The sequence below is a fragment of the Nicoliella sp. ESL1113 genome, assembly GCF_058509245.1.
Genome location: NZ_CP196387.1, coordinates 692055 through 749725, shown reverse-complemented (window position 1 = coordinate 749725; position 57671 = coordinate 692055). Strand labels below are relative to the sequence as shown.

Annotated in this window: 53 protein-coding genes and 1 tRNA gene (1 of these 54 only partly in view); 4 read left to right on the top strand and 50 right to left on the bottom strand. The window is 37.4% G+C overall.

Annotation, left to right across the window (positions count from 1 at the left end; translation table 11 throughout):
- The 5 genes in view from ACSYTJ_RS03255 to prmA are tightly spaced (at most 23 nt apart) and all read right to left on the bottom strand, a layout consistent with a single transcriptional unit that may run on beyond the window.
- Positions 1-408 carry the 5' portion of an HAD-IA family hydrolase gene (locus ACSYTJ_RS03255; protein WP_491720108.1) on the bottom strand. The gene continues 231 nt to the left of window position 1, outside the view, so 408 of the gene's 639 nt are visible here — the first part of the coding sequence; the start codon lies at positions 406-408; the stop codon falls past the left edge of the window.
- Between the two features lie 12 nt (positions 409-420).
- A complete protein-coding gene (dtd, locus tag ACSYTJ_RS03250; protein ID WP_491716194.1) occupies positions 421-867 on the bottom strand; it encodes a D-aminoacyl-tRNA deacylase in 447 nt (148 codons plus the stop codon).
- A gap of 23 nt (positions 868-890) precedes the next feature.
- On the bottom strand, positions 891-3119 hold the full coding sequence (locus ACSYTJ_RS03245) for a RelA/SpoT family protein (protein ID WP_491716193.1): 2229 nt from the start codon (positions 3117-3119) through the stop codon (positions 891-893).
- Between the two features lie 14 nt (positions 3120-3133).
- Complete coding sequence (locus tag ACSYTJ_RS03240) at positions 3134-3874, bottom strand: RsmE family RNA methyltransferase (protein ID WP_491720107.1); 741 nt, start codon at positions 3872-3874, stop codon at positions 3134-3136.
- Between the two features lie 4 nt (positions 3875-3878).
- The gene (gene prmA / locus ACSYTJ_RS03235) at positions 3879-4760 is read right to left on the bottom strand and encodes a 50S ribosomal protein L11 methyltransferase (protein WP_491716191.1); all 882 of its coding nucleotides are present in this window, start codon (positions 4758-4760) and stop codon (positions 3879-3881) included.
- Positions 4761-4972: 212 nt separating this feature from the next.
- Between prmA and ACSYTJ_RS03230 the strand changes: the two genes are divergently transcribed.
- The gene (locus ACSYTJ_RS03230; protein ID WP_491720106.1) at positions 4973-5956 is read left to right on the top strand and encodes a LacI family DNA-binding transcriptional regulator; all 984 of its coding nucleotides are present in this window, start codon (positions 4973-4975) and stop codon (positions 5954-5956) included.
- Between the two features lie 40 nt (positions 5957-5996).
- On the opposite strand, the gene ACSYTJ_RS03225 is transcribed toward ACSYTJ_RS03230, so the two are convergent.
- The 30 genes from ACSYTJ_RS03225 to ACSYTJ_RS03080 all read right to left on the bottom strand — a co-directional run bounded on the left by ACSYTJ_RS03225 (position 5997) and on the right by ACSYTJ_RS03080 (position 40560).
- Positions 5997-6755, bottom strand: a complete 759-nt coding sequence (locus ACSYTJ_RS03225; RefSeq protein WP_491716189.1) for a DUF6198 family protein — start codon at positions 6753-6755, stop codon at positions 5997-5999.
- Between the two features lie 192 nt (positions 6756-6947).
- Positions 6948-9236, bottom strand: a complete 2289-nt coding sequence (locus tag ACSYTJ_RS03220) for a bifunctional glycosyltransferase/CDP-glycerol:glycerophosphate glycerophosphotransferase (protein ID WP_491720105.1) — start codon at positions 9234-9236, stop codon at positions 6948-6950.
- A 15-nt stretch (positions 9237-9251) separates the two neighbouring features.
- On the bottom strand, positions 9252-10220 hold the full coding sequence (locus ACSYTJ_RS03215; protein WP_491720104.1) for a hypothetical protein: 969 nt from the start codon (positions 10218-10220) through the stop codon (positions 9252-9254).
- A 122-nt stretch (positions 10221-10342) separates the two neighbouring features.
- Positions 10343-11605, bottom strand: a complete 1263-nt coding sequence (locus ACSYTJ_RS03210; RefSeq protein WP_491720103.1) for a uracil-xanthine permease family protein — start codon at positions 11603-11605, stop codon at positions 10343-10345.
- A 152-nt stretch (positions 11606-11757) separates the two neighbouring features.
- Positions 11758-13599, bottom strand: a complete 1842-nt coding sequence (gene lepA, locus ACSYTJ_RS03205) for a translation elongation factor 4 (protein WP_491720102.1) — start codon at positions 13597-13599, stop codon at positions 11758-11760.
- Positions 13600-13717: 118 nt separating this feature from the next.
- The gene (gene dnaJ / locus ACSYTJ_RS03200) at positions 13718-14905 is read right to left on the bottom strand and encodes a molecular chaperone DnaJ (protein WP_491720101.1); all 1188 of its coding nucleotides are present in this window, start codon (positions 14903-14905) and stop codon (positions 13718-13720) included.
- A 121-nt stretch (positions 14906-15026) separates the two neighbouring features.
- Positions 15027-16892 (bottom strand): molecular chaperone DnaK, encoded by a 1866-nt coding sequence (gene dnaK, locus ACSYTJ_RS03195; RefSeq protein ID WP_491720100.1) that lies wholly within the window; start codon positions 16890-16892, stop codon positions 15027-15029.
- 46 nt (positions 16893-16938) lie between these two features.
- Positions 16939-17502 carry a nucleotide exchange factor GrpE gene (grpE, locus tag ACSYTJ_RS03190; RefSeq protein ID WP_491716182.1) on the bottom strand — a complete coding sequence of 188 codons (564 nt, stop codon included), beginning with the start codon at positions 17500-17502 and terminating at the stop codon, positions 16939-16941.
- Between the two features lie 19 nt (positions 17503-17521).
- The gene (gene hrcA / locus ACSYTJ_RS03185; protein WP_491720099.1) at positions 17522-18559 is read right to left on the bottom strand and encodes a heat-inducible transcriptional repressor HrcA; all 1038 of its coding nucleotides are present in this window, start codon (positions 18557-18559) and stop codon (positions 17522-17524) included.
- 93 nt (positions 18560-18652) lie between these two features.
- The gene (gene ribF / locus ACSYTJ_RS03180; protein WP_491720098.1) at positions 18653-19588 is read right to left on the bottom strand and encodes a riboflavin biosynthesis protein RibF; all 936 of its coding nucleotides are present in this window, start codon (positions 19586-19588) and stop codon (positions 18653-18655) included.
- A gap of 9 nt (positions 19589-19597) precedes the next feature.
- The gene (gene truB / locus ACSYTJ_RS03175; RefSeq protein ID WP_491720097.1) at positions 19598-20509 is read right to left on the bottom strand and encodes a tRNA pseudouridine(55) synthase TruB; all 912 of its coding nucleotides are present in this window, start codon (positions 20507-20509) and stop codon (positions 19598-19600) included.
- A gap of 90 nt (positions 20510-20599) precedes the next feature.
- On the bottom strand, positions 20600-20956 hold the full coding sequence (gene rbfA, locus ACSYTJ_RS03170) for a 30S ribosome-binding factor RbfA (RefSeq protein WP_491716178.1): 357 nt from the start codon (positions 20954-20956) through the stop codon (positions 20600-20602).
- Positions 20957-20975: 19 nt separating this feature from the next.
- On the bottom strand, positions 20976-23282 hold the full coding sequence (gene infB / locus ACSYTJ_RS03165) for a translation initiation factor IF-2 (RefSeq protein WP_491720096.1): 2307 nt from the start codon (positions 23280-23282) through the stop codon (positions 20976-20978).
- A 14-nt stretch (positions 23283-23296) separates the two neighbouring features.
- The gene (locus ACSYTJ_RS03160; RefSeq protein ID WP_491716176.1) at positions 23297-23599 is read right to left on the bottom strand and encodes a L7Ae/L30e/S12e/Gadd45 family ribosomal protein; all 303 of its coding nucleotides are present in this window, start codon (positions 23597-23599) and stop codon (positions 23297-23299) included.
- On the bottom strand, positions 23592-23888 hold the full coding sequence (rnpM, locus tag ACSYTJ_RS03155; RefSeq protein ID WP_491716175.1) for an RNase P modulator RnpM: 297 nt from the start codon (positions 23886-23888) through the stop codon (positions 23592-23594). The genes ACSYTJ_RS03160 and rnpM overlap by 8 nt, the downstream gene beginning before the upstream one ends.
- Before the next feature lie 20 nt (positions 23889-23908).
- Positions 23909-25006, bottom strand: coding sequence for a transcription termination factor NusA (gene nusA, locus ACSYTJ_RS03150; RefSeq protein WP_491716174.1), 1098 nt, complete (start codon positions 25004-25006; stop codon positions 23909-23911).
- A 17-nt stretch (positions 25007-25023) separates the two neighbouring features.
- The gene (gene rimP / locus ACSYTJ_RS03145) at positions 25024-25500 is read right to left on the bottom strand and encodes a ribosome maturation factor RimP (RefSeq protein WP_491716173.1); all 477 of its coding nucleotides are present in this window, start codon (positions 25498-25500) and stop codon (positions 25024-25026) included.
- A 115-nt stretch (positions 25501-25615) separates the two neighbouring features.
- On the bottom strand, positions 25616-29941 hold the full coding sequence (locus tag ACSYTJ_RS03140; RefSeq protein ID WP_491720095.1) for a PolC-type DNA polymerase III: 4326 nt from the start codon (positions 29939-29941) through the stop codon (positions 25616-25618).
- A 62-nt stretch (positions 29942-30003) separates the two neighbouring features.
- Entirely contained in the window at positions 30004-31713 is a 1710-nt protein-coding gene (locus ACSYTJ_RS03135; protein ID WP_491716171.1) for a proline--tRNA ligase, read from the bottom strand.
- Between the two features lie 22 nt (positions 31714-31735).
- Entirely contained in the window at positions 31736-33010 is a 1275-nt protein-coding gene (rseP, locus tag ACSYTJ_RS03130) for an RIP metalloprotease RseP (RefSeq protein WP_491720094.1), read from the bottom strand.
- An 18-nt stretch (positions 33011-33028) separates the two neighbouring features.
- Complete coding sequence (locus ACSYTJ_RS03125) at positions 33029-33817, bottom strand: phosphatidate cytidylyltransferase (RefSeq protein ID WP_491720093.1); 789 nt, start codon at positions 33815-33817, stop codon at positions 33029-33031.
- 10 nt (positions 33818-33827) lie between these two features.
- Entirely contained in the window at positions 33828-34589 is a 762-nt protein-coding gene (uppS, locus tag ACSYTJ_RS03120) for an undecaprenyl pyrophosphate synthase (RefSeq protein WP_491716168.1), read from the bottom strand.
- A 108-nt stretch (positions 34590-34697) separates the two neighbouring features.
- Positions 34698-35117 carry a hypothetical protein gene (locus ACSYTJ_RS03115; RefSeq protein ID WP_491716167.1) on the bottom strand — a complete coding sequence of 140 codons (420 nt, stop codon included), beginning with the start codon at positions 35115-35117 and terminating at the stop codon, positions 34698-34700.
- A gap of 32 nt (positions 35118-35149) precedes the next feature.
- Entirely contained in the window at positions 35150-35713 is a 564-nt protein-coding gene (gene frr, locus ACSYTJ_RS03110) for a ribosome recycling factor (RefSeq protein WP_491716166.1), read from the bottom strand.
- Between the two features lie 3 nt (positions 35714-35716).
- Positions 35717-36439: a UMP kinase gene (gene pyrH / locus ACSYTJ_RS03105; protein ID WP_491716165.1), complete on the bottom strand. Its 723-nt coding sequence runs from the start codon at positions 36437-36439 to the stop codon at positions 35717-35719.
- A 158-nt stretch (positions 36440-36597) separates the two neighbouring features.
- Complete coding sequence (gene tsf / locus ACSYTJ_RS03100) at positions 36598-37476, bottom strand: translation elongation factor Ts (RefSeq protein ID WP_491716164.1); 879 nt, start codon at positions 37474-37476, stop codon at positions 36598-36600.
- Between the two features lie 88 nt (positions 37477-37564).
- Complete coding sequence (rpsB, locus tag ACSYTJ_RS03095) at positions 37565-38323, bottom strand: 30S ribosomal protein S2 (protein ID WP_491716163.1); 759 nt, start codon at positions 38321-38323, stop codon at positions 37565-37567.
- A 156-nt stretch (positions 38324-38479) separates the two neighbouring features.
- A complete protein-coding gene (locus ACSYTJ_RS03090) occupies positions 38480-39478 on the bottom strand; it encodes a D-2-hydroxyacid dehydrogenase (RefSeq protein WP_491720092.1) in 999 nt (332 codons plus the stop codon).
- Positions 39479-39542: 64 nt separating this feature from the next.
- The gene (locus ACSYTJ_RS03085) at positions 39543-39818 is read right to left on the bottom strand and encodes a GIY-YIG nuclease family protein (protein WP_491720091.1); all 276 of its coding nucleotides are present in this window, start codon (positions 39816-39818) and stop codon (positions 39543-39545) included.
- Complete coding sequence (locus ACSYTJ_RS03080; RefSeq protein ID WP_491720090.1) at positions 39808-40560, bottom strand: tRNA1(Val) (adenine(37)-N6)-methyltransferase; 753 nt, start codon at positions 40558-40560, stop codon at positions 39808-39810. The genes ACSYTJ_RS03085 and ACSYTJ_RS03080 overlap by 11 nt, the downstream gene beginning before the upstream one ends.
- Before the next feature lie 91 nt (positions 40561-40651).
- Here ACSYTJ_RS03080 and ACSYTJ_RS03075 point away from each other — a divergent pair, with 91 nt between their 5' ends.
- On the top strand, positions 40652-41272 hold the full coding sequence (locus tag ACSYTJ_RS03075) for a lysophospholipid acyltransferase family protein (RefSeq protein WP_491716159.1): 621 nt from the start codon (positions 40652-40654) through the stop codon (positions 41270-41272).
- Positions 41273-41314: 42 nt separating this feature from the next.
- Here ACSYTJ_RS03075 and ACSYTJ_RS03070 read toward each other — a convergent pair whose 3' ends face one another.
- Together ACSYTJ_RS03070 and ACSYTJ_RS03065 are read right to left on the bottom strand one after the other, a co-directional pair.
- Positions 41315-41530 (bottom strand): YneF family protein, encoded by a 216-nt coding sequence (locus ACSYTJ_RS03070; protein ID WP_491716158.1) that lies wholly within the window; start codon positions 41528-41530, stop codon positions 41315-41317.
- A gap of 75 nt (positions 41531-41605) precedes the next feature.
- On the bottom strand, positions 41606-41857 hold the full coding sequence (locus tag ACSYTJ_RS03065; protein ID WP_491716157.1) for a DUF896 domain-containing protein: 252 nt from the start codon (positions 41855-41857) through the stop codon (positions 41606-41608).
- Positions 41858-42003: 146 nt separating this feature from the next.
- Here ACSYTJ_RS03065 and lexA point away from each other — a divergent pair, with 146 nt between their 5' ends.
- Positions 42004-42630: a transcriptional repressor LexA gene (lexA, locus tag ACSYTJ_RS03060; RefSeq protein ID WP_491717291.1), complete on the top strand. Its 627-nt coding sequence runs from the start codon at positions 42004-42006 to the stop codon at positions 42628-42630.
- Here lexA and ACSYTJ_RS03055 read toward each other — a convergent pair.
- The 10 genes from ACSYTJ_RS03055 to uvrC form a co-directional block, all read right to left on the bottom strand.
- Positions 42627-43067, bottom strand: a complete 441-nt coding sequence (locus ACSYTJ_RS03055; protein WP_491716156.1) for a nucleoside 2-deoxyribosyltransferase — start codon at positions 43065-43067, stop codon at positions 42627-42629. The genes lexA and ACSYTJ_RS03055 overlap by 4 nt on opposite strands.
- Positions 43068-43077: 10 nt before the next feature.
- On the bottom strand, positions 43078-44247 hold the full coding sequence (locus ACSYTJ_RS03050; RefSeq protein ID WP_491720089.1) for a hydroxymethylglutaryl-CoA synthase: 1170 nt from the start codon (positions 44245-44247) through the stop codon (positions 43078-43080).
- A 79-nt stretch (positions 44248-44326) separates the two neighbouring features.
- Positions 44327-44414: transfer RNA gene (locus tag ACSYTJ_RS03045), tRNA-Ser, on the bottom strand.
- A gap of 64 nt (positions 44415-44478) precedes the next feature.
- Positions 44479-44997 carry an adenine phosphoribosyltransferase gene (locus ACSYTJ_RS03040; RefSeq protein ID WP_491716154.1) on the bottom strand — a complete coding sequence of 173 codons (519 nt, stop codon included), beginning with the start codon at positions 44995-44997 and terminating at the stop codon, positions 44479-44481.
- Positions 44998-45021: 24 nt separating this feature from the next.
- Positions 45022-47343, bottom strand: a complete 2322-nt coding sequence (gene recJ, locus ACSYTJ_RS03035) for a single-stranded-DNA-specific exonuclease RecJ (RefSeq protein WP_491720088.1) — start codon at positions 47341-47343, stop codon at positions 45022-45024.
- 18 nt (positions 47344-47361) lie between these two features.
- Positions 47362-47697: a LapA family protein gene (locus ACSYTJ_RS03030; protein ID WP_491716152.1), complete on the bottom strand. Its 336-nt coding sequence runs from the start codon at positions 47695-47697 to the stop codon at positions 47362-47364.
- A 14-nt stretch (positions 47698-47711) separates the two neighbouring features.
- Entirely contained in the window at positions 47712-48653 is a 942-nt protein-coding gene (gene rnz, locus ACSYTJ_RS03025; RefSeq protein ID WP_491716151.1) for a ribonuclease Z, read from the bottom strand.
- A 109-nt stretch (positions 48654-48762) separates the two neighbouring features.
- The gene (locus ACSYTJ_RS03020) at positions 48763-50658 is read right to left on the bottom strand and encodes an acyltransferase family protein (protein ID WP_491720087.1); all 1896 of its coding nucleotides are present in this window, start codon (positions 50656-50658) and stop codon (positions 48763-48765) included.
- Positions 50659-50670: 12 nt separating this feature from the next.
- Complete coding sequence (gene obgE, locus ACSYTJ_RS03015; protein WP_491720086.1) at positions 50671-51954, bottom strand: GTPase ObgE; 1284 nt, start codon at positions 51952-51954, stop codon at positions 50671-50673.
- A gap of 61 nt (positions 51955-52015) precedes the next feature.
- Positions 52016-53818: an excinuclease ABC subunit UvrC gene (gene uvrC / locus ACSYTJ_RS03010; protein ID WP_491720085.1), complete on the bottom strand. Its 1803-nt coding sequence runs from the start codon at positions 53816-53818 to the stop codon at positions 52016-52018.
- Positions 53819-53892: 74 nt separating this feature from the next.
- On the opposite strand from uvrC, the gene ACSYTJ_RS03005 reads away from it, so the two are divergent.
- Complete coding sequence (locus ACSYTJ_RS03005; protein WP_491716147.1) at positions 53893-54066, top strand: SPJ_0845 family protein; 174 nt, start codon at positions 53893-53895, stop codon at positions 54064-54066.
- Between the two features lie 35 nt (positions 54067-54101).
- Here ACSYTJ_RS03005 and yihA read toward each other — a convergent pair whose 3' ends face one another.
- From yihA to tig, 3 genes are all read right to left on the bottom strand, one after another.
- Positions 54102-54683, bottom strand: a complete 582-nt coding sequence (gene yihA / locus ACSYTJ_RS03000) for a ribosome biogenesis GTP-binding protein YihA/YsxC (protein WP_491720084.1) — start codon at positions 54681-54683, stop codon at positions 54102-54104.
- A gap of 44 nt (positions 54684-54727) precedes the next feature.
- The gene (gene clpX / locus ACSYTJ_RS02995; RefSeq protein WP_491716145.1) at positions 54728-55972 is read right to left on the bottom strand and encodes an ATP-dependent Clp protease ATP-binding subunit ClpX; all 1245 of its coding nucleotides are present in this window, start codon (positions 55970-55972) and stop codon (positions 54728-54730) included.
- 136 nt (positions 55973-56108) lie between these two features.
- The gene (gene tig, locus ACSYTJ_RS02990) at positions 56109-57425 is read right to left on the bottom strand and encodes a trigger factor (protein ID WP_491716144.1); all 1317 of its coding nucleotides are present in this window, start codon (positions 57423-57425) and stop codon (positions 56109-56111) included.
- Positions 57426-57671: the final 246 nt, after the last annotated feature.

The following is a 57671-nucleotide window of genomic DNA, read 5'->3' as shown; positions in this document are numbered from 1 at the left end:
AGATTGTTCACTGGTAACAAAATCGGTGAACAATTTTTTGATTTTAAAATGATCTAGAATCGAAAGCGCGATTCCATCACGATGGGTTAACAAAAAATTTTGGCCCCCCGTTTCAACGTTCCACTTCAAAATCGCAACCGCCCCATCAAAGGGTTTACTACCCATTACTAACTCATCTTGTAACTTTTTAAATGGAGGAATAATTGCTGTTTGTGAAAGATTGAACTCTGCTGCAAACCGACTAATCGCACTACCGGCAGAGCGACGACGCATTTCTTCATAATAAGCATAGTCATCCATTTCAACCTCATCAATACCAAGCGATTGTAACGCTTCATCAAATGCCTTAACCATCATTGGATAAGTGTTAAAAAGGGTGCCATCAAAATCCCAAAATAAACTTCGCAATTTGCACGCCTCCTATTTATGATCAGTATCAAATAAAATCGTTACTGGGCCATCATTTTCAATTTCAACCTGCATGTCGGCACCAAATACACCCGTTTGAACATTAAACCCTAAACTAGCCAATTTAGCATTGAATTGTTGATAAACTTGATTAGCATGTTCAGGTTTACCAGCATCAAAAAAAGATGGTCGATTGCCCTTAGCAGTATTGGCATAGAGGGTAAATTGTGAAATGGACAAAATCGATCCGTTAACCGCAGCTAAGTTTAAATTCATTTTGCCATCAGCATCTGTAAAGAGACGGATCTTAGCAATTTTATTTGCTAAGTATTCAACTTCAGCTTCTGAATCAGTATCAGAAACCCCTACTAAAAGAACGAAGCCTGTTTCAATGGCCCCCTTCACTTTACCATCAATGGATACACTTCCCTTAGTGACCCGTTGTAAAACCACTTTCATGTTCAGCCCCCCTTATTTCAATCCTACTTAAATGGTCTTTTTACTACATACACGTCACGAATGTTTTTAATGTGATCAATTATCAAATTAAGTTGATTAAGGTTTTTGACCCCAATACTAACTGAAACCGTGACGTTTTTTTCATTGTGAATTTTACCTTGAACAGAAGTTAACCGCTTTGAGATGCTGTTAATCATTCTGATGATATCATTCAATAATCCGTTTCGATTATAACCCTCAATACTGATATTAGCGGTGTATTCCTCACGTTGATTCAATTCATCAGCCCAGTGAACACTAATTAAACGTTCACCAGTTGATAGATAATCTTTAACATTTGGGCAATCAGAGCGATGAACAGAAATCCCATTTCCCTGAGTAATATAACCAACAATATCATCCCCAGGAACTGGCGAACAACAATGGCTGAGCCGCACCAGTAGGTTAGAAACCCCCTCTACGACAATTCCATCAATTGAAGTGGTCTTTTTCTTTGGTTTCTTATCCTCATTTTGAATCGTCTGATGATCTTCTAAGATGCCACGTTGTTCTGCTTCTTGGCGTTCTAATTCCTGGGCTTCTCTGATGTGACTGGTCAAACGATGTGAAATGGTATTGACCTGCAGATCACCAAACCCAACTGCAGCGTACAAATCATCAGCGTTTTTGTAATCAAGTCGTTTAGCCGCCTTGATAACATTACTAGCTTCCAAGACCTGATTTACATTAAATCCAGCTTCTTTAATATTATTAGCTAGCATTTCGCGACCGGCTTCCACCATCTTATCATGGTCACGCTTTCTAAAGTACTGTTTGATTTTATGCCGCGCCTTACTAGTCGATACTAATTTAATCCAGTCCCGACTAGGTCCCGCAGAAGTTGGCGAGGTCATAATTTCAACCAGGTCACTATTTTTGATTCGATAATCAAGGGGCACGATTTTACCATTTACCCGCGCACCAGTCGTGTGGTTACCAATATCGGTATGGATCGTATACGCCATATCAAGTGGCCCAGCACCCTTAGGCAGCTCTAAAACATCACCATTCGGGGTAAATGCATAGACATGATCACCAAACAATTCTCCCTTGACGCTTTGCATAAAGTCAGATGCGTCGTCAGTATCTTCTTGAAGCTCAATGATCTTTTTGAACCAATTTAACTTAGTATTATCGGCACTACTTTTAACTTCGCTTTTAATTCCTTCCTTGTAAGCCCAGTGAGCAGCAACCCCATATTCAGCAACCCGATGCATTTCAGCAGTACGGATTTGAATTTCAAGCAACTTCCCCTCAGGACCAATCAAAGTCGTATGCAAAGATTGATACATATTGGCCTTTGGCATTGCAATGTAGTCTTTAAAACGCCCTGGCATTGGTTTCCACTTCGTATGGACCGCTCCTAAAACCGCATAACAATCCTTAACTGATTCAACAATTACCCGAATCGCAAAAAGATCATAAATCTCTTCAAACTTTTTATGCTTATTATGCATCTTTTTATAAATTGAGTAGAGATGCTTAGGGCGACCATAAATTGCATCAACCTTAATATCCATCCCCTTCAATGAGTCTTTAACCTCTTGTAACGCCTTATTGATATAGTCAACTCGTTCTTTGCGTTTAGAATTCATCGAGTTCACAATCTGATAGTATTGACCAGGATTAATGTAGCGCAACGAAAGATCTTCTAGTTCCCACTTAATCGTCCCAATCCCCAACCGATCAGCCAGTGGCGCATAGATTTCAATCGTTTCGTCTGCAATCCGACGCTGTTTTTCTGGTTTTAAGTGGTTCAAGGTCCGCATATTATGCAACCGATCAGCCAGCTTCACGATCATTACCCGAATATCCTTACACATCGCAAGTAATAGTTTCCGATGGTTTTCGGCTAGTTGTTCCCGATGTGACTTGTACTTGATTTTACTGAGCTTGGTTACGCCATCAACAATTAAAGCCACATCTTTACCAAATAGTTCTTGAATATCACTTAGTTCGACACCTGTATCCTCTACGACATCATGCAAGAATCCAGCGCTGACCGTTTCAGCATCCATGTTCAAATCAGCCAGGATGCCAGCTACTTGAACGGGGTGCACAATATATGCTTCTCCTGATTGCCGCTTTTGACCCGCATGAGCAATCGTAGCAAATTTAAGTGCCTTTTTTACCATTTCAACGTCTTTTGGTTGCATATAAGTATTAACTTTATTGATTACATCATTTGCTTCTAGAACTTTAAATTGCGACATCTAAGTTCCCCCCTTTAACTTAATTCAGAAAATGCTGAAATTGCTGATAGCAAATATAACGGTGCAGTTTCAGTTCTTAATATTCTAGGGCCTAACCCAACTTGTTTTACATTAGCAGTTTTTAATAATTCGATTTCTTGTGGTGAAATCCCACCTTCAGGGCCAAATACAGCAATAATGGAATCCCCACTTTCCATTTGATCGATCGTACGACGAAGCATTGAGCCCTCACCAGATTTGGCAGATTCTTCATAAGCAACGATTTTTTGATCATATTGACCAGCAACGATATCGCTTAAGCTATCCTGATATTCAACGATTGGGACTTTATTACGATGTGATTGTTCAGCAGCACTAAGCGCAATCGTGTTCAAGCGTGCTAATTTTTTATCGATTCGATTTCCCTGCCACTTAGCGATCGACCAATCGCCAGCAAAAAATATTACCCGATCAACCCCCAGTTCAGTGGCTTTGCGCACCATCCAATCGGCTTTGTCATTTTTGGCAACTCCACAAGCGATCGTAACGGAAAACGGTAGTTCCGCATTAAAATTCTTTTGACTAATCACCTTAATCATTGGTTGATCTGCAGATTGAAATAATTCCCCAATAAATACTTTTTGAGAATTATCCACAAATTCTGCTTGCGTTCCATCCACCGCCCGCATTACCTTTAACCAGTGCTTTTTGATCGTTGCTGGCAGTTCGATCGTTTGACCAACTGTGATTGGTTGCTCTAAAAAATAATGTTGCATTAAATTACTCCTCTTCTAATGGTTTCATAGCAATGATTCCACGCCAATCATCAATTGACATCGTCTCACTAATCACAAATCCATTATTAGTCAGAGTAGTTAAGATTAATGATAGCTTATCGTTAATGATTCCAGATATCACCATTTTACCACCTGGTTTTAAGCAATTGATTGCCTGGGGAATCAAGGGAACAATAACATCGCTAAGCATGTTTGCAGCGATAATGTCGACAACATCATTAACACCGTTCAACATATCGTTAGCACTAACGGATACATCCCTTGCAATCGGATTCAAGCGAATGTTTTCTAATGCAGACTGAACTGCAATATCATCAAGATCGAACGCCTTAACGCTACCGACCCCCATTAACTTAGCGGCAATGCTTAAGACCCCAGAACCAGTTCCAACGTCCAGCATGGATTCTCCACCACGAATGACAGTCTCTAATCCCTGTAAAGTTAAAATCGTGGTAGGATGCGTACCGGTTCCAAATGCGCGCCCTGGGTTTAGCCTAATGATCAATTCATTGGCGCTTTGCGGTTGATAGTCCTCCCAATCTGGAACGACGGTTAAAAAACGAGTTAGCCTAGTGGGATGGTAATATTTTTCCCAAGTCAATGCCCATGAATCATCATTAACTGGCTTTAGACCAATTTCTGCTGGTTTTGGATCTAATCCAAAATCAGTTAGCTGATTGATACGTAACTGTAGTTCTGGAATCAACTCATTAATTTTAATGCGTTCATTAAAATAAGCATTAATGATAACGACTTTATTATTATCATCAACTTGAATTCCGCTTGCCCCAGATTCCATTAACATATTGTTAATCGCTTCAACAGCTTCATTATTAGTCTTTACCGTTAATTCTTGCCATTCCATTGAAACTCCTCATTTCCATTACGGTCAATTCCTTAAATCACAACCTTATAAAGCAATCCCTTGTTTAATCAATAACAATTTAAAGTCTAAGTATAATCATTTTAATAACCGTTTATATTTGTTATTAATAATAATCAAATTTTAAATAAAAGGCAAACGGATAATCGAATATGATAAGATTATAATATTAATTAAAGGGGGAATTTCCGAGCATGCCAAAGCGTACTACACTTCAAAACATTGCTGATTTAACAGGATTTTCCAAGTCGACTGTCTCAAGAGCACTCAACCATGATCCCAAAATTTCACAACAAACTAGCAGGCTCATCCAAAAAATTGCCAAGCGCAACAATTACCATCCCAACCTAGTAGCCAAAAGTATTAAAACTCACCATACCAAAATAATTGGGATTATTGTTCCAACCTTTGACAATCAATTCTTTTCTAGGATCTTAAATACCATTCAATTATCTGCTGAAGCGGATCAATATCATTTAATGATCAATACCACAAACGAACAACCAGAAAATGAAATCAATGCCGTTAAGGGAATGCTTGATCAGATGGTTGATGGAATTATAGTCGCTAGTACCGGAATGGTTAATAACTATCGAAAGTTAATCGGCGATACCCCAATTGTATTTGTCGATCGCATTGCAAATCAATCCGAAAATCAGTATTTTGATAATGTATTAGTGGACAATATTAACGGTAGTTATAACATTGTTCAACAAATGCTGCAAAATGGTGCAGAACGAATTGGTATCATTGGGAATGCCCTATTCAAAAACAAATCAAATCGCATTATTGGCTATCAAAAAGCGCTTTTAGATCATCAAATCAAATTGGATGCCGATATTATTAAATATGGCCAACAAGATGGAAATGACATTGCCCAACTAGCAAGTCAATTATTGGTCAACCAAGCATGTGATGGCATTTTTGCAACGGATAACACCATCTTAAGGGCGGTTTTAAAACAAATTGCAGTCCATAACGTTACAAATATTCAAGTCGGTACATTTGATGACAATCCGTACTTGTCATTGCTTAATATTCCAATTGTGGCAAACCACCAACCAGCTTCTAAAATGGGATTCACTGCATATCAAATGCTAATGGACCAAATCAACCATCAAGATCAACATCAAGTTCACCATATTAAACTCAAAACTAGCATTAAAAATTACATTTAAAAAAGAACATCCAAATTGGATGTTCTTTTTATTTAATCAATTATTTTTCTGATTCACCAACAGTACCAACATCAATGGCTTGGTGCTTAAGAGATGGAAAGACCTTCTTATCTGAAATTCCAGTAATACTACCTTGGAACAAGAATGCAAAGACAGTTCCCAATCCAAAGTTAGCAAACTTAACCAAAAGTGGCCCTGGGGTAATCAATGCAGCGATAATTGCCATGATAGTAGGTGGGATGTAAGATACCCACATCGCCTTAGTAGCGCTACCATTACAATATTTAAAACGTAAGATTTGCATTAAATCATCAGCCGGATGTAAAGCAATATTAACTCGTTGATAGATTGAAATTGCTAATCCAATAAATGCAACCCCTAGGAAGTTAAGGAAAATGTAGAAAATCGTCATTCCGATTCCATGCGCAACGGGGAAAATCTTAGTAAAGATGTTTGAGAATAATTGAATCAAAAGCGAGAATGGTCCTAAGAAACAAATATTTCCAATTAGACGGTTCCAACTCCACTTTCCAACTAATATCATGTTCAAGAAAGTAATAATCAAACCTAATCCAAAGAATGCCCAAAATAAAGCAGTTGGGTTATCAGGTCCCAAAAGAGCCTTTCCTAAGTTACTTTCAGCAGCGGTCCAATAAGCTGAACCTAAGAATGATGGACTAACCTTTGCACTTGAAACCAGGGTTAGAACATTTCCAGCTGAGTTAATGATCAATGAGATAACGAAATAAATAATTGCGCTAGTCATTGAAATCGTTCTAGTCGAACGTCCAGAAGCCATAATTTAATCACCCATCCTAATTTGTGAATATTTAATCTAACTATTAAATACATATTTACTTAATTAATTAAATGTAAATATGGAATTACAACAATCATTGTGAAATTCATAACAAAATAAATTATATAACATTTGCTCAAAAAAGCAAGCCTTTTTCATGACTTTTTTGAATTAAGTAACCGTTTTCATTATTTATTGTTTAGAATTATTCAATAGGACTTCTACGACTTTTTCAGCAGCATGCCCAGTTTCCCAAGCATCAAAGCGTTGCACAAATGATTGATACCTTTGTGCATATCGTTGCTGAATTTGATCGATATTTTGAATTGCATCAATTACTTCATCATTGGTCTTAAGCAATGGACCAGGTAAATCTTTTTGCATATTAAGGTAAAAACCATGAAGAACTTTCGCATAGTTATCATAATCATACACAAAATATAAAATTGGTCGCTTCAAAATCGAATAATCAAAGAATACACTTGAATAATCAGTGATTAAAATATCAGATACTAAATATAATTCTGAGACATCTTGATAATTAGACTCATTGTAGACAAAATCACCAAACGTAGTCGTATCGATGCGATCTGTGATGAAGTAATGGGTCCTTAGAATCATTACATAGTCATCACCAAAGTTCTCGCGTAATTTAGCAACGTTCAACTTAAGCTGGAACTTATATTCATTTCCACTGGCTCGTTCGTCATCCCGCCATGTTGGTGCGTATAAAATAACCTTTTTATCAAGTGGAATCCCAAGGCGTTGCTTAATTGCTAGTGCTTTTTGATCACGATCTGGAGCATTTAAAATATCATTGCGGGGATATCCTGATTTAATCATCTGACTTTGTGGGTACATGAAGGCATGACTAAATACATCGGCAGAAAATTGGTTCGGTGCAATTAAATAATCCCACTGACGCGATTGTTCATAGAAATTTCGTTTATACATTGGTGTGGCGTTCACCACGTTATCAATATCGAAAACCAACCTTTTTAGTGGTGTACCATGCCAAGTCGATAATAATTTCGTGCCACTTCTTTTTACGAACCAACGAGGTTGTCTTAAATTGAAGACCTGAAATTTAGAAGTTGCTAAATAATACATATACTTAAATCCGAATCGCTTTACGACCAACGTATCTGGCTGATCTGCAATTGCAGCTTTAACCTGTGGTGTTGATGCACTCCAAACATGTTGATACTTACCAGGATAATGTTTTTGAATATATTCATAGATATACTTCGGATTATCTGAGTAGTTTCGTCCTAAAAACGATTCATAAAAAATGACATTCGTTTTAATTGGCATCCGTGTAAAAACATTTTGATATAACAACTTAGTAATCCCACGTCCCCGTTTTTTCAAAAGACGGTGTGCGTTTCTACCAAAGACAATCGAAATCATTAGGCTTCGTGCCAATTTATAATTTTCATTAATAATTGCCAAAATAATCCTTCTGCTAAGGACGTTAACAGTATTTATGGCACGCCGAGCAATTAATTTTAAGTAATCGCTAGCTGAATTTAATGTCCCTAAAACATCCCCGATTGAATCATTTTCAGTTAACAAAGCCTTATAAAAGCGACTATTTATCCTGCCAATCGTATAAACAGAAAAAGCTAATTGAAAACGTTTACTAGTGAGTTGTTGATAACCATCTCGCCATGTTTTAAATAACGACTGCCAACGATTATTACTAACTAATTGGGCGTTTGATGGGTCATTAATCGGATCGTTATGATAGACCATCACGTATTGTGGTTCCGAAATTTCAACCGTACGCTTAGTATAATTCAAAACGTTCATCATAAATTGAACATCAGAATATAATTCATTATTATCATTAAATTTTAAATGATGATCAATTATAAATTGACGACTGATCACCTTTCCAACTAATACGAGCTGAGACCCTAATTTATCATAACGATTGTCATGTGCAAAAATTTTATACTTATTAGTTAACCAATGATCAGCCTTTTTAGATAATCCTAAGTGCTTTAGATTAGCTGAGTTTAAATTAAGGCTGCGCGTTCTGGGCTTACGATTGTTTTTGCCACCCCAATCAGGAAGGAAATCATTTGGACGATGGTTGATTTTTAAGTCCTTAAAAAACGCTGCCTGCGTTTCATAAGTTTTATAATGATTCAAATCAATCAAAGTATCGCTATTTCGTGGTGTCATATGATTCAAGTTCTTAAATGCATTGGGCATTAAAAAGTCATCGGCATCAACAAAAACAACGTAATCACCAATCGCAACATCTAGAGCAGCATTGCGGGCTGCCCCAATTGTTTCGGGTTTGAAAGACACCACCTGAATCGGGAAATGGCTCTCTTGAAAACGATTATCAAAATCATTACATGCAATAATCCATTCAAATTGACTGAAAGTCTGGGATTCCAAGTTTAACCTTAATTCATCTAATTTATCTAAATCTTCGGGTTTACACGGTGTGATGATGCTAAATTTCATAGTGTCATTTCCCTTCTAAAATAATTTTTGAATCGAACCTAAGAGCCCGTTATGCGATACTTTTAATTTAATCTGTTTTTTTAAATCATAAGGCAGCTCGTTAACTGCTGACTTTAGCTTTGCCATTAGCGTTTTACTATCACCTAAATTAGCATGATTTAAAACAATTGAACTATAAAGCGCACTTAATCGATTAACCAATGCTTTGGAATAGTAATTTTTAATTTTTTCATCAAAAATAAGCGCTAGATTATCGATCATTTGTAAAACGGCATTCAATTCCGTATTAACTGAATTAGCACTAAGAACTAAAGTTGGCATGTTTAACTTAAGGTATTCATCATCTTCGATCAAATCGTATAATAATTTAGCCAAAAGTGGTTTTTTGCTTGCTAACTTATCACTATCGATCCGATATAGAACGTTTCGACCACTAAGGTCAACATTATTAAAAAATGTCCGATATCGATAATTGCGGTCATTAATGTAATAACTTTGTAGTCCCAATAAAAGGTTCAATTTCTTTCGCAGCGGAAGGCTCACTAATTCAGTATTTACGTCCACATCAAAGATATGCCTAATCGTATTAATCTTAACATCACTAGTCGATTCCAAAAACGGGTCCAATTGTTCACCAATCGAGCTTTCGTTATCAACAGTGCTTAAAAATAATAGGTTAATTGGGTGTTGGTCTAACGTGTTCTCCCATTGCATTATTGCATCTGGTAATAATGCATCATCAACATGCAAATTAAGCCAATAGGTTTCCCCCTGAGTCGCTAATTCGATATCAGCTGGATCATCATAAACGATGACTGGCAGATTATTAATAAATTCAAATAAGCCAGTATTTAACTGGCCATCATTTTTAATTACAATTGCTAATTCACTTCTATGGTATTGATTAGTTATATTATTCACAAAACTAACTAAATTCTGTTCGTCTAATTGGTCATTAGGCAACAGGTTAATGATAAATTTCATAAAAACCCTCCTAAGTACTATGAAATTTAGTTGATTAACATTAATTATAAAGGAATATAAATCCAACCGCAATTCAAGAAAATAAAAAGGGCTTACCTTAGCAGCCCTAGCTATATTAACTATTATTCTTTAGGAAGGATTAAATTTAAGATAATTCCGATTACAGTTGCTAACCCTAATCCAGTAAATTGAAATTGATTACCGATTTGTAAATAAGCATTCCCCACCCCAATTACCAAAATGATCGATGCGATCATAAGGTTACGCTTGAGATTTAAATCGACTTGTTTTTCAACCATGAGCTTAATCCCACTAGCTGCAATGGTCCCGAATAATAAGAAACTAATTCCCCCAATAACTGGTTTTGGCATCTGCATAATTAACACGTTCAGCTTGTTAACGAACGCAAATAAAATAGCAAAGACGGCGGCCCCCATCAAAACATACACACTATGAACCTTAGTGATGGCCATTACCCCAATGTTTTCACCATAGCTAGTTACAGCAGGTCCTCCTAAAAGCCCAGCTGCAATCGATGCCGCTCCATCACCGGCTAAGGTGCGGTTCAATCCAGGTGATCTGAAATAATCGCGGTGGGTCAATTCATCTAATAACATCAGATGTCCAATATGTTCTGTCATTGTCACGAATGCAATCGGTGCAATTGCAATAATGGCTCCAACGTTTAGATGAAAAGAATAGTTAATAAATGGCAATTCAAACGGTGGCATTTTGAACCACGGGGCATTGGCAATTACACTAATATTAACTAGTCCCAAAAAAATCGAAACTATATAACCACAAACAATGGCTAGTAATACGGGAATCAGGCCTAAGAATCCCTTTAAATACATGTTAAAGAACACTGCTAGTGCAAGGGTAAGAAGAGCAATCCCGAAGAATTTAATATCATAATGATTATTATTCATCATCGCATCATTAGCTGCACTACCCGCCAAAGAAAGCCCAATCACCATAATGATCGGACCGACTACGATCGGCGGCAATAAATGATCGACCCAATCTTTACCAATCATTGCAATCATAGCTGCAACAATCAGATACACGATTCCAACCGTTACCACCCCTTGCGCAATTCCAGGATAGCCTGTCGTTTTCATCAATGAAGCCATAGGAACGATAAATGCAAAACTCGATCCCATATACGCGGGAATCTGGCGTTTGGTGATTAAGATGTGAAGCAGGGTCCCCACCCCGGATGAAAATAGTGCAATGCTCGGACTTAACCCCACTAGTAACGGTACGATTACCGTACTTCCAAACATTGAAAACATGTGTTGTAAGGATAGCCCAACCCATGGGATTAACTTTGGCTTATCATTTACATCTAATACTGCATCATCATCATGAAAATTATTCTTCATTTAAAATTCCTTTCAAAAAAGCCCCCACTAACAGACTAGTTAATGGGGGCTTTAAATAAGTGCTTGATATTCGTACCATCTTCTAGTCTCTCTGGACTAATTAAAGATATTATATTAATAATAGATTACTGTAGTTAACCATAAATGTCAATCTAGTTCGAACCATCGGATTCATCTTCATCGGTCTTTAACACCGCCATGAAGGCTTCTTGTGGGATATCGACCTTTCCAACCGCTTTCATCCGCTTCTTACCGGCCTTTTGCTTTTCCAGTAATTTCATCCGTCTAGTCCGATCACCACCATATAGTTTAGCGGTCACGTCTTTACGGTATGCCTTAACGTTCGTTCTAGCAATCACCTTCGCACCAATCGCGGCTTGAATTGGAATTTCAAAGTTTTGGCGTGGAATGATTGTCTTAAGTTTCCCAACGATTTCACGCGCCCGACTAGAAGCAAACGATCGATGTGAAATAAAACTTAAGGCGTCGACTTGATCACCATTCAGCAAAATATCAATTTTAACTAAATCACTTGGTTGGTAATCATCAACTTCGTAATCCAATGATGCATATCCATGGGTTCCTGATTTTAATTTATCAAAGAAATCAAAAATAATTTCCGAAAGGGGCATATGGTAAATCACATTGACCCGCGTGTCATCAAGGTAATCCATCGTTTCAAATTGCCCCCGTCGTTTTTGACAAAGCTCCATTACCGCCCCCACGTAGTCGTTGGGAACCATAATCGTTGCTTTCACAAACGGTTCTTCAATCTTCTTAATGGCAGAAGCATCTGGCATTTCGAAGGGATTGTGAACATCTACTTCATTGCCATCATTTGTAAATGCGTGGTAGGTAACGGAAGGCGCAGTCGTGATCAAATCAAGGTTAAATTCACGTTCTAGCCGTTCTTGAACTACATCCATATGCAATAACCCTAAAAATCCACAACGGAATCCAAATCCTAACGCTTGCGAATTTTCTGGTTCAAATTCTAGTGAAGCATCGTTTAACTTTAGCTTTTCAAGGGCTTCACGCAGATCGCCAAACTTTGCGTTATCAGTAGGATATAGCCCTGCATACACCATCGGATTCATTTCTCGATAACCAGGAAGGGCCTTATCAGCTGGATTATTGACCAATGTAACGGTATCACCAACTCGGGTTTGATTAATATCCTTAATACTAGCGGTAATGTAGCCCACGTCTCCTGCCATTAAATAATCGCGCTTAACTGGATGCGGAGAGTTGACCCCTACTTCAGTGACTTCATATTGAGTCCCACTATTCATTAATAGGATTTTATCGCCGGTCTTTACAACCCCATCTTCCAAACGAACACTCAATACGACTCCACGATAATCATCATAAACGGAATCGAATACTAACGCTTTTAGTGGGGCATCGATATCACCGCTTGGTGCAGGAATATCATTCACAATTTTTTCAAGTAAATCTGGAACGCCCAACCCTGTTTTGGCACTGGTCAACGCTGCATCAGAAGTATCTAGGCCAATCATGTTTTCGATTTCAGCCTTCACTTCGTCTACTTGTGCAGATGGCAAATCGACCTTATTGATGACTGGGATAATTTCTAAGTCATCATCAAGGGCTAAATAAACATTCGCTAGGGTTTGAGCTTCTACCCCTTGGGTAGCATCAACAACTAACAATGCCCCCTCACAAGCTGCTAGACTTCTTGAAACCTCGTAAGAAAAATCGACGTGCCCAGGTGTATCAATTAAATGAAACTCATAGTCATGACCGTCCTTAGCATGATAGGTCAATTTAACAGCATTCAATTTAATCGTGATTCCACGTTCCCGTTCCAATTCCATATTGTCCAATAGTTGATTCCGCATATCCCGCTTAGCGACCGTATCGGTCAATTCTAGAATTCGATCAGCCAGCGTTGATTTTCCGTGATCAATATGTGCGACAATGGAAAAGTTCCGAATGTATTTTTGGTGTTCCTTCATTTCATTAAGATCCATTTTTTGTCCTGCCTTTTTCTTTTTCGTTACGGTAATTATTTCTCTTAATTATAACAACCACTGACACTGATAACAAATTAGATACAATAAAAGCCAGCGATTGGCTGGCCATTATTAACTATTTCTTATCAAACTTGTCGCGCATTTTATCGAAAAATGATTGATTTTGCGTTACATTGATGTCTTCACCACTAGCATCGGCGAATTCTTTCAACGTTTCTCGTTGCCGTTTATTCAAGTTCCGTGGCGTAACGATATTAACGTTAACCACTTCATCACCACGACCGGCCCCGTTGACGTTTGGAATTCCCTTGCCCCTCAGACGGAAGTTCGTGCCTGTTTGGGTCCCTGCCGGAATCTTTAGGCTGACTTCGCCATCTTCGGTCTTTTGATCATCATTTAAAGCCCGCACTTTAATTTCACACCCCAGTGCGGCTTGGGCAAATGAAATCGTTTGCTTATAGGTAATCCGAGTTCCTTCACGTTGAAAGTGCTTGCTTGGTTTTACTGAGAATAGGATGTATAAGTCCCCGTAAGGACCTCCATTACTTCCTGCATCCCCTTGTTGTTGTAAACGCATCTGTTGGCCGTCATCTACACCAGCTGGCACCGTAACAGCAATTTCATGGGCTTGTTCAGTCTTACCAGCACCATGACAAGTAGGACACTTTTCCTTGATTTCCTTCCCAGTCCCGTGACAAACTGGACATTCCTGTTGACTTCTAATCCGACCGAGCGGCGTATTTTGTTCAACGGTCACATAGCCATTTCCATGACAGTGTTGACAGGTTTGTGGCTTGGTCCCTGGTTTCGCACCATTTCCACCACAGGTCTGACAGGTCGCTTCACGATTATACTTAATCGTTGTCTTCTTACCGAACACGGCTTCATCAAAATTAAGCCCCATTTGGTATTGAAGATCACGTCCCTGCGTTGGTGCATTCGGGTTATGCGCTTGTTGGCCACCCCCACCAAAGAATTGGCTAAAGATGTCTTCGAAGCCACCGCCACCGAAGCCACCAGCGCCACCACCGAAGCCGCCGAAACCACCAGCACCGCCGACTCCACCACCGCCGAAGCCTTGAGGCCCATCTGCTGATCCGTATTGATCGTAGTTCGCCTTTTTATTCTTATCACTCAATACTTCATATGCTTCAGTGATTTGCTTGAATTTAGCTTCCGCATCAGGTGCCTTGTTAACATCTGGATGATACTTTGCTGCTAGCTTCCGATATGCCCGTTTAATATCGCTTTCACTGGCATCATGATCCAGGCCTAACACCTTGTAATAATCTTCTCCAGCCATTATTTTCCTCCTAAGTTCATATCTATTTTTATTTTAAAGGATTCAAACCCCTAAGACAATAAAAAGCCAAAGTCTAATTCAGCGACTTTGACTTTTTATGACAACGAATTAATAACAATTATTATTTGTTATTGTCCTTCTTATCATCATCGTTAACTTCATGGAAGTCACCGTTAACTGTGTTGTCATCACCCTTAGCAGAATCTGAACCAGCATTTGCACCAGCATCAGCGCCACCTTGAGCTTGTTGATTTTGTTGATATAACTTAGTAGCTAATTCTTGAACTTGCTTTTGTAGTTCATCCTTCTTAGCCTTCATGTCATCAAGGTTGTTTTCTTCCTTGGCCTTCTTCAAAGCAGCTTCAGCATCCTTAGTAGCCTTAATTTCGTCTTCGGATACCTTACCTTCAACATCCTTCAAAGTCTTATCAGTTTGGAAGATCAATTGGTCAACTTCATTCTTTAAGTCGACTTCTTCCTTGCGCTTTTCATCAGCATCGGCATTAGCCTTTGCTTCATCCATCATCTTGTTGATTTCGTCATCGGAAAGACCATTGGAATCCTTGATGGTAATCTTTTGGGACTTACCTGTTCCCTTATCCTTAGCGGAAACGTTAACGATTCCGTTCTTATCGATATCGAAAGTAACTTCGATTTGAGGAATTCCACGAGGAGCAGCAGGAATATCAGTTAATTGGAATTGACCAAGCGTCTTGTCGTCAGCAGCCATTGGCCGTTCACCTTGTAAGACGTGGATATCAACAGCTGGTTGGTTATCAGCGGCAGTTGAGAAGACTTGACTCTTTGAAGTTGGAATGGTCGTGTTTCTGTCGATCAACTTAGTGAAGACCCCACCCATGGTTTCAATACCAAGGGAAAGTGGTGTAACATCAAGTAGCACAACATCCTTAACATCACCAGTTAGCACCCCACCTTGAACAGCAGCACCATCGGCAACGGCTTCATCAGGGTTAATAGAGTGGTTTGGTTCCTTGCCAGTCCATTGCTTAACAGCTTCTTGAACGGCTGGAATTCTAGTAGAACCACCATTTAAGATAACGTTATCAATGTCAGAAGTGGATAATCCAGCATCCTTCAATGCATTATCGAATGGGGCCTTAGTCTTTTCAACTAAGTCAGCAGTTAATTCATTGAACTTAGAACGACTTAACTTAGCAGTCAAGTGAAGTGGACCTTCATCACCAGAAGCGATAAATGGAAGGCTGATTTCAGTTTCAGAAACTCCTGAAAGGTCCTTTTTAGCCTTTTCAGCAGCATCCTTTAACCGTTGTAATGCCATCTTATCCTTGGATAAGTCGACTCCATGTTCGCTCTTGAAGCCATCAATTAACCAGTCCATGATCTTCTTATCGAAGTCATCCCCACCTAAGTGAGTATCACCATTAGTAGAAAGGACTTGGAACACACCGTCACCTAATTCAAGAACGGAAACATCAAAGGTCCCACCACCAAGGTCATATACCAATACCTTTTGGTCGTTATCCTTCTTGTTCAAACCATAAGCTAACGCAGCAGCAGTAGGTTCGTTGATAATCCGCTTAACATCTAATCCAGCAATCTTACCAGCATCCTTAGTTGCTTGTCTTTGGGCATCATCAAAGTATGCAGGAACAGTGATAACTGCCTTGTCCACAGTGTCACCAATGTAGTCTTCAGCAAACTTCTTGATGTATTGTAAGATCATTGCAGAAATTTGTTGTGGAGTGTAGCTCTTACCATCAACATCGACTTTGTAATTGCTGTCACCCATGTGGCTCTTGATCGATGAAATCGTGTTCGGGTTAGTGATCATTTGACGCTTTGCAACTTCCCCAACTTGAATTTCACCATCTTTAAATGCAACGACTGAAGGAGTCGTTCTTGAACCTTCTGGATTAGGAATAATCTTTGGTTCGTTACCTTCAAGAACGGCAACTGCTGAATTAGTAGTTCCTAAATCAATTCCAATAATTTTGTTACTAGCCATAATTTAATTTACCTCACTTTTTATTTTTTATTTATTAATTGTTTGTTTATTTTGCAACAACGACCATCGCTGGACGAATCACACGATCAGCTAATTGATAGCCATCTTGTAATACTTTCACAACGTGATCAGTTGGATGAGCATCATCTGCTGGGACCGTTTGAACGGCTTGACAGAAATTCGGATCAAACTTCTTGCCTTCCGCATCAATTTTTTTAATGTTGCTATCACTCAAAGCCTTAGTTAGGTGGTTCGAAACCATTTCAACCCCTTGTTTAAGTTGTTGACCGGCTTTATCATCCACCTTAACTTCAAGGGCTCGGTTTAAATTATCAACGATCGGTAAAATATTAGTTGCAAGCTTTTGGCCATCATACTTCAAGATGGTTGCTTGGTCTTTTTTAGCCCGATTTTGAACGTTTTGCAACTCAGCTGCAGTCCGTAGATACTTATTTTCCATATCATCCAACTGCCGTTTTAAATCAATAATTGCTTTATCAGCTTGTTTGTCTTCAGCATTAGCTTGCTCATCTGCAGCCTTTAACTTCTCTGTTTCAGTAGCTTCCGCAGAATTTTGCTTTTCTTCATCTTGCTTTTTCTTAGATGCCAAACAAAACCCTCCTCTAGATTTATTTGTTTTCTCCATAGTAACCTAACAAACGCTTGGTAAGCTCTTCTCTAAATGCACTGACCAAGGTAATTACCTTCGAATAAGGCATTCGAGTAGGCCCCAACACAGCAATCATTCCCTTACCGTATTGACCAACATCATAGGTCCCTGTAATGACACTATAATTTTTCAATAATTCATTACTCATTTCAGAACCGATCTGAACCGAAACACCATCTTCTGAATTTCCTAAAAATTTAGAAATTTCACCAGATTGATTTAACATCGAATACAGCGGTTTGAGATAACTAACATCGCTTTGATTGGTAAAACTCAATAGGTTCATTTCACCACCAACGTAAAGGCGATCTCTAGTTGCTCTCATAAGGACCTCATCCAAGATGTCAATAAAGCCATTCGGAGAATGCAAGTACTTATTAACTTCCATTGGAATTACAGATTTTAGTTGCTCTAATACCACCGATAATGGCTGGCCAACAAGTCGATCATTAATCAAATTAACGACTGACTCTAGTTGTTCACCGGTAACACCATCGGAAATGCGGAACAATTCAGTTTCCGCATCCCCATTATCAGTTACCAGAATCGCCATAACACGTTGATCACCTAATGCAACCAATCTAAATCCTTTTAGATGCCTACTTTGAGCCTGCTCTGGCTGCAAAGTCAAAGCAGTATAGTTAGTTAAATCAGATAGGATATTAGCAGATTTTTGAACTAGCTCATCGATCTTATGGTAATTTGAATCTAACGCCTTATGAATGATTTCCAAATCACTCATCGTATTGACCTTTGACAATGTCAAATGATCGACGTAATAACGATAACCATTAATCGATGGAATCCGTCCGGAAGATAAGTGGGTTTTTTCAATTAACCCCATATTTTCCAAAACCACCATTTCATTTCTGATCGTAGCAGAACTAACGTGAAACGGAAGTTGATTAACTAATGCTTTAGAACCAACAGGCGTTCCCGATTGAGTATAATCCTGAACGATTCCAGAAAGAATCAATTCTTGACGTTCTGTTAGCATTAATAATCACTCCTTTTTTAGCACTCATATCCTTCAAGTGCTAAGCTACATATATAATTTACCAAAGGAGCGATTATAAGTCAAGAAAGACACTCACAAATCACTTAAAAACTTTTGAGCCGTTTTTTGATCTTGATGCAGCTGATCGATCAAGGCTTCTACCCCGTTGAACTTAACCTCACCGCGCGTCCAATGGAGCCATTCGATATTTACTACTTCACCATAAATATTTTGATCAAAGTTAAATAAATTAATTTCAACGGTAATGGGATGTGAATCACCAAACGTTACGTTACGGCCAATCGAAGCCATCCCATCGTACCATTGATCACCAATTTGCATCCTTACAATGTAGATTCCAATTGCTGGCAACCATTGATATTCGCTATGCTCAACGTTAGCTGTTGGAAATCCCAACTCACGCCCGCGAGCAAATCCATGCACAACAGTTCCCGTAGTAACAAAGGGCCTGCCTAACAACCGATTAACGGTATCAATATGACCATCATCTAGGTTTTGGCGAATCCGAGTAGAACTCACTTTTTTATTGTCAATATCAAAGGATGCAACATCAACCACTTCAAAACGATTCTTTACATATTGAGGTAATAAATTCATATCAGCATTCTTTTTTCCATAAGTATGATCAAAACCAGCAAATACCGCCACTGCATTAAAGCGACAAAGATAATTATCGACGAATTCCTGTGGACTTTGCGCTTGGAATGCATTTGTATAACTAATCTGGAATACGATGTCAACGCCTAAGCGCTCAAAGAGTTCCATTTTATAATCCATCAGCGTTAAGTAACGCTTATCATGCGCGTTTAATTGTTGATATACGATTGATGGATGATGATCATAAGTTAAAACTGCTAATTTAACTCCGCGTTTTTCAGCAATTGATTTTGCTCGATTGATTATTTGCTGATGACCCAAATGGAGCCCATCAAAAAAACCCATTGCAAGCACAACTGGTTCATTCAAATTTAAATCTTTCATTGGATGGTGAATCTTTAAAATTTTCATTGTAAACTCCTAATTGACACTAAACATTTTTAATGGTTTATAAAATCCCTGTTCATGATTGTAATAGTACAACGCCTTAATTTGCTGATTAAACCTTACAGCAATTTCATCATTATCCATATTAATATCTTGGGGACTTAAAAATCCACCATTTTGCACCGTTTTCCACTGGTTCGGGCTCAATTCAATACTTGGATATCCACCCAGTGCATGATCAATTGGATACAAAACATTACTAATGTTGCCATCTTCCATCGCTGCTTTCACTTGACTTAGCGTAACCGATTCATCAATCGTAAAGCCGCCACTCTTAATCCTAGTAAGATCAGACATTACAGCTGGTACCCCTAAGATTTGGCCAACCATAAACGATAAAGTGCGGACATAGGTTCCCTTTCCACAACCTACTTCGAACTTGATTCGCTGAACTTGTTCTTCTTTATCATATTCAATGGGAGCAATAATTTTAAAGTAGTCAATGCGAACGTGCCGCTGGGGCCGTGTTACAGTTTCACCCGCCCGTGCATATTCGTATAAACGGCGACCATTGACTTTTACAGCTGAATACATTGGTGGAATTTGTAACAGTTCAGGTTGAACCAACCGTTGCATCGCCTGATTAATTGATGCTTCTGAAAACGGATCCGTAATTGCCTTCCGTTCAACAACATCACCATCTAAATCCTCGGTAGTCGTTGACATCCCAAGGGTGATTTCTCCTCGATAAACTTTTCCAGAATTCATCAAAAAATCAACCACCTTAGTTGCACTACCGATACAAATTGGTAAAACACCGTCAACGTTTGGATCGAGCGTTCCACTATGTCCAATTTTTTTAGTTTGCAAAATTCCACGTAGTTTTCTGACGCAATCGAAACTAGTCATTCCACGTTGTTTGTTCAATGGGATGATTCCATCCATAATTAACGACTCCCTATCTTTTCTCTAATTAATATTAATTGAAACATAAAAAGAGTAGATAACAAATGATTATTACCTACTCTTTTAAAATTATTTATCTTCGCGTTGTAGTTTATTGATCAATTGATCAATCTTACTCCCGTATTGAATTGAATCATCTAATTCAAAATGAATTTCTGGTGTCTTATAGACGTTTCTTAACCGAGCGCCTAACGCACTTCTAATCATTCCGGTTGCCTTATCCAATCCCTTTTGGGTATTTTCTTCATCACTCTTTTTATCAGAGAGAATGCTGTAAAAAATCGTTGCTTGTTGAAGATCACCAGTGACTTCCACTCCGGTAATTGTAACGCCCTTAACTCTGGGGTCACGTACTTCCTTCAATAACAAATCATTAACTTCTCTTTGAATTTCTTGTTGTAGTCGCCCTACACGATATTGTGCCATAGTATCCTCCTTAATCGAATTATTCGATTGGAACTTCTTTCATAATGTAGGCTTCAATAACATCATTGACCTTAATATCATTATAATTTTCAATTGTAAGCCCACATTCAAAACCTTGTTTAACGCTCTTAGCGTCATCTTTAAAGCGTTTTAAACTGCCAAGTTCGCCATCAAAAATCACAACATTGTCCCTAATTAGCCGTACCTTACTATCACGGTTAATATAACCTGAGATTACCATCCCACCAGCAATTGTTCCGATCTTAGAAGCTTTATAAATTTCTCTCACTTCAACTTGACCAGTAACTTCTTCCTTATATGTGGGTTCTAGCATTCCCTTCATAGCGGATTCCACTTCATCGATTGCATCATAAATCACTTGATGTAAACGAATATCAACGTTATCGCTTTCAGCTTGAGCCTTAGCTTGTGGGGTGGGACGAACACTAAATCCAATAATGATTGCGTTACTTGCCTCTGCTAAGGCCACATCACTTTCATTAATGGCTCCAACTCCGGTATGAATGATATTAACACGCACTCCTTCTACTTCAATCTTTTGAAGGCTAGAAGAAAGTGCTTCAACTGAACCTTGAACATCAGCTTTAATAATAATATCAACTTGCTTCATTTCACCTTCTTTAAGTGAATCGAACAAGTTATCCAATGTAACATGGTTCGTTTGACGACGATCATTTTCTTGAGCTGCTTGAGCCCGTTTTTCTCCAGCAGCACGGGCGGTCTTTTCATCATCAAAGACAATAAACCGATCCCCTGCTTCTGGAACGTCGTTCAATCCAGTAATTCCAACAGGAGTTGATGGGGTGGCTTCCTTCATTTCTTTGTTGTGTTCATTAACCATAGTCCGCACTCGACCAAAGGTATCACCAACTACAATCGGATCCCCAACGTGCATGGTCCCTTGTTGAACTAACAGCGTTGCAACGGTTCCCTTTCCACGATCAAGACGAGCTTCGATTACTGAACCAGCAGCATTTTGCCGTGGATTAGCCTTTAATTCCATCACTTCAGCTTGCAATAGGATCATGTCCAATAATTCATCAACGTTGGTCCCGAATTTAGCTGAAATTTTTACAAAGATGGTATCGCCACCCCAGTCTTCAGGAATTAATCCGTAGTTACTAAGTTGTTCAGTAACGTGATCTGGGTTGGCCCCTGGCTTATCAATCTTATTGATTGCAACGATAATTGGGGTCTTTGCAGCCTTAGCATGGTTGATGGCTTCGATGGTTTGTGGCATTACTCCATCATCAGCAGCAACCACTAAAATCGTAATATCAGTAATATCAGCTCCACGTGCCCGCATGGCAGTAAAAGCAGCATGACCAGGAGTATCCAAGAAAGTAATTGTCTTTTTATCATGCTTAACTTGATAAGCACCAATTCCTTGGGTAATCCCACCAGCTTCACCAGAAGTAATGTGAGAATGTCTCAAGTAATCCAATAGGGTGGTTTTACCATGATCAACGTGTCCCATGATCGTAACCACTGGTGGTCTGTTTTCTTGATAAGCCGTGTTGTGTTCTTCTTCATCAAATAACTTATCAAGATCAGAAACGTTAACTTCTTCTTTTTCCTTGGCTTCAATTCCGTAGTCAGTGGCTAGCAATTCAATGGTTTCATTATCCAATGATTTGTTTTGGTTAACCATAACCCCAAGCATGAATAACTTTTTAACAATTTCAGCAGGTTCTCTGTGAAGGACCTTCCCAATTTCTTGTGCATTCATCCCATCAGTATATTCTAATACCTTTGGAAGTGGATGATCTTTCCGTTTAGGAGCATCGTTATGCTTATGAATTTGGCGAATTCGTTGATTCTTAGTGTATTTACTATTGAAATTGTTATTCCGCTTGTTAAATTTCTTCTTGTTCTTCCGATTATTTTTGTTAAAACCGTTCGAATTATTACTAGCATTATTAGTATTTCGACCAGAACCAGATTGAACGTTATTTCTTTGCCCATTCGAATTATTAGACCGATGGTTATTATTTGACTGACTAGCATTACTATGACTAGGTTTATTATTAATTTGGTGGCCCCCCTGTCTTTTGTCAGCATGGCTATTTTGGTTTCGGTTTTGATTGCCACCATGTTGTTGATTATTTTGTGGTTTAGAATTAGTTCGTGTCGTTGGTTTAGCTGAATTACTCTTTAATGCAGCTCTAATTTGCTTTTCTTGGTTATCATCAATCGTAGACATATGGTTATGAACCGAGATACCCTTACTATTAGCACTGTTAATTAGTTGCTTGCTGGTAACATTGAGCTCTTTAGCTAATTCATAAATACGCTTTTTACCCATATAATCACTATCCTTTAACTATTTTTTATTTCAGAAAGCTTTCTGGCAAAGCCACGATCAGTAATTCCAATCATTGTTCGGGGAGCACCGATTGCATCGCTTAATTCCTGTTTAGAAATAAAGTGATGGTATTCAACCTGATACGAACCCGCTTTGTCAATAAACTTCTTGGTAGATGATTGTCCGGTATCGCTTGCAATAATCAAAAGAGCAACTTGATGCTTTTTAATTGCATTTAAAATAATTGCCTCGCCAGTAACTACCTTACCAGCTCTTTTGGCGATTCCGATTAAATTTAAATATTTTTGATTATTCATTTTCAAATAATTTTTTTCTTGCTTGTTCATGATCAGTATAAGCAATTAAATCATCGTAAAATTGATCATCAACATTAGTGTCAAAAACCTTGTTAAATGTTTTTTTAGCCTTAGCTTGCTTTGCAATTTCTACATCCATTGAGATATAAGCACCGCGCCCGGCTTTTTTACCAGTTTTATCAATGCTTACGTTGCCTTCTTTATCACGGACGATTCTAATCAACTCTTTTTTAGGAGCCATTTCACCCGTGACAATATCTTTACGCATTGGAACCTTTCGACGTCGCATTTGAACCTCCCTACTGATAACTAATCAGCGTTTTCATCATTATCAGGATCTTCAGCAGCAGTGTGATTTTCATAAATATTTTCATCTGCTTCTGATTCTGACTTAATATCAATTTTAAATCCAGTTAACTTAGCAGCTAATCGAGCGTTTTGTCCACGCTTCCCAATTGCTAATGATAATTGATAATCAGGTACAATCACCGTACAAGCTTGATCGTTTTCAGGGTCGAAAATAACATCGACTACTTCAGACGGATTCAAAGCGTTGGCAATGAACTTCGCCTTATCGTCAGTCCATTCAACAATATCCATATTTTCGCCACCAAGTTCATTTACGATTGTTTGAACCCGTTGTCCCTTAGGACCAACAGTGGTTCCAACAGGATCTATATCAGGGTTATTAGAGCGAACAGCTACTTTTGAGCGGTCCCCAGCTTCCCTAGCAATTGAGACAATTTCAACAGTTCCATCGTAGATTTCAGGAACTTCTTGTTCAAATAAACGCTTTAATAGTCCAGGTGCCGTTCTGCTAACAAATACTTGAGGGCCCTTAGAAGCGTTTTCAACCTTAGTAACATATACCTTGATTTTATCTTGTGGTCGATATTCTTCATTTGGCATCTGGTTACTAACAGGCATTACAGCTTCGACCTTGCCAAGATTAATGTACACAAAACGACTATCTGAACGTTCTACTTCTCCAGTAATTAACTCATCTTGGTATTGACTAAATTGATTATAAACCATTTCCCGTTCAGCTTCTCGAACCCGTTGCATAATTACCTGCTTTGCAGTTTGGGCAGCGATGCGACCAAAATTCTTAGGAGTAACTTCGATCTTGATGTCATCACCAACTTCATAACCATGGCTAATTAAAAGGGCATCTTTAATACTATATTCAGTCTGGGCATCTTCAACCACGTCAACAATCTTTTTAACAGCATAGACGTGAATATCACCCTTCTTATTATCAAATTCTACATCTACATTTTGTGATTGACCATAATTACGCTTATAAGCAGAAGTCAAAGCTGCCTCTAAAGCGTCGATAATGGTTTCCTTCTTAATGCCCTTTTCTTTTTCTAAAGCATCAAAAGCACCCAATAATTCTTTACTCATTCCGATTCTCCTTTAAATTAAAACTTAATTGCGAGTCTAACTTTAGCAATTGCTTTTGCAGGAATTGTTAACTCCCTAAAGACACTCATGTCGTTATATTCAATTACTAAATCGTTTTCTTCTGTAACTCCCTTTAAAGTCCCTTCGTATACCTTATTTTGCTTAATTGGATAATACAATGAAACGTTAATATAGCTACCAATTGCTTCTTCAATCTCTTTTGCATTTCTCAAGGGGCGTTCTGCGCCGGGAGATGATACTTCTAAATAATAAGCTTGTGGGATTGGATCAGGATCCATTGCATCTAATTCTTCACCTAATTGATCGCTAATGATTGCACAATCTTCAATCGTAATACCGTTAGGTTTATCAATATAAACCCGTAAATACCACTTTTGGCTTTCTTTAACGTATTCAATATCGAACAATTCAAAATGATGTTCATTTAAAATCGGTGTTAAGATATCTTTCACAATCTCAGGAACGTTACTCAATTTGTATGCATACCTCCTATTAAATCCAATAAAAAGAGTGAGCATCCCTGCTCACTCCTTTAAACGAGTATTAATTACTAGTAGTAATATACCATAAGTTAGGATTAAACTCAAATCATAGCATGTCGAATAGGCTCAACTGATTTTCATCTGGCAAGCCTTTCAACACTCCATTTTCATCCATAAATTCAATGATCTTTTTAGAAACCTTGCCACGTTTAGCCAGGTCTTCCTTGGATAAGAACGATTTGTCTTCTCTAGCAGCCACGATTTGTTTTGCAACGTTCAACCCAAGCCCTGGAATCGCCCGAAATGGTGCTAATAGCTTATTTCCTTCAATAATCCATTTTTCAGCATCAGAACGCTTTAAATCGATCATTTCAAACTCAAACCCACGTTCTAACATTTCGTTGGCTAATTCTAAGACCGTTAACAAGTTCTTATCCTTAGCAGATGCTTCGTTGCCTTGATCTTGGATCGTTTTCATCGCTTCTTTGACAGACTCTTTTCCGCTTGCCATGGCAACTACATCAAAATCATCAGCTCGAATCGAGAAATAAGCAGCATAGTAAACGATTGGGAAGTACACCTTAAAGTATGCTACCCGCAGGGCCATTAGAACGTAAGCTGCGGCATGGGCACGAGGGAACATATACTTAATTTTTAAACAAGATTGAATGTACCATTCTGGAATTTTGGCTGCGTTCATCTCTTTACGCCATTCATCCTTAATTCCACGACCCTTCCGAACTGATTCCATGATTTGGAAAGCCGTTTCAGAATCAAGACCCCAGTTAATTAAATCAGTCATGATATTATCACGACAACCAATTACGTTAGCGATCGTTGCAGTCCCGTCCTTAATAATCTCATCAGCATTTCCTAGCCAAACATCGGTCCCATGGGATAAACCAGAAATTTGCAGAAGTTGCGAATAGTTTTGCGGGTGGGTCTGTTCTAACATCCCCCGTACGAACTTCGTCCCAAATTCAGGCACCCCTAATGTCCCCGTTTTGGATTGAATTTGTTCCGAGGTCACACCTAATACGTCCGTTCCTGAAAAAATTGACATAACTCCTTGATCATCCATTGGAATCGTTTGTGGATCAATTCCAGAAAGGTCTTGAAGTGCTCTGATCATGGTCGGATCATCATGTCCCAAAATATCCATTTTGAGGATGTTATCATGAATGGAATGGAAATCAAAGTGCGTCGTTTCCCATTCGGCTTTTTGATCATTGGCGGGATATTGGATGGGAGTAAAGTCATAAATATCCATATCGCTCGGCACAATAATGATTCCAGCTGGATGTTGACCAGTAGTCCTTTTCACCCCGACATCGCCTTGGGCCAGTCGATCGATTTCAGCAGAACGAATATTTTGTTCAGTATCGCGTTCATAAGCCTTTACGTAACCATAGGCTGTCTTATCAGCAACCGTTCCAATCGTTCCAGCACGGTAAACATTGTCTTCACCGAACAACACCTTCATGTAGTTATGAGCGATTGGTTGATAATCACCTGAGAAGTTCAAATCAATATCTGGAACCTTGTTTCCCTTAAACCCTAGGAACGTTTCAAATGGAATGTTTTGCCCATCACCGATCATTTCAGTTCCACACTTCGGACAATTTTTACGTGGTAAATCGTATCCAGAAGCATATTCACCCTTCGTATAGAAATGAGAATATCTACATTTAGGGCAACGGTAATGTGGTGGCAATGGGTTCACTTCAGTAATCCCAGCCATTGTAGCAACCAAACTAGACCCAACGGACCCACGAGAACCAACTAAATAACCATCCTTATTACTTTTGAACACCAGTTTTTGGGCAATTAAATAAATGACTGAGAATCCATGGCTAATGATACTATCTAATTCTCGATCAACTCGCTTTTTAACTAAATCAGGCAGCGGGTCGCCATAATAATCAAAGGCTCTGTTGTAGGTAAGTTTTTTTATCTCATCTTCCGCCCCATCAATATGTGGGGTATATAACTTATCCTTAACAGGCTTGATATCATCATCGATCATATCAGCAATTAAATTAGAATTTTTAACCACAATTTGATTGGCTACTTCATCGCCAAGATAGCTAAAGTCATTCAACATTTCATCAGTTGATAAGAAATGGACTTCAGGAAGCTTTTGCCTACTAAGTGGGTTGGCTCCACCTTGAGAATGAATCAAAATTTTACGATAGATGTATTCGTGAGGGTCTACGTAATGGGCATCACCAGTTGCAACCACTGGTTTATCCAATTCTTGTCCTAAGGCAACCATATTGTTGATGATTTCATGTAAATGCGCTTGATCATGAATAAATTGAGAATCAATCAATGGTTGATAATTAGCTTGTGGTTGAACCTCCAAGTAATCATAAAATTGAGCCTTTTGACGTGCTTCTTCCATTCCCTTTTGGACCATGGCGGTAAAAACTTCACCAGAAGCACATGCTGAACCAACTAAAATTCCCTCCCGATATTTAACTAATACGCTACGCGGAATCCGTGGAACCCGATAAAAATATTCTACGTTAGATAACGAAACTAGTTTGAAGAGGTTTTTCAATCCGAATTGAGTTTTAGCCAGCAGGGTGACATGAAACGGTCGAGCGTGTTTATAAGCACTATGCTCTGTCATATGATCATTTAATTGATCTTGATATTTAATTCCATATCGATCTTCAGCCGTCTTTAAGAAAATATAATTTAAATGGCCTGTACTTTCCGCATCGTATACCGCACGATGATGATGTTCCAAGCTAACATCAAATTTTTTCGCAAGGGTATTTAAACGGTAACTCTTTAAGTTAGGATACAAAAAACGTGCTAACGGCAACGTATCAATAATTGGATTAGTAATTTTACTCATTCCATAGCGTTCGTATCCAGCATTCATAAAGCCCACATCGAAGGTTACGTTATGCCCAACTACAATTGCATCTCCGCAGAATTCCCGAAACATCTTTAAAACCGTTTCTTCACTTTTGGAACCCTTTACCATGTCATCAGTAATGGATGTTAAATTAGTTGTAAATTCACTTAAATGGAACCCTGGATCAATAAACTCTTCAAATTGAGCAGTAACGTTATTATGAACCATTTTAACAGCAGAAACTTCAATAATCTTATCATAAATTGCTGATAATCCTGTCGTTTCAATATCAAACACAACATAAGTTGCGGTCTTTAAATCGCGATGGTCGTTATTAAACCCGATTTCCATTCCATCATCAACAACGTTAGCTTCTACACCGTAAATCATTTTCAAATCGTTATTTTCACCAGCACTATATGCTGATGGAAAGCCTTGTAATGCAGAATGGTCCGTAATTGCCAATGCCTTGTGACCCCATTGTTTAGCCCGTTTGGCAAATGCATCGATCCCATCGATGGCATCCATTTGACTCATATTGGTGTGTAGATGCAATTCAACCCGCTTATCCTTAGCAGTATCTTGTCTTTCTTGATGGGTCGTCGTATTAATATCGTACGGATTCATGGTTAATTCATGCGTATAATTATCCTCTTGAACGCTACCACGGAGTTTTAGCCAGCCACCCTTTTGAATTGCTTCAAATTGAGCTTCATCCTGTTCGTTACGGGAGAATTTCTTAACTACGATTGATGAACTGAAGTCGGTCACCTTAAAAATCAATAACTGCCGACCAGAACGTAGTGAACGAACTTCTTTATCAAAAACAAAACCATTCAAGACAACTGATCGTTCCTCTTGAACAATATCAATTAACTTAGTGACATCAGCATCATCACTAATTAATTTACCAAAAATAACGGGGCCGTTTGTAATGGGAGCATTTTTAGCTTTGCTTTCACGATTTGCATTCGCTTTTTTTATGGCAGCAATAGCCTTTTTAGTAATCTCGGCATCCCGTTTTTCCCTTATATTTTTGATTTCTCTAATTTTAGATTGCGTCTCACTTTGATTAACAAAAGTATTGATCATAAACTTAGGAAATCCACACATCGCATAACATTCTTCAATTTTACCCAATGCATGGTCAATCAAAAAGGTTTTGAGTTCTTCATTTTCTACAACCAAATTGACACGATCATCATTAACGCTTGGCACACTAGTATCACAAATTTGTTTTGCCATCATGGAATTCAAGTTGCTATTATTAACGACCCAATTCCAGTATTCCTTAACTAAATGGTTATCTAATTTTGGTCGATCAACTTGAATCTCAAAACTAACGTTCACTAATGATTCAAAGGTCGTAAAAAGGCGATGGATAAAGTCATTAAAAACTTGAAATGGTAATTGTTCTAAGAAATGAAATTTAAAATGCCATTCCCTACTCTTTTTATGAACCACTAATTGGGTAATTTCAGCATTTTTAAAACATTCATCATCTCTATGGGCATTCATTTCTAGCTGACTTAGTAATTGATTAAATAATTCATGATTATTCAATTGATTGAACTCCCTTCTATTAAGATTAAAAAAGGACTGAAAAACAGCCCTCTCTTAATAATTTAATTCAATTCTTTTTGTAAAATTCCAATTGTACTAATAAGTTCGGCTTTTTTAACCTCTAGGGTTTCACCAGTTTTTCTAATCTTAATTTCAACGATTCCATCACTAGCTTTCTTACCGACGGTTACTCTAATTGGGATCCCAATCAAATCTGAATCAGCAAACTTAACACCAGCGCGTTCCTTACGATCGTCGTTTAATACATCATAACCAGCAGTGGTTAAATCAGTTTCAATTTCATTAGCAAGGTCCATTTGATCAGCTTTTTTGGCGTTAACTGGAATAACATGAATATCAAATGGTGCAATTGAAGTTGGCCACACTAGTCCATCTTCATCGGCTTGTTGTTCAGAAACAGCTGATAATAAACGGCTGACCCCAATTCCGTAAGAACCCATAATAATTGGTTTTTTACGGCCATTTGCATCTAAAACATCTGCTCCTAAAATTTTAGAATATCGCGTCCCTAACTTGAAAACATGTCCAATTTCAATTCCCTTTGTAAATTGTAATTTTTCTGAACCATCAGGGGATAAATCACCCTTTTGAACGACCCTAAAGTCATCATAAGCACTGACCTTAAAATCACGATCAGGATTAACGTTAACGTAATCATAGCCATCTTCATTCGCACCGACAACGGTATTAACCATGTCCTTAACATATTGATCAGCTAACACTTTCACATCGTCAGAAACCCCAATTGGCCCTACATAACCAGCAGGCGCTCCCATAAATTTCAGAACTTGTTCCTCATTAGCAACGTCTAAGAAATCAGCACCTAGATAGTTCTTGAGCTTAACATCATTTACTTCATGATCGCCTCTAACCATTACTAATACGGGACTTTCATCAGCGATGAATAATACGCTCTTAATGATTTGACTTGGCTTTACGGATAAGAAAGTGGCTAACTTTTCAATCGTCTTAGTGTCTGGAGTCGCCTTTTTTTCTAATTCAAGTGGTTGTTCATCAGACTTACTAGGGATATATGCACACTTTGCCATTTCAATATTAGCAGCATAGTCACCATTATCTGAATATACGATCGTATCTTCACCAACGGCAGCTGGGGCAGAAAATTCAATTGAATCTGAGCCACCCATTGCACCACCATCACCAATGATCATTCGATAATCAAGACCAATTTCGTCGAAAATTTGGCAGTAAGCTTTTTCCATATCATGATAAACCTTATCTAATCCTTCATCGTCAACAGTAAAGGAATAAGCATCCTTCATAATGAATTCACGACCACGAAGCAATCCATATCTAGGACGATCTTCATCCCGATATTTAGACTGAATTTGATAAAGGACCAGTGGTAATTTTTTATAAGAATCGACCGAGTTCTTTAATAGCTCGGTGAACGTTTCCTCGTGAGTAGGGCCCAAGATAAAGTCAGTATCATGACGATTCTTAAACTTAAATAATTCTGGCCCGTAGGTATCATAACGACCGGAATCCTTCCATAGTTTAGCTGGTAAAACATCCGGCATTAACATTTCATTAGCATTAGTAGCATCCATATGCTTACGAATGATCGCTTCAATTTTAGTGATTACTCGATAAGCAAGTGGTAAATACGCATACATTCCAGCAGATACCTGTCTAATGTACCCTGCTCTAAGCATCATTTGATGACTAAGTGCTTCCGCACCATTGGGAACTTCCTTCAGGGTTGGAATCAGCATCGCAGATTGTTTCATTTAAAACACCTCTAAATAAGATTTAATGGATAAAGAATCTTTCAATATCATTCCATGTAACTAGAATCATTAAAATAATCATAAACGCAAAACCAATAAGTGTAATCGTTGTTTCAACTTTTTCTGAAAGTGGTTTTCGACGAATTACCTCAACAATATTCATAACAATTTTACCACCATCTAAGGCAGGAATTGGCAATAAATTCATAATTGCTAAATTAATTGATAGAAAAGCAATAAAATAAATGATTCCCCCAATTCCTAGTTGAGCAGCCTGAGAGGTATTAGCAAAAATTGCGACCGGACCACCCAAGTCATTTAACGAAAAGTGGCCTGTGATCATTGTCCAAATTGAAGATAATAACGATTTAGCAGTATCGTAAGTTTGGGTAAATCCTGATAACAGCATTGCAGAAAAATTAGAATTTGAACTTCTTTGAATCCCAATTTCAGCAGTTTTCTTGCCATTTTGTGAAACCACCTTAGGCTTTAAAGTGATATTCTTGGTTTGATTGCCCCGTTCAATGGTTAAGTTTAAATCATCTCCATTTGCCTTACTAGCAATTGTCGATGCTAACGATTGCCAGTTATTAGTGCTGACACCGTTAACCTTTGTGATTTCATCGCCATTCTTAATTCCAGCATCACGAGCAACATTAACGTTATCAGCTAATTTAATTTGATTGGAATTATTTAAAACGCCACCTTGTACAAAAGAAAAAATCGTATAAGCAACGATTGCTAATAAGATATTACAAATAACCCCTGCGAAGTTAGTTGCCATGCGACGCCAAACGGTTGCGGATTGGACTTGAACGTCAAGTGGTGCAATCTGTAACTCCGTCCCGTCTTCTTCGATAACAACAGCATCGTGATCAACAGAATAACGTTTTACCTCTGATTCATTTCCATTTTCATAACCTTGAATCCACAATTCCTTTTCTAAATCGGCTTCGGTAACTACCAATGGAATTCCATTGAACAATGAATTTTTATTACTAGTATTAATTTTTTCTACAATTCCCTGATCATTTAGTTGCAAAGTAACCGTCATCCCAGGGCGTAGGCTTTCTTCATCATCGTATCCCCCAGCCATTCGAACGTAACCACCTAACGGCAAAATTCTAAGCGTGTAGGTAGTCCCGTTGTAACGGTGAGCAAATATTTTAGGACCCATTCCAATTGAAAATTCACGAACCATAATTCCACACTTTTTTGCAACAATAAAGTGGCCAAATTCATGAACAGAAACTAAGATCCCAAAAACAATAATGAATGCAATTATAGTTGTAAACATCGTTGTTCTCCTTTTCTTCTAAAAAATATTAAACAAATGCAGGATTGGTAGAACAAACAACAAGCTATCAAAACGGTCTAAGATTCCACCATGTCCCGGAAGAATTTTACCTGAATCCTTAACCCCATAATGACGTTTAAGTGCAGATTCCACTAAATCACCAAATTGACCGCCAATAGAAGCAATGATCGTAATTGCAATCATTGGCAATAGCGAGTAAAAATTTTGGGGGAAGAAAAATACGATCAACGTACATACGATCGTTGCAAGCAACGAACCCCCAATTGAACCTTCCCAGGTTTTATTCGGACTAATGTGCGGAGCAAGCTTATGCTTACCAAATTGTTTTCCAAAAATATAAGCCCCACTATCAGTAGTCCATACAATTAGTAATGCGTACAAGACTACGTTTAATCCCGTAGCCCTTGCAACGATTAAGTAATGGAAACCAATTCCAACATATATAAATGACAAAGCAGCAATTCCTACATCATCAAAATTGAACCGATTTTTAGTAAATACCATTCTTAATAATAACAACATTACAAATATGTAAATAATAAATGTAGGTGTTAAGTAGCTTGGCATTATATCCATCATTTTACTAGGGGCTAATATGAATAGTCCCCCTAAAAAGGAAATCGTTGATTCAGGTGAAACCAAAATCATCTTTTTCATTAATAATATCTCACTAATTGCAACTAATCCCATCGCAAAAACTAAGATATCAAATGGAATTCCACCAATTAATAGTAGTGGAATAAAAATGCATAACGCAACCACTGCAGTAATAACTCTTTGTTTCATCACTAACTCCTTATTTATTTTTAATTCCGCCAAATCGTCGATCACGACCCTGGAAATTTAAAATAGCATTTTTTAATGAATCAGCATTATAATCTGGCCATAAATCATTCGTAAAAATTAGTTCGCTATAAGCAATTTGCCAAAGCAAGAAATTTGAAATTCTTTGTTCACCACTGGTACGAATCAATAAATCAGGATCAGCATATTCACCTAACGAGCTAGTCATTAATTTCTGAGAAAAGAATTCAGAATCAATTTCATCAATTTCTACTTTACCACTTTGCACTGCTTTTGCAATTTTACGAGTAGCTAAAAGGATTTCGTCCCTTGATCCATAATTAAGTGCAAAGTTCAAAATCATTCCATTACAATCAGCGGTATCAGCAATCGCCTTTTGGACAACTTCTTGGGTCGATTGTGGCAATTGATCTAATTCCCCCATCACTTGAACTCGAACATTATTATCGATTAATTCAGGAACAAAACTACTAAAAAATTTACCAGGAAGACTCATTAAATAACTGACCTCTTCATCGGGCCGTTTCCAATTTTCAGTAGAAAAGGCGTATAGACTCAGCACTTTTACCCCTAATCGACTAGCAGTCTTAGTAATTGTTTTAACAGTTTCCATTCCCCTTTTATGACCTGCAATTCTAGGCAGGTGCCGCTTTTGAGCCCAACGGCCGTTCCCATCCATTATAATCGCAATATGATTAGGAATACGATTCATATCAAGTTCATCATTAGTAATACTTTCTTTTTTTCTGAACATAATTATTACTCCATCTAAAATCAAAATAAAGGATGAGTAGATACCCATCCTTTATATAATACATTATTTAATTAAAATTAACCACCGAATTAAATTCAGCTAATTTAATTAGTTTTCGTCTGGCCGTTGAATTAATCTCCATTCACCACGGTTACTTTCAATTAAAGTATTGAAGTATTGAAGTAACTTATTAGCTTCTTCTGCTTTGCGTTCACCAAGCATATTAAGTCCTTCACCAGTAGGAATTGGTTCTGATAAATCAGTGATTTCATTTCCATTTTCAATGGTTGCCTTTGAAAATGCAATGATCCAATCGTCTGCAATTAATTTTGAAACAACGATGAATAAGTTAAAACCATCTTCAACGTATGCAGGCATTACATAAATATCATCTTGTAATGGTTCCAATGGATTTCCAGCATAGTTCAAAAATTCAGTGTTTCCATTTACGATTGGTTGGTTCAATCTAAAAACCATGTTATTAAATTCTTTTGTTCCTGGTGTAATTTCTACGCTATCTTCAGCCATAAAGCATTTCTCCCTTATTAATTAATTTAGTATTAATTATTAGTGATTTCTTTTTCCTTATCACTAACAATCTTTTCAACACCACTGATTGAGTCATCGGTAATTTTTTGAACTTTATCTTCCAAGCTGTGAGCTTCATCATCAGTGAAGTCATCATTCTTGTTCCCCTTCTTCACCGCATCCATCGCTTCACGACGAACGTTTCGAACGGCAACCTTACTTTCTTCACCAACAGCCTTAACTTGTTTAGCCAGTTCCTGTCTTCTTTCCTCTGTTAATTGAGGAATTACTAATCTAATCACACTTCCATCATTAGCTGGGTTTAGTCCTAAATCAGCTTCAAAAATTCCCTTTTCAATGTCATCAAGGGCGCTTTTATCATATGGAGTGACCATAATTACCCGAGGTTCTGGAATTGAGATTGAGGCCACTTGGTTCACTGGCACTTCACTTCCATAATAACTAACTTTTACTCGGTTTAAAATACTAGCATTAGCGCGACCAGCTCTAATACTTGATAATTCTCGTTCAAGTACTTCTTGAGCCTTCTTCATCTTGGCCTTTGCACTATTTAAAATGTCATTCGAATTAGCCATTAATTAATTCTCCTTTACCGTTGTACCAATTTGTTGACCTAGTACAACTTTTTTAATATTCCCTGGCTTATTTAGATTAAATACAACCAATGGAATTTGATTATCCATCGCCAACGAGCTTGCGGTAGTATCCATTACGCTAAGCCCCTCGTTGATGATGTCCATATAGGTAAGTGTATCATACTTAACTGCATCTGGATTAATATTTGGATCGTCAGAATAAATTCCATCAACACCGTTTTTAGCCATTAAGATAGCATCTGCATGAATTTCTGCAGCTCGTAAAACAGAAGTTGTGTCAGTTGAGAAGTATGGATTTCCAGTTCCTCCAGCAAAGATAACGACGCGATTCTTTTCTAAGTGACGAACTGCTTTTCTTCTAATGTACGGTTCAGCAATTTGTCTCATTTCAATTGCAGTTTGGACGCGTGTAGGCACTCCAACTGCTTCTAGGTTATCTTGTAAAGATAGTCCATTCATAATGGTAGCAAGCATCCCGATATAATCAGCCTGTGCTCTTTCCATACCCATTTTTGATCCAGCTTCTCCACGCCACATATTACCGCCACCGACAACAATCGCGATTTGAATTCCCAAATCATAAATTTGTTTAATTTCCTTAGCCATTGACCGCATTACTGGTAAATTGATGCCAAAGCCCTGTTCACCTGCAAGGGCCTCACCACTAAGCTTTAAGATTATTCGCTTATATTTTAGGTCTGCCATTATTTTTCCTCCCCAAACTTTTATATCATGATAATTCTATCATAATATTTAAAATTGTGATAGCGTATATCACCTATCAAAAGTGGTTCTTAAACTGAATATAACATTTTTCACAAAAAAAGCGCTCAAAAGAGCGCAATTTTTATTAAATAATCTAATTATTTGATTTGACCATTTACTTCGTCAGCAAAGTTAGTTTCTTCAACTTCGATTCCTTCACCAACTTCGTATCTAGCAAAGCCCTTTAATTGAGCACCCTTGCTTTCAACAAATTTACCAACAGTTTGATCACTATCCATGATAAATTCTTGGTCAGCTAAACTAATTCCAGCAAGGAACTTGTTCAAACGACCTTCAACCATTTTTTCAACAATGTTTTCTGGCTTGCCTTCATTTAAGGCTTCCTTCTTAAGGACTTCACGTTCGTGATCCAAACGATCCTTAGGAACATCGTTTCTACTCATAAATTCTGGGTTAGCAGCAGCAACGTGCATTGCAACTTGCTTAGCAGTAGCATCATCACTACCTTCAAGTAAAACTAAAGCAGCAATTAAGCCACCATTGTGAAGGTAAGCACCAAAGTGTCCGTTAGCATCTTTTTCAAATACTTGGAAACGACGAAGAGAAACTTTTTCACCAGTAATTTGAGTAGTATGAATAATGCTTTCTTTGATACTACCATCTGGAGTAGATAATGCTAATGCATCATCCATATTAGCTGGCTTGTTAGCAGCAATCGTGTTTGCAATTAAATCAACTAATTTCTTGAAATCATCATTAGTTGCAACGAAGTCAGTTTCAGCATTAACTTCAACGATAGCAGCAGTATCACCATCAACAGCGATTTGTGCTAAACCGTTAGCAGCAACATTGCCACTCTTCTTTTCAGCCTTAGCAATTCCCTTTTCACGTAAGTAATCAAGGGCCTTCTTTTCATCACCATCTGAAGCAACTAATGCCTTCTTAGCATCCATCATTCCAACACTAGTCTTTTCACGTAATTGTTTAACTTGAGCAGCAGTAATCTTAGCAGCCATATTTATTTCTCCTTTTAGTTCATAATAAAAGCTGACCCAAACCTAGGCCTTAGCGGTCCAAAATTGAGTCAGCCCAAGTGCTTATTAATTATTCATTATCTTCTTTTGATTCTTCAGCATTGTCAGCGGAAGTAGCTTCAAAATCATTTTCGCTAACGCCTTCTTCACCTTGGTTACCTTCAATGATAGCATCAGCCATCTTAGAAGTAATCAAACGAACGGCACGAATAGCATCATCATTTGAAGGGATTACAACGTCAACAACGTCTGGATCTGAGTTAGTATCAACCATTGCAACGATTGGGATGTTTAAGATGTGAGCTTCGTGAACAGCAATTGCTTCCTTACGAGGATCAACAACAAATAAAACATCAGGAATCTTAGGCATATCTTCGATTCCGCCTAAGAAGTATTCTAACTTAGCCATCTTCTTGTTAAGAAGTGAAACTTCCTTCTTAGGAAGTAAGTCAAAAGTACCATCAGTAGACATCTTCTTTAACTTCTTAAGGTAAGCAATCCGCTTTTGGATCGTATCCCAGTTAGTTAAAGTTCCACCTAACCAACGGTGGTTAACGAAGTATTGGCCAGCACGAGTAGCTTCTTCTTCGATTGAGTTTTGAGCTTGCTTCTTAGTCCCAACAAAAAGTACAGTAGCACCCTTAGCAGCTTCATCCTTCATGAAATTGTAAGCAGAATCTACTAACTTAACAGTTTTTTGTAAGTCAATAATGTAAATTCCATTTCTTTCAGTAAAGATGTATTCTTTCATCTTAGGGTTCCAGCGACGAGTTTGGTGTCCAAAATGAACACCGGCTTCTAATAATTGTTTCATTGAAATAACAGCCATGATATTTCCTCCATAAATAAATAAGTTTTTTCCTCCCCAATGATCAACTAACTTTACAACCCATTTAAAATGAGCACTGGCAAAGTCATCACATTAGGTGTGAAATATTAACTATATAATTATACAAAATATAATTATAGAATGCAATCACCTATTTTATTTTTTTACGACTTTGTCTGAATTACCAGTGGTAATTAAAGCTAAGTTCGCATCAAGCGATGTGTTGACCATGCTATTAACAGCCGTCTTCGTGTAAAAAGCAATGTGGGGGGTAACTAAAACATTATCCCGTTTTAAAAGTTCCTTAACCCGTTCGTCTGGAATCGCATCGAAGCTTCCAAAATCAGCGTTAAATACACCCACTTCATTTTCATAAACATCCAACGCAGCGCCGCCGACCTTGCCACTATCAAGTGCTCTGATCAAAGCATCAGTATCGATCAATGTCCCCCGCGCAGGATTTAAAATAATGACGCCATCCTTCATTTGCGCAAACGTTTTATCATTTAACATGTGTTCATTTTCCTTGACAGCTGGTGCATGCAATGAAATAACGTCTGATTGACGATAGAGTTCATCTGGTGTGTCAACATAGATTCCCTCTTTATCTAATTCTGGGTTTTTGAAGATGTCATAAGCAATTACTTTCGCACCAAATCCCTTATAGATTTGAATAGCAGCACGACCAATTCGACCAGTTGCAAAGACTCCAACGGTTAATTGGTTTAATTCAGTTGCAATATTTGGAGCCCATTTTAAATTCCCGTGGGCAATTTTATTATTAAATACCTTCGTGTTCCTTAACAATTGCATTAACTGAGTAACTGTAAACTCAGCAATTGCTTGTGGAGAATAAGCAGGGACATTGGTTACCTTAATTTGATTGCGGTTAGCAGCTTCAAAGTCAACGTTATCGACCCCCACGTTGCGAAGCGATAATGCCTTGATGCCAAACGAACCTAATTGATCTAATACTTCAGCAGTATAAGGCGCTTGTTGGAATGCAACCACACCATTAAAACCTTGAGCCTTCTTCACAGATTCAGCATCCAAATTTCCACTTTCAATTTGGACATCAACGTCTGAATGATTGGATTCCCATTCACTAATAAACGGTTTTTCATCGTCACGTACTCCATAAACAATAATCTTCATTATCAAAGAAACCTCCTAAGTTTGTTATCTTAATTATTATACCATTCAATCAATCGCCATTATATTAAATCATTCTAACGTTGTGTTTTTTTAAATATTGTTCCTTGGCCTTTCGACTTTGATGCTTAAAGGCATACTCTGCTTTTAATGCTTCACTTTTGGTCCGAAACGATTCATGGTAGATCAATTCAACTGGCTGATGTGACTTGGTATATTTAGCTCCCTTGCCACTTTGATGTTGAGCCAATCGATGTTTTAAGTTGGTCGTATAGCCACCATAAAAAGAGCCATCCCCACACCTTAAAACATACATATAAAATCGTTCGGGACTATTCGCCATATAACACCTGGTTTATCATTTTAGTGTAATTATTAGAAGTGCCATCATAAACTATGATTGGCGGTTTAACCTTAAGTCCGCCTGGTTTACCATCCTTAATGCCAGAAACTAAAATCATATTCGAATCACGTCCGACCCGAGGATAAACGAATTGGATTTCCTTAGGGACGATGCGATTTGCCTGCATCTTATCCATTAGTTCTACCATACGGTCTGGACGATGAACAAAATAACAACGCCCATTGGTCTTCAAGAGCCCACTGGTCACTTTTAAAATCGTATTTAAATCCGTTTTGATTTCGTGTCTGGCAATCGCTAAGTATTGATTCGGATTTTTATGACTAGTATCAAGATCAGCAAAGTAAGGTGGGTTGCATAAAACCACATCAGTTGAATTTTTGGCAATTTGCTGATCGATTGCTTTTAAATCCGCATTATAAACTGTGAAACGAGCGTCCAAGTTATTTAAGGTCACACTTCTTTTAGCCATATCAGCTAACTTAGGCTGAATCTCCACTTCTACAAACTGGCCACGGGTTTTATGCGCAGCAAATAGACCGACCGCACCATTTCCAGCACACAGATCAACAACCTTAGTGTTAATCGACTTTGGGATCATTGCAAAATTTGCAAGTAAAATTGCATCAAGAGAAAATGCAAATACATTCGGGTTTTGAATTATTTTTATATTCTGACTGTCCAAATAATCAATTCGTTCATCAGCTTTTAGTTCAACTTCCAATTTTTTCAACTCCGCTTTAAAATTTTCTTGCAATTAAATATCATTATAGAATAATATTGAAATGATAAACGTTTTAGGAGGTTCACGCTTCATGTATTCATTTTTAAGGTTCATAACCAAAATCATTATTAAAATAGTTAATGGAAACATCAACATCATCGATAAAGACAAACTCCCTGACGGCAACTACATTCTTGTCGGCCCCCACAGAGCTTGGTTCGATATGATTATTTTTGCATTAGCAGCTAGTCCCAAAAAGTTTACATTTTTAGCTAAGAAAGAATTATTCAATAATTTCATTTTAGGATATATTTTAAATAAAGTAAACGCGGTCCCAGTTGATCGAGAAAATCCAGGGCCATCAGTAATCAAGAAACCAGTTAAAATATTAAAGAATACTGATTTATCGATCGTTATTTTTCCATCCGGTAGTCGTCATTCTGAAGATTTAAAGGCGGGGGCAGTTTTAATTGCTAAGCTTGCGAGCGTTCCCCTAGTCCCAGTTGTCTACCAAGGGCCGCTATCTTTCAAACGTTTATTTACTCGTAAACCGATTACGATTGCGTTCGGTGATCCAATTAAAATTGATCGCAAAGTAAAGATCAATGATGAACAACAAACCCAGTTTGAAAACCAAATGCAAGCCAGTTTTGATCAACTTGATCGTAAAATCGATCCAAACTTTAAGTATGTTGATATTTCCAAGAAATAAAAAAATAAGCAATAACAGCTATTCGACTGTTATTGCTTATTTTTATCCACGGTTTTTCATCGTGTTCATCATTTGTCGTAACTTCTTTTGTGAAGGTTTTTGACCCATTTGTTGCATCATGGCACTTAATTGATCTTCACTAATTGGTGGATTACTTTTTAAATAAGATTCCATATACTTACGAGCACCAAAGAAGCCAATTGCAACTCCTGCTATTAAGGCAATAATTACAATCAATATCCAAATTCCAGTTCCCATTAATTACACCTCCCGATAAAAATCTAATCATATTAATTTTACACAATTAATAATCATTTTAAAAGAGGTTAATCATTAATCGTCACGAAGTCCCTTGCCTCTTTGAATATCACGCACTTTTTTAGGCGTTACTTCTTTGCCCTCTTTATTATAAACTTTCATCATTTCAACTTGTGATCTAAAGTTTTCCTTGAATCGTTTTAAATATTGTTTTCTTAATTTTCCCTGTTCAACCTTTTCTAACTCGGTTAAACCCTTTGCTTTCGCTTTGTGAGCTAATTCATTAATTCTGGGAATAATTTTCATTAATTCTTTATCTTCAGCCATTTTATATTCCTCCCGTAAATCATTTATTATAGGTTACTCGTTTTTAACACGATATTCAAACAAAAGCAACCGAACATTTGTTTTACACCCGATATTTTTTATGCTAAGATATCGTTATAATTAGCGAAATTAGGAGGTGATGGGTAATCGCAAAAATAGAATCAAAACAAATTACAATTCTAAGGTTTATTTGGAAATCAATTCGAAACCAAGGGTATCCTCCTACTGTTCGTGAAATCTGTGAAGGAGTCAATCTTTCTTCCACATCAACAGTATATGGTCATATCACTAGATTACAAAAAAAGGGATTCCTAAAAAAGAATCCCACCAAAACCAGAGCATTGGAAATTACCGATCTGGGGCTTCGGGAACTAAATGTTAACGTTCGAACAAATGAAATGCCCTTATTAGGACAAGTTGCTGCTGGTGAACCAATTTTAGCATTTGAAAATGCAACCGAATATTTCCCAATTCCACCTGAATTTGAATCAATCTCAGATTCTTTATTCATGCTAACGATCAAAGGTACTAGCATGATTAACGCGGGGATTTTAAATCATGATCAAGTCATTGTTAAAAAACAATCAACTGCTGAAAATGGTGAAATCGTAATTGCAATGACCGAAGATAATGAGGCTACTTGCAAACGCTTCTATAAGGAAAAAGGTCATTATCGACTCCAACCAGAAAACGAAACCATGCGCCCAATTATTTTAGATCAAGTTACAATTCTTGGAAGGGTAATTGGTCTGTATCGTGCTAATATTAACTAAGTAAGCGGTCCCTCATATGGGATCGTTTTTAATTTGTCAAAATCATATTGTAAAATGTCATCAGCACTTTTGACATATGCAATTACACTATTAGAAATCATCAAGTTAACAATTCCATTTCCTTCATGCAAAACGATAATATCCTTACCAATATTAGTGGCATAACCGATTTCAAATGCAGTTCCGCTATCAACGAAGCCATCTTTAAAATCTAAAACTGCTACGATAACATCACTAGCTTCCAATTCATCAATATCTTTTTGGTACACTTTTTTCGCCCAACTTAAGCTCCCCACCTTTTCATCTGGAAAGTTGGCTGTGCGGGGACTAAAAAAATTGCTAATGGTTGGATTATTCGTAAGCGCCTCTTCAACCCGTTCAATTCTAGCAATTTGTTCATCATCAAAAAATGGTCCAGCTAAATATACTTTTTTCATTTCTAACTACCTACCTTCTAATTTGATACTGTCTTTGGTCATCCTTAACCCCTAAAAATACATACTTAGCACTATCTTCATTACCATTTAATTTTAAGTTTCCTGCCTTAATTTTTGGCCAGGATTCAAAAATAGCTTCATATTCAGGAACTGATAGTTCACTGCGACCATCAATAAGACGATCCATCTTAGCTTTCCGATTAGCATCAAAAAAACCGTCTTCTAATCTTCCAGTAAAGAATTCACCTTGAGCACCCGAACCATAGCTAAACAATCCAATTAAATCACCAGATTGTAAATCACTATCGTTATCAATTAAAGATAACAAACTTAAGTATAGTGAGCCGGTATAAAGATTCCCTACACGCTTATTATACATGCTTCCAAAATCAAATGCTGATTTTAATGCGACCTGCTTTGCGCTAGTAGCTTCTGGTAATACTGCCCGAAGCCCCTTAATTCCCATTTTAGGATATGGCAAATGAAAAATCATCGCTGTTAAATCATCAATTTTAAGCCCCGTCTTGTTTTTATACTGTCGCCATGTTTCCTTAAAAAAGTCAACATAAACATCATTTGAATAATGACCATCTACGATCGCCTCGGTAGTGTAAAGGGGCCGCCAAAAGTCCATAATATCCTGGGAATAAAATGTACTTACTCCATCAAAAGAAATAATTTGTGGATCAGCTGCAATAATCATTGCAACTGCTCCACCACCTTGGGTAACTTCTCCTGGGGTATTTAATCCATACCTAGCAATATCAGCACCAATTACTAATGCTTTTTTATCTGGATGCAATTCGATATAATCACGTGCCATCTGAAGACCAGCGGTAGCTCCATAACAAGCTTGTTTAATCTCAAAAGCGCGCGCATTGGGGTTTAATTTCAGTAAATTTTGAAGGTAGATTGCTGCTGACTTAGAGTTATCAACCCCCGTTTCAGTCCCAAAAATAATTAAATCGATTTGAGAACGAACATCGTCATTAATAATATCAAAAGCTGCGTTCGCAGCCATCGTAACCACGTCTTGAGTATTGGGAATCACGGATTGTTCCTGTTGTCCAATTCCAATTAGGTACTTATTAGGATCTTCGTTGCGTGATAATGCTAGTTTGCTCATCGATAAATACATCCCAGGGGTGTAAAAATTAATCGCATCAATTCCGACTTTCACTTTAAAACCTCATTCCATATTTCTAAACTAATATTTTTCAAATAAAAAAACATGCCTGTAATAGACATGTTTTTTGATAAGGAGAGTACAGGAGTCGAACCTGCCCGCCGAGATTAATCGGTTCGTCGGATTTCGAGTCCGATGCATTACCGCTCTGCCAACTCTCCAAAAGCGCATAATGATATTATATCAATTTCGAAAAAAATTGTAAATACCATTATTGCTTTAATTTTAATACTTCATAAGACTCAACATGTCATAGCCCTTGATTTTATCACGACCGTGCAAATCAGCTAATTCAATTAAAAAGGCAGTTCCAACAACTATTCCACCTAGATCTTCAACTAATTCAATCGTTGCGCTAATGGTGCCACCAGTTGCCAATAAATCATCAGTGACTAAGACTCGTTGACCTTTCTTAATAGCCCCTTCATGAAGATATAGTGACGATTCACCATATTCAAGGCCATACGAAGCTTTAACTGTCTTACCGGGTAGTTTGCCCTTCTTTCTAGCTGGTGCAAACCCAATTCCCAAATCATATGCAACAGGACAACCAACAATAAAGCCCCGCGCCTCAGGTCCAACAACCATATCTACCTTCTTATCGCGAGCATATTGAACGATTTCATCGGTGGCTTGCTTGTAGGCCTGACCATCTTCTAACAGTGGTGAAATATCCCGAAATACAATGCCCTTTTCTGGAAAATCGTTATAAGACGCGATATAGTCATTTAAATTTAACGCCATGCAAAAATCTCCTCCTTGCTACTACTAACCCATTAAATCATTAAACATTGCAATTAAGTTTGCAGAATTAGGTAATAATAATTGTTTTTCTAGTGCTAATTGTAACTCACGATTACGATAAGCTTCAGTAGATTTTAAATCCTGTTTTTGTAAATTCGAATTCATTGATAAGATTCCATTGTTAATGGAAACAAACTGAAGTTCTTGGAACACTTTAATCATAAAAATAACTAGGTTTCGATCAATTCCCAGTTGAGCAGCAATCTGATTTAAAGATTGGTTAATATTAAAAGCAGGACTACCACTTAACATTTTAAATAATGCCCCAAAATATTCACGAGTTGGGAATCCACTTTCATAAACAAAATGTTGTTTAAATAAGTATAATACCACTTGATTGTTATCAAAGTATTTAATAACATGTTTTAATTCATCAATCGTATCAGGAAAATCAACAATTATAATCAAATCAGCAAGCTTTTCTTTAGACAAGTCATTATACCAAATGATATTACTTTTTTCATTAATGTATGGTTCCAGTTCCTTCACAAACCGCTTATTAAACAAAACATAGGTTCCGTTTAGTTTTAACATTTTTGGATTTAAGTTTCTAGAACGTTGATCGATAATTTCGACTCCGCTAGACTTTAAATCCTTGACCATTAATTGCAATGAACTAACGTTGTTCCAGGTATTCATTTCGATAGTTGCAACGACATCAATCGAACTAGAGTTAGATTGAATCGAGTTCATTTTACTGCCCATTCCAAATGCAACTGCCTTGATCCGATTTTGATTCCCGTTAGCTGAAAACCTAAGATGAGCGTTCTGGTTTCCCATCGTTTGCAAATTATTAACCAGTTTAGGTCTAATTTCAAATAGGGGTTGAGGATTATCGGTTCCATATGGAGCAAGCTGACTTAATGATTCATAAAGCAAATCATCCACTTGGTCAACACTAATTTTAGCATCGACTTTCAAACCTGGTTTCTCATTTTTTTCATTCCCTGACAGTTTGAAGTTTTTTTCAAATTCATCAGCAAGCTCGGACAAATTATCTTTTTTTATGGATAGCCCCACTGCCATATCATGCCCACCAAATTTAAGCATCAAATCCTTTGCTGGCTCAAGTGCCGCGAATAAATTAAAGTCCTCAATGCTTCTTCCAGATCCCTTGGCAATCCCAGTTTTAGAATCAATTCCTAGAACCAAGGTTGGTTTATGATACTTATCAACTAATTTGCTGGCTACGATTCCAACAACGCCCTCATGCCAACCATCTCCGGCAACAACAATTGTATTACGATCCTGATTGCCTGATCGATCAAGTTGATCGCAAGCAGCTTTAAAAATGTCAGTCACCAATTTACGACGTTCAATGTTCAGATGCTCTGTTTGTTCGGCTAGCTTATTGGCTACATCATCATCTAACGTTGTCAATAATTCCACCCCAACGTTAGCATCATCCATTCTGCCCAATGCATTCAGCCGAGGAGCAATTCCAAATCCAATACTATGTTCATTAATCGGTTTATCAAGTAATTTTGCATTTTCAAGTATTTTTAGTAGTCCTGGGCGTTGTGTATCTTGAATTGCTTTAACGCCAAACTTAGTTAGAACGCGATTTTCACCGGTTAAGGAAACTAAATCGGCAATTGTTCCAATGGTTACTAAATCTAAAAACTCTTGTGGAATTTCATCTAATAAAGCCGAAGCTACCTTAAATGCAACCCCTGCCCCAGAAAAATAACCAAATGGGTACTGCGCACCAGGATATCTAGCATGAACAACTGCATAGGCATCAGGAACCCCTTGCTTAGGAATTTCATGATGATCTGTAATAATAACGTCACAGCCATGTTGGTTAGCAAAATCAACGGGTTCAAATCCAGTTACACCATTATCAACCGTAATGATCAATTTGGTCCCATCATCAATAATTTTAGTGAATGCATCTAAATTAGGACCATATCCATCGCTAAATCGATTGGGAACATAGTAGTTAACATCCGCTCCAATTTCAGATAATGTTTCATACATAATTGCGGTACTAGTTAATCCATCAGCATCATAATCTCCATAGATGGTAATTTTTTCACCATCTTCAATGGCCTTAGTAATCCGTTCGACCGCTTTTTCCATATCATGGAATAAAAATGGATCGCCAAGTTCCTCAGCACTTGGATTTAAAAAATGCTTAACATCATCAACGTTCTTATAACCCCGTTCAAAAAGAATTTTAGCAACGATGGGGCTTAATTTTAATTCCTTGGCAATTTTATCAACATCACCGATATTAGTAGCATCAAATTTAGCAACTTTCCAATTATATTTTGAATTAATCATTTAATACCTCATTATTAATTATTCGGGCTTATTACGATTTAAATTTTCTTGCTTATTCTCATTTTTCAATTTGGCTTTTAATTCAGTTAATTGTTTGTTCAATTGATTAACTTTTGCATCATTTTCTTGATTCAATTTTTTAATATCACGACTTTTGGTAACAGAAGAGGTCGTTGTAAGTAAGAAGCTAACTAGTGCTCCAATTAAAATCCAAAGGATTAACATCACGATCATAGGCAATTTTAGTGTTCCAAAACCGAAGTTGATTGCAACCGATTGAACGTTTAAAAGAGCAAATATCACAATTATTAAAGCTAGAACGATTATTGAAATCATTTTCACTTGTTTTTTCATTATAATCATCTTCCTTAAATAGTTTGGTTTTTATCAAATGGAACATCAACAACATCAAAATCTTTAACAACATCCGTATTTTTAAAGATTGCTCTAGCCTGTTTTTGCAAAATGTTAGCCATTTTACCCGTATAGCGTGAAGAAATATGGGTCAGTAACAATTTTTGTACATTTGCATTCTTCGCTAAAATAGCAGCTTGAACATTAGTTGAATGGTAATAATTACGGGCTAATCCAGCTTCATCCTTAGAGAAAGTGCTTTCATGAACTAGGACATCTGCATTTTTAGCTAATGGTAACGAATTTTGATTTTTTCTAGTATCCCCTAAAATAGTTACAATCCGTCCCTTTTGCGCTTTGCCAATGTAGTCCTTGCCATGAATGATTCTGCCGTCATCCAATTTGACATCTTTTCCCGCTTTAATATTACCATAAATTGGGCCTGAAGGAATATTAGCAGCCTTTAACTTATCAACTAATAGCTCACCAGGATGATCATGTTCTTCAATGCGATATCCAAAGGATTCAATTTGATGATCCAATGTATTCATGTAAACAGTAAATTTATCATCTTCAAATATTTTACCAGGCGTTGTAAGTTCTTGATAAATAATCTTATAAGACAATTTAGTTTTGGAAACCCTTAAGCTAACTTGCACAAACTCTTTAATGCCCCTCGGACCATAAATGGTTAATGGCGTATCTCCACCTTGAAAAGAACGACTGCTAAGTAGGCCAGGCAGTCCAAAGATATGATCACCATGGAGGTGTGTAATAAATATCTTATTAATTTTTCTAGGCTTCAAATTAGAGCGTAAAATTTGTTGCTGAGTTCCTTCCCCAACATCGAAAAGCCATACCGAATTACATTCATCAAGTAAACGTAACGCTGTACAAGAGACATTGCGAAACTTACCAGGGACACCTGAACCTGTGCCCAAAAATTCAATTTGCATATTATTTCCTCTTATCTGTTAAAAATTACAATATTAACATTGTAGCATATCATTATGAGTTGAATCTCATAATCAAGGCAAAAAATGCTTAGGAATCTCCTAAGCATTTTTATTTAAGAATTGTTTTCGCGATTAAACTAACGTATTTAACATTTCCGTCTGGATTAGGATGAACATGATCATCCCAGAACCATTGATTTTGATTTTCACTTGCTTGATGCCAATCAATAACATGGAAATTATTATATTTTGTGGCCGCTTTCGCGATTACATCATTAACCTGTCCTTCCCAATAACGAGTAGGAACATGCACGTTAATCCAATAGATTTGATGATTGGGACCAATGTCATTAATAACTTGATCCAGTTGAGCAGGAGTCATCGGACTATTCGTACCCAGGTTTAACAACACATTGGGTGACAATGCATTACTATTCTTCAATTGGTTGATTACATCTGGAGTTTGCCAAATTTGACGCCCCACTTGAGCTGAAATATAAGCATTGGGGAACACCTTTTGTAAATCACTAGCAGTATCAGCCATAATCGAATCACCAACTGCAGTAATCGGAAATTGTTTTGCCTTTAATAACTGCTCAGGCGTAAGGCTAAATTGTTTTGCCAAGTTTTTATCAGCAGTGCTGAGTTTAACCACTTTAATCGTTTCTGAGGCCATTGATGCCTTTTTCTTTTCCTGTTGCTTAATGATTTTTTGATTTTTCTTTTGAAACGCTTTTTGATTAGCAACAATATCCCTTTTTAAATTATCAGAATCCGCCTGACTATAATTGGGGTGAAATGCTCCATATCCACAAATAAACATTAATATCAATACTGGAAATGCAATAAAACGCTTAAATCCAAATCGTGATTTAATTTTAAATAATTCAACTAAGTGTGATTTCAACATTTTAAAATCAAAATGCCGAATTGGTCTTTCTATAAATCGATATGATAACTCACTGATAATAAATATGATTATGATCTCTATCAAAGCGTTTAAAACGGGATGCGCTCCAATACTCATTACGCGAGATTCATAAAAAATCATTACTGGAAATTGATATAAATAAATTCCATAACTTCTAGTCCCAATCCAGCTAAAAAGTCGGTTAGTTAGCAATTGATTGATATTTCCACTCGGGTGAACACAAGTAGCAACTAATAACATCGTTAGAATAGAAATGACTAGCATTCCCCAATTATAAGTAGCGCTACTTTGCCCTGATAATGTAAACAACAGCCAAACGATACCAATTAATGATCCAATACCAATTAAGTTCAGTAAAAATTTTAAAAACGACGAGAGCTGCTTAGATAGCTTTGCAGAAGGCCAAATAATGGCCAAAGAAACCCCGAATAAGATTGAAAACATTCTAGTGTCAGTCCCGTAATAGACCCGATTAATATTATTAACGCTATGGTAAACGTAGGTCATCCAAACTGCCGATCCAAATGAAAACGAAAATAGTAATAAGGCAATCTTCGTTCTTGATCTAATCAACATTAATAAAATTACCAATGCAATTGGCCATACTAAATAATACTGTGCCTCAATCGATAAAGACCACAGGTGTGTAAAAGGTGATTCACCTTGAAAACGATCAAAGTAGCTCTGTCCATGACCAATTTCCCACCAATTATATAGATACAATAAATTGGTCCAAATCGTCACTCCCAAGTCCTTTAATAACGTTCTTTGAAAGAGAGTAATGTAAGCTCCAGTTCCAATTACCATTGTAAATAGCGCTGGATATAGTCGCCTTAACCTTCTGTAATAAAAATTAAATAGATTAATTTGGCCATTTTGCTCCCATTCCTGCATTAATAGATCGGTAATTAGATAACCAGAAACCGTAAAGAAGATTGAAACCCCTAGATATCCACCCTTAATGCTAAAGGGTAATAAATGAAATATAATGACAGCAAATACAGCTATCGCACGAATTCCGTCTAATCCTGTAATATAACGTCGGTTATGCTTTAAATGATTATTATTTTGCATTTTAGAGTGCCCCTAAACTTCATAAATAAATGAGAAATCTAAAATATTAACAGTATCGCCATTCTTGGCACCACTATCCCTTAATGCATCGTCAACGCCCATTCCGCGTAGTTGACGTGCAAATCTAAGCATTGATTGTTCATGGGTCGTATCAGTCATTTGGAATAGTTTTTCTAAGCGGTTCCCAGATAACGTCCAACTACCATCTTCTTCATGGGTAATGGTAAACGGAGCATCATCAAGATCAGATTGGATTGAAACTTCCTCTTCAACATCTGTAATTGGAAACTTAGGGGTCTCATCCAATAGGTCAGCAGTGGCACCAATTAATTCCTTCAAACCGCTATGCGTAATAGAAGAAATTGCAATAATGCGTCTTTGATTGCCTTCGCTATCAATTTGATTGGTAAATTGCTTTAGGTTTGCTTCTGCATCTGGCATATCCATCTTAGTGGCAACGATAATCTGAGGCCGTAAAAGTAAGTTTTCATCGTATTTGGAAATTTCTTGGTTGATTTTTTGATAATCAACAAACGGGTCACGGCCTTCAACACCACTCATATCAACTAAGTGTAAGATAACTCGCGTCCGTTCGACGTGCCGTAAGAATTGAAACCCGAGCCCCGTACCAGCAGAAGCCCCTTCAATCAAACCAGGTAAATCGGCAATTACAAAGTCCCGACCATCATTTAACCTTACCATTCCTAAGTTAGGAACCAGCGTCGTAAAGTGATAATCCGCTACTTTGGGTTTAGAACTAGTTATTGCAGAGAGTAGAGTCGACTTTCCAACGGATGGAAAACCAACCAAACCAACATCGGCAAGTAATTTTAATTCTAAACGAACGCTAAAACCCTCACCTGGTTCACCGTTTTCAGCAATTTCTGGAGCAGAATTTCTAGCAGAGGCAAAGTGCACGTTTCCGCGACCACCACGGCCACCGTTAGCAACGATAAATTGATCCCCAGGATTAACTAAATCGCAAATTAAGCGGTTAGTATCATCATTATAAATACTAGTTCCCTCAGGAACATTGATTACTAGGTCATCTCCGCTTCTTCCAGTCATTTTTTTGCTACCACCGTTATTTCCATTAGCAGCCTTAAACTTTTGGCTATAATGAAAATCCATGAGTGTGCTCATCCCACTGTCAACTTTAAACACAACGTTACCGCCATGTCCACCATCTCCTCCAGCAGGTCCTCCATTGGGTACATATTTTTCACGTCGCCACCCGACAACGCCGTCGCCACCCTTTCCGGCTTGGACATTAATTTTAACTTGATCTACAAACAATTTTATTCTCCTAATCCTTATTAATTATATTATTAATTATATTATAAGTTCCTAATGATAGCTAATTTTTATTGGATTCTGATGGGGCCTTATTTAAACTAAATTTAATTGTTTGAGCAACGGTACTCGAAATTCCTAACGCTGTAATTTCATCAGCACTAGCGGTTTCGATATTTTTCATTGAGCCAAAATGACGCAGCAATTTATTTCTGGTCTTAGGGCCAACCCCCTTGATTCCATCAAGGCGTGAGCTTAACGAGTGCTTAGTATGGACCTGACGGTGGAAACTAATTGCAAACCGATGCACCTCATCTTGCACCCTTTGAACTAAATAAAAAGCTTGACTCTTGGGATTCAAATTTAATGGTTGATCAGCATTCCCAAATAAAATATCGGCAGTTTTATGCTTGGTGTTTTTTACCATTCCTGCAACTGGGATGTTTAAATTCAACTCATTTACCAACACGTCCTTAACTGCGTTCATCTGAATTTCGCCACCATCCATCAATATTAAATCAGGAAGGGATGCATGCTCTTTTAATAATCTAGAATAACGTCTTCTAATTACTTCCTTGGTACTTGCGGTTTCATCAGCATGGTCCACAGTTGTTAATTTATATTTACGATATAATTTACGATTGGGTTGCCCATCTTCAAATACTACCATTGCAGAAACTAGATCGGTCCCCTGAATGTGAGAATGATCGAAAGCTTCAATTCTATGCCCTCTAGGAATACCTAACGCATCAGTTAGCTCATTCATCGCACCAGTGGTTTTCAACTGATCTAATTCAATTAGTCTAAATTTTTCATCTAGTACTAATTTAGAATTTTTACCAGCCATTTCTAACAGGGCTCTTTTTTGCCCGCGTTGGGGAGTTCTAACGGGAACCCCTAACACCTTACTCAAAACAGATTTTGGTAAGTCTGTAGGGACTAAGATTTCTTTTGGTAGCGGCTGATCACGCTTTTGATAAAATTGAACAATAAAGCTGGTCATTTCTTCAGTGGCTGAACTTACAACTGGAAAAACCCGCTTTACTCGTTTCATTAACCGTGCTTGCCGAATAAAAAAGATTTGGATTGAAATCCAACCCTTATTAAAGTAAAAATTAAATACATCCCGTGGCGTTGTATCTTGTGAAATAATCTTTTGCTTTTCAACCGTCACTTCAATGTACTTAAGTTGATCTCTTAAATCTGCTGCTCGCTCAAATTCTAGGTTATCGGCCGCTTCATGCATTTTTTGAGTTAATACTTTCTTAGCAACGGTAACGTTGCCATTCAAAAATGATTTAATTTTTTTAATTTGTTTTTCATACTCTTCTTTAGGAACCGTCTTAAAGCAAGCACCTAGGCACTGTCCCATATGATAGTAAAGACAGGGACGATGTTGAAAACCATTACAACGTCTTAACGGATACATTTTTTGCAAAAAGTTCAACGTTTCATCAGCAGCATAGACATTCGGATAAGGGCCAAAATAATATCCACCGTCGTTTTTAACTGCATTTACGATCATTAATCGTGGATCCCGTTCATTCGTAATCTTAATGTATGGATAGCCGTTATTTCCCTGCTTTAATTGAATATTAAAGTAAGGCCGATGCTTTTGAATCAAGGTAATTTCGAGAAGAAAAGCCTCTTTATCGGTTGCAGTAATAATCGTCTCAAAATCACGAATTGTAGATACTAACTTGGCTGTTTTTCCAGTATGACTACTTTTAAAATAAGAACGCACTCGATTTTTTAAATTTTTAGCCTTTCCTACATAAATAATATGACCATTTTTATCCTTCATTAGATAACATCCAGGTAAATCAGGCAATAGTTTTAATTTGTTTTCAATATGTTCAGTTGCCAACTTATCACTTCCTTTGATGACAAATAAATCATTTTCTGCTATTATGAAATAAAATAAAGGCAGGAGATGTAATTATGGGATTAAAAATTAATTTACAAAATGACTTAGATAAAATGCTTGGTAAATTTGCTCAAATTGACCCTAAGGACAATGAAAGAGATAAATTCATGAAAAAGGCTGAGAAGAAGAGTCAAGACAAGGGTAATAATAAGACCAAAATTCTTTCACAAGATAAAACTGATAAATAAGTATATTAATAGCCCTCACAAGTGAGAGCTATTTTTTAGTTAACTTGTTTTTCAATCCAGTCCCAAATTTGATCCTTACCTTGTTTGGTTTTGGCTGAAAACATAATCAATTCCTGATCATCAACGTTAATCGCCTTATGAATCATACTGGATTGCTTATTCCATTTACCACCAGCAATTTTATCCATTTTAGTAGCAACAACTAGCCTTGGAATATCAAAATAATCTAACCATTCGGCCATTTGACGATCATCTTGAGTTAAATCATGCCGACCATCAATTAGTAAAATAACTCCTTTTAGTTGGGGGCGCTTAGTTAAATACGTTTCAATCATCGTTCCCCATTTTTCACGTTCAGATTTTGATACTCGCGCATAGCCGTATCCTGGGACATCAACAAAGTAAAGCGCATCTTCAACCTCATAAAAATTTAAAGTTTGGGTCTTACCGGGTTGATTAGAAGTATGTGCATAATTCTTGCGGTTAATCAAGGTATTCGTTAGTGAAGATTTACCAACGTTTGAGCGGCCAACCAAGGCAATTTCTGGATACCCTGTCTTTGGGTATTGGCTTGGACTAACTGCACTGATCAATAAATTAACGTTATGAACATCCATGTTTTTTCTCCTTAAAAAAAGCAGGTAAGCACCTGCTTTTTAATTTATTTAGATTCTGCTTTTAAAACTAGCTTTGGATCAGCATGTTCTGTAACTGAGTCCTTTGTAACAACGACCTTATCAACATCATCGCGACTAGGTACTTCATACATAATATTTTCCATTACACTTTCAATAATTGAGCGTAACCCACGAGCACCAGTATCACGATCAATTGCTAGCTTAGCCATTGCCTTCAAGGCACCATCTTCGAAATCTAATTGCACACCATCTAATTCAAGCAATTTTTGATATTGCTTAACAAGCGCGTTCTTAGGTTCAGTAAGTACCCGAACTAAATCAGCTTCAGTCAATTTATTCAAGGCAGTGAGAATTGGCAAACGACCAATAAATTCAGGAATTAACCCAAACTTAAGTAGGTCTTCTGTAATAACGTGTTGCATAATATCATTATCATCCATATCAGCTAACTCATTATCATCAGTTCCAAACCCAATGGTTTTCTTTCCTAACCGATCTTTAACGATATTTTCAATTCCATCAAACGCCCCACCAACAATGAACAAAATGTTAGTAGTATCCACTTGAATGAATTTTTGTTGTGGATTCTTGCGGCCGCCTTCAGGTGGAACGTTAGCAACGGTTCCTTCTAGGATCTTCAATAGCGATTGTTGAACCCCTTCACCTGAAACATCACGAGTAATTGAAACGTTTTCAGACTTCTTAGCAATCTTATCAATTTCATCAATGTAGATAATTCCCTTTTGGGCTCTTTCCACATCAAAATCAGCATTTTGTAATAGCTTGAGTAAGATATTTTCAACGTCTTCACCTACATACCCAGCTTGAGTTAACGTCGTTGCATCTGCAATCGCAAATGGAACGTTCAAAATTCGAGCTAGGGTTTGGGCTAAGTAAGTTTTCCCTGAACCAGTTGGTCCAATCATTGCAATATTACTCTTTTGTAATTCAGTATCGCCAGGCTTATTAGTAGCCATGCTCTTAATCCGCTTATAATGGTTGTAAACAGCCACTGACAGCGTCTTTTTAGCTTCATTTTGGCCAATTACATATTGGTTAAGCTTATCAACAATTTCAGCTGGGGTCAGTGACTTAATTTCACCGCCACGTGATTCTTGAGCTAATTCTTCATCAACAATTTGTTTACACAGATCAATACATTCATTACAAATATAAACACCAGGTCCAGCAACAATCTTTTGAACTTGATCCTGTGATTTCCCGCAGAAGGAACAGATTACTGGTCCTTTATCATCATCTTCAAACAAATGTATGCACCTCACATTTTCGTTTTATAAACTTCAGTTCCAACACTATAGCATAAATTACATCGTAGTTAAAACGATTAGCTTATAATAAAAAACCAGCTAGCCTAGATGCCAACTGGTTTTTTATCAAGAAATATTATTCTTCGCTATCGCTTTTCTTGCTAGCAGGCTTATCTTGCTTTGCACTATCAGTAATTAACTTAACAGCACTTTGAATTGCAATATCATGCTTGAGCATATCTTCTGATAAAGCACTCTTAATTGCGTCTTCCTTCATGCCGTATTGTTTAGCTAAAGTAGCAATTTCTTCTTTAACTTCGTCATCTGTTGGTTTGATGTTTTCAGATTCAACAATTGCTTCAAGAACAAGGTTAGTCTTTACACGACGACTAGCGCCATCAGCAAATTGCTTCTTAAGATCTTCCTTGCTTGTCCCAGTAAGTTGGAAGTACATTTGTGCATTAATTCCTTGTTGTTGCATATTTGCAAGGTATTGATCCATTTGGCGTTCAGTGTCTTCATCGATCATTGCTTGAGGAATTTCCTTAACTTCAGCATTATCAACAGCACCACTGATTGCTTCATCTTCAATGTTGTTCTTTGCTTCAGTTTCCTTTTCTTCCTTAAGTTGATCCTTTACCTTATCCTTTAATTCATCAAGACTATCAACATCTTCATCAACATCCTTGGCGAATTCATCATCAAGTTTTGGTAATTGCTTTTCCTTTACTTCATGAATCTTAACCTTGAAAGTAGCCTTCTTGCCTTCTAGTTCCTTTGCTTGGTAATTTTCAGGGAAGGTAACATCAACATCGATTTCATCACCAGCTTTGTGACCAACTAATTGATCTTCAAAGTTATCAATAAATGAGTGTGAACCTAATTCTAATGAGTAGTTGTTAGCTTGACCACCATCAAATGGCTTACCATCAACGTAACCATCAAAATCAATAATTACAGTGTCGCCTTCTGCAGCTGGCTTATCATCTTTAAGAACCAATTCAGCTTGTGATTGACGCTTCTTTTCGATTGCTGCATCAATATCCTTTTTGTATACCCGAGTATTTTGTTTTTCAACAGAAATGCCCTTGTATTCACCAAGCTTAACTTCAGGTTTTACAGTAACAACAGCCTTTAAGACCCATGGCTTACCCTTTTCAAGTGATTCTACGTTCACTTCTGGTTGAGCAACTGGTTCGATGCCAGCTTCTTCAACAGCATTACTATAAGCTTCTGGAAGTAAAATGTTTAAAGCATCTTGATATAGTGATTCTTCACCGTACATTTCGTTAAAGATTTGACGTGAAACCTTTCCCTTACGGAATCCAGGAATATTAATATTCTTTTTATTCTTTTGGAAAGCTTTATCCAAACCTTCCTTGATTTTATCAGCACCAATTTCGAAAGTTAATTCACCATCATTAGTACCCTTTTTTTCCCATTTTGCAGACATTCTTTTCCCTCCGACATGAAAAATATTTATTATTAATTTATTTGATCATAATCAAATAACTTCGTTAAACTACTAATCAATTAGATTAACTAGTCCTTAATAACTACATATGAAATTATACCATCTTAGCCAAAATCAAGCAATCAAAGCATCTAAATGATATTGATATTATTAAGATTTTCTATTAAATAAAAAAAAGGTTTGAAGCATAAAGCTTCAAACCTTTTAAATGTTATTATCTAAAAA

What these genes read in the sequence shown, in the direction of transcription:
- ACSYTJ_RS03135 (WP_491716171.1), bottom strand. Translation starts at nt 31,713, where the DNA reads ATGAAACAATCTGCGATGCTGATTCCAACCCTGAAGGAAGTTCCCAAT.
- ACSYTJ_RS03230 (WP_491720106.1), top strand. Translation starts at nt 4,973, where the DNA reads ATGCCAAAGCGTACTACACTTCAAAACATTGCTGATTTAACAGGATTT.
- rnz (WP_491716151.1), bottom strand. Translation starts at nt 48,653, where the DNA reads ATGCAAATTGAATTTTTGGGCACAGGTTCAGGTGTCCCTGGTAAGTTT.
- yihA (WP_491720084.1), bottom strand. Translation starts at nt 54,683, where the DNA reads ATGGATGTTCATAACGTTAATTTATTGATCAGTGCAGTTAGTCCAAGC.
- ACSYTJ_RS03240 (WP_491720107.1), bottom strand. Translation starts at nt 3,874, where the DNA reads ATGCAACATTATTTTTTAGAGCAACCAATCACAGTTGGTCAAACGATC.
- ACSYTJ_RS03030 (WP_491716152.1), bottom strand. Translation starts at nt 47,697, where the DNA reads ATGAAAAAACAAGTGAAAATGATTTCAATAATCGTTCTAGCTTTAATA.
- tsf (WP_491716164.1), bottom strand. Translation starts at nt 37,476, where the DNA reads ATGGCTGCTAAGATTACTGCTGCTCAAGTTAAACAATTACGTGAAAAG.
- ACSYTJ_RS03245 (WP_491716193.1), bottom strand. Translation starts at nt 3,119, where the DNA reads ATGTCGCAATTTAAAGTTCTAGAAGCAAATGATGTAATCAATAAAGTT.
- prmA (WP_491716191.1), bottom strand. Translation starts at nt 4,760, where the DNA reads ATGGAATGGCAAGAATTAACGGTAAAGACTAATAATGAAGCTGTTGAA.
- uppS (WP_491716168.1), bottom strand. Translation starts at nt 34,589, where the DNA reads ATGTTCAGAAAAAAAGAAAGTATTACTAATGATGAACTTGATATGAAT.
- pyrH (WP_491716165.1), bottom strand. Translation starts at nt 36,439, where the DNA reads ATGGCAGACCTAAAATATAAGCGAATAATCTTAAAGCTTAGTGGTGAG.
- recJ (WP_491720088.1), bottom strand. Translation starts at nt 47,343, where the DNA reads ATGATTAATTCAAAATATAATTGGAAAGTTGCTAAATTTGATGCTACT.
- nusA (WP_491716174.1), bottom strand. Translation starts at nt 25,006, where the DNA reads ATGAGTAAAGAATTATTGGGTGCTTTTGATGCTTTAGAAAAAGAAAAG.
- lepA (WP_491720102.1), bottom strand. Translation starts at nt 13,599, where the DNA reads ATGGATCTTAATGAAATGAAGGAACACCAAAAATACATTCGGAACTTT.
- rpsB (WP_491716163.1), bottom strand. Translation starts at nt 38,323, where the DNA reads ATGGCTGTTATTTCAATGAAACAATTATTAGAAGCCGGTGTTCATTTT.
- ACSYTJ_RS03040 (WP_491716154.1), bottom strand. Translation starts at nt 44,997, where the DNA reads ATGGCGTTAAATTTAAATGACTATATCGCGTCTTATAACGATTTTCCA.
- infB (WP_491720096.1), bottom strand. Translation starts at nt 23,282, where the DNA reads ATGGGTAAAAAGCGTATTTATGAATTAGCTAAAGAGCTCAATGTTACC.
- ACSYTJ_RS03070 (WP_491716158.1), bottom strand. Translation starts at nt 41,530, where the DNA reads ATGGGAACTGGAATTTGGATATTGATTGTAATTATTGCCTTAATAGCA.
- ACSYTJ_RS03210 (WP_491720103.1), bottom strand. Translation starts at nt 11,605, where the DNA reads ATGAAGAATAATTTTCATGATGATGATGCAGTATTAGATGTAAATGAT.
- ACSYTJ_RS03115 (WP_491716167.1), bottom strand. Translation starts at nt 35,117, where the DNA reads ATGGCTGAAGATAGCGTAGAAATTACACCAGGAACAAAAGAATTTAAT.
- ACSYTJ_RS03090 (WP_491720092.1), bottom strand. Translation starts at nt 39,478, where the DNA reads ATGAAGATTATTGTTTATGGAGTACGTGACGATGAAAAACCGTTTATT.
- rbfA (WP_491716178.1), bottom strand. Translation starts at nt 20,956, where the DNA reads ATGGCACAATATCGTGTAGGGCGACTACAACAAGAAATTCAAAGAGAA.
- ACSYTJ_RS03125 (WP_491720093.1), bottom strand. Translation starts at nt 33,817, where the DNA reads ATGAAACAAAGAGTTATTACTGCAGTGGTTGCGTTATGCATTTTTATT.
- ACSYTJ_RS03215 (WP_491720104.1), bottom strand. Translation starts at nt 10,220, where the DNA reads ATGAAATTTATCATTAACCTGTTGCCTAATGACCAATTAGACGAACAG.
- tig (WP_491716144.1), bottom strand. Translation starts at nt 57,425, where the DNA reads ATGTCTGCAAAATGGGAAAAAAAGGGTACTAATGATGGTGAATTAACT.
- hrcA (WP_491720099.1), bottom strand. Translation starts at nt 18,559, where the DNA reads ATGCTAACAGAACGTCAAGAATTGATTCTTTCTGGAATCGTTCAGGAT.
- rnpM (WP_491716175.1), bottom strand. Translation starts at nt 23,888, where the DNA reads ATGCGACGTCGAAAGGTTCCAATGCGTAAAGATATTGTCACGGGTGAA.
- ACSYTJ_RS03225 (WP_491716189.1), bottom strand. Translation starts at nt 6,755, where the DNA reads ATGGCTTCTGGACGTTCGACTAGAACGATTTCAATGACTAGCGCAATT.
- ACSYTJ_RS03055 (WP_491716156.1), bottom strand. Translation starts at nt 43,067, where the DNA reads ATGAAAAAAGTATATTTAGCTGGACCATTTTTTGATGATGAACAAATT.
- dnaK (WP_491720100.1), bottom strand. Translation starts at nt 16,892, where the DNA reads ATGGCTAGTAACAAAATTATTGGAATTGATTTAGGAACTACTAATTCA.
- ACSYTJ_RS03020 (WP_491720087.1), bottom strand. Translation starts at nt 50,658, where the DNA reads ATGCAAAATAATAATCATTTAAAGCATAACCGACGTTATATTACAGGA.
- ACSYTJ_RS03005 (WP_491716147.1), top strand. Translation starts at nt 53,893, where the DNA reads ATGGGATTAAAAATTAATTTACAAAATGACTTAGATAAAATGCTTGGT.
- dnaJ (WP_491720101.1), bottom strand. Translation starts at nt 14,905, where the DNA reads ATGGCTGGAGAAGATTATTACAAGGTGTTAGGCCTGGATCATGATGCC.
- dtd (WP_491716194.1), bottom strand. Translation starts at nt 867, where the DNA reads ATGAAAGTGGTTTTACAACGGGTCACTAAGGGAAGTGTATCCATTGAT.
- ACSYTJ_RS03075 (WP_491716159.1), top strand. Translation starts at nt 40,652, where the DNA reads ATGTATTCATTTTTAAGGTTCATAACCAAAATCATTATTAAAATAGTT.
- ACSYTJ_RS03160 (WP_491716176.1), bottom strand. Translation starts at nt 23,599, where the DNA reads ATGAATAATCAAAAATATTTAAATTTAATCGGAATCGCCAAAAGAGCT.
- ACSYTJ_RS03220 (WP_491720105.1), bottom strand. Translation starts at nt 9,236, where the DNA reads ATGAAATTTAGCATCATCACACCGTGTAAACCCGAAGATTTAGATAAA.
- ribF (WP_491720098.1), bottom strand. Translation starts at nt 19,588, where the DNA reads ATGAAAATTTTAAAGATTCACCATCCAATGAAAGATTTAAATTTGAAT.
- rseP (WP_491720094.1), bottom strand. Translation starts at nt 33,010, where the DNA reads ATGTTTACAACTATAATTGCATTCATTATTGTTTTTGGGATCTTAGTT.
- truB (WP_491720097.1), bottom strand. Translation starts at nt 20,509, where the DNA reads ATGGATGGAATCATCCCATTGAACAAACAACGTGGAATGACTAGTTTC.
- ACSYTJ_RS03065 (WP_491716157.1), bottom strand. Translation starts at nt 41,857, where the DNA reads ATGGCTGAAGATAAAGAATTAATGAAAATTATTCCCAGAATTAATGAA.
- ACSYTJ_RS03085 (WP_491720091.1), bottom strand. Translation starts at nt 39,818, where the DNA reads ATGGCGAATAGTCCCGAACGATTTTATATGTATGTTTTAAGGTGTGGG.
- frr (WP_491716166.1), bottom strand. Translation starts at nt 35,713, where the DNA reads ATGGCTAATTCGAATGACATTTTAAATAGTGCAAAGGCCAAGATGAAG.